The following is a 56,305-nucleotide window of genomic DNA, read 5'->3' on the forward strand; positions in this document are numbered from 1 at the left end:
CGCCGCTTCGCCGCCCGCGCCAGGGCGCTGTCGGAGGGCATCGCGCTGACCGCGGCCGAGATGGCGCAGCTCGACCGCTTCGAGGCCGAGGGGCTCGCCGCGCTGGACGGCTGATCCCACCCCGGAAAAGCGCAAAAGCGCGGGGAAGACCCCGCGCCTTTGCGGTTTTTGCAGGGATGTGACCGAAAAGGGGAAGGGCGCGACCGGACTTCAGGGCCAGACCGGCGCACCGTCGAGCCCGGCGGTTTCCGGCAAGCCGCAGATCAGGTTGGCGTTCTGCACGGCGTGGCCCGCCGCGCCCTTGCCGAGGTTGTCGACCACACCCATCGCGATCACCAGCTTGCGCGCAGGGTCGGCGGCATAGCTGACGAAGGACAGGTTCGATCCGGTGGCCCATTTCGTCTGCGGCGGCCGGTCGGTCACCCGGACGAAGGGCCGGTCGGCGTAGAAGGCCCGCGCTGCGCCCAGGCACTGCTCGGTGCTGGCGCTGCCGCGGCAGTAGATGGTGACGAGAACGCCGCGGGTCATCGGCACGAGGTGCGGGGTGAACACCAGCCCATCGGCGCTGCCGCCACTGAGCCGTTCGATGGTGGTGGCGATCTCGGGCATGTGGACGTGTTTGAGCAAGCCGTAGGGCTGGAGGTTCTCGTTGCTCTCGGCAAAGCCGAAACGGCTGTCACCGCCGCCGCGCCCGGCACCGGAGATGCCGGTCTTGGCGTCGATCACGATATTGCCCGGCGCGATCAGCCCGTGGGCCAGCAGCGGCGCCAACGTGTTCAGCGTCGCCGCCGGGAAACAGCCGGGATTGGCGATGCGGCTGCGGCCGGCGATCTGCTCGGGCCAGACATCGGCAAGACCGTAGGCCCAGCCGTCGGCGTAGCGGTGGTCGCCGCCGATATCGACGATCTTCACCGTTTCGGGGACCCGCGCCAGTGCCTCGGCCGAGGCACCTGTGGGCAGCGAGGCGAAAAGCACGTCGAGCGGCGGCAGGGCCTCGGGATCCCATTTCTCGATCAGCAAGCCGGCCAGTTTGGCCGGAACGCCGGGGAAACGCTCCACCAGCCGGCTGCCGGCGCTGCCTTCGCCCGCGGCGTAGACAAGCTCGAAGGCCGGGTGGGCCGCAATGAGGCGGAGGGCCTCGCCGCCGCCAAATCCGCTGATCCCGACAATGCCGACACGAATGCTCATGGTGCTGCCTCGTTGCTGCTGTGATTGGGCGGCACGTGGCCGTTTGTCCTGATCGACGCGCATCGCTCAGAGCGGCGCGCATGTCAATTGCCGCAGGGGCCATACGCCGTGACGGCCTCGCGCCGTGGCAGCGGGACCGCGACAGTTGCAGCGTCGCGGAGCCGGGCCCTCGCGGGCCCGGACCGAGGGCATTCAGCGCTGGAAGATCACCGGGAACCAGTCTTCTCGCAGCATTTGACCGGGCTGCATGTCGTGGCCGGGGAAGGGGGGCGAGGTCGGGCCGGGGCGCTCAACGTAGCGCGCGTCATCGCCCACCAGCCGCAGCGAAAACGCCCGGCGGCGCGCGCCAGAGCTGTTGCCCCGTGCCCCGTGCAGGATGGCGTAGTTGAAGGCGACGGCATCACCGGGCTCCATCTGCCACTCCTTGATGTCCATGCCCTCGGCATCCGGGTCGGGCACGGGCATGTAGGCATCGCTGTCGGGGAAGAAGTCGGACTCTGACAGCCAGCGCTTCGGCAGCACCGGCTTTTCCCACAGGTGGCTGCCAGCGACACAGCGCAGGCTCGCATCGGTCACCGGGTCTACGGGCGACCAGAAGCTGATGGTCTGCATGCCGTCCACGAAATAGTAGGGGCCATCCTGGTGCCAGGGCGTCGGCTTGGAGGTGCCGGGCTCCTTGACCAGCACGTGGTCGTGGAAAACCTGAACCCGATCGGATTTCATCAGGTCCGCCGCGACCTCGGCGGCAGGAGACTCGCGGACCACGCGCTCGAACTCGGGGATGCGCTGCCAGTTGCAATAGTCGTCGAAGAAGCGCCCGGCCTCGCCCTCCTTGAGGTTCTCCGCGGCATAGGGGCCGGGCTTGGCCATGTTGTGCTCGATACCGGCGCGGATGTCCTCCACGTGGTCGGCGAAGAGCCCCTTGATGAGAAGGACGCCGTCGCGCTGGAAGGCGTCAACCATGTCCTGGGTCAGAAGTGCGTGCATTGTCGTGTCCTCTTTTTCCAGGAGGCTATGAGGCGCAATGATTAGTTTCAAATAATACATTGGAATGATATTTATAGTTCTATGCTATATAATACGCTCCGCCAGTACGAGTATCTCATCGCCGTCGCCGAGCTTGGCAGCCTGACCGACGCCGCCCGGCGGTTGAATGTCTCGCAGCCCTCGCTCTCGGTGGCGATCACCCAGATCGAGGAGCGGCTCGGCACCCGGCTGTTCCTGCGACGCAAGGGCGCTCCGGTCGAGATCACGCCGCAGGGCCACCGGATCCTCGCTCGTGTGCGCGATCTGCTCGACCTCGCGCGCGGGATCGAGGCGTTCTCTGACCAGCCGGCGCCCTTCGTGGTCGGCTGTTTCGAGGACCTCGCACCGCTCAAGCTCGCGCAGGCGCTCGAGACGCTGCGGCTCGCGTTTCCGTCTTGCACCTTCGAGGGCACCGAGGGGCGGTTCTCTGACCTTGCCGCAGGGCTGGAGGAAGGGCGTATCGATCTGGTGATTTCCTACGACGTGGGGTTCGCCGGGCGTTTTGAGCGGCGCGTTTTGAAGACGGTGCTGCCGGTCGCCTTTCTCGCTCCGGATCATCCGCTGGCGCAGCAGGCCATGGTCACGCTCGAGGACCTCGCAGCGCATCCGCTCATCTTCTTTAGCGAGGAGCTGTCCGAGGGGTTCATGACCGCGCTCTTCAAGGGGCTCAGGTTGAGCCCCACTGTCGGGCACAAGGTGCGCTCGCTTGAAATGATGCGCTCGCTTGCGGCGCATGGTGCGGGGGTCGGCATCAGTTATTCCTGCCCGCCGAGCGACATCTGCTACGACGGGCGCCCGCTGGTGACGGTACCCATCTCGACGCAGGGCGCGGCGACCGAGATCGCGCTGATCTGGTCGCGGTTGCGGGAAGTGGACGCGCAGTTCGAGCGCTTCATCGCGGCGCTAGGGGAGGCGCTGGCCTGAGCCGGATTGGGCGCGTCCGGGCCTTCCGAGGGGCATGGCCTCCGGGCGTCCTGTCCCCCTACGCAGGGCGCGGGGGACAGGCGGTGTCATGGGCCCGGCCTCACTTCGGCAGGGCGTAGGCGATGATCCAATCTGCCTGGTCGAAGGGGTTGTAGCGCGCGCCCCCGGCGGTCAGCACCACGTACTGACGGCCATCCTTGCCGATGTAGGTCAGCGGGGCGGCCTGCGAGCCCGAGGGCAGGCGGCCCTTCCACAGGATGTCGCCGGTCTCGGTATCATAGGCGCGCAGGTAGTAGTCCTGCGTACCCGAGTGGAACGCCAGCCCCGCCCCGGTCGTCACCAGCCCGGCCATGCCCGGCATACCGATCTGCGCCTTCAGCGGGCTCTTGCCCAGGGTGCCGAGCGGCGTGTCCTCCGAGGTGCCCGCCGGCTGCTGCCACGCGATCTCGCCCGTCGCCAGGTCGATCGCAGAGATCATGCCCCAGGGCGGGGTGATGCAGGGCACGCCAAGCGGCGACATGAAGTTGTGCAGGTCGTGGCCGTAGGGCAGGCCGAACTGCGGCGAGCGGCCGTGCGAGTTCATCACCAGGTCCTCGGTCTGGCCGTACTCGTCACGCGGGATCAGCCAGGACACCGTCGGCATCCGCATGTCGACCACCAGCATTCGGTTGCGGGTCTGGTCGTAGGACACCGATGCCCAGTTGAAGCCGCCGCCGTTGCCGGGGTTCATGATCGTCTTCTGCGTCGACTGCGGCGTGAACTCACCCTCATACCGGTAGCTCTTGAACATGATGCGGCAGAGCATCTGGTCGATCGGCGTCGCGCCCCACATGGTCTTTTCCGTCAGCAGGTCCGCCGCGATGGTCGGCATCTCGACCGAATAGGGCTGGGTTTCCGAGTAATACTCGCCCTCGATCTTGCCGTCGGACACGGGCACGGGCTTTTCCACGACCCTCTTGAGCGGCTCGCCGGTGCGCCGGTCGAGCACGAAGATCTGGCCGCGCTTGGTGATCTGGATGACCGCCTTGTCGGTACCGCCCTTGCCATCGGGAATGTCTGCGAGTGCCGGCTGCGCGGGCAGGTCGTAGTCCCAGATGTCATGGTGCACGGTGCTGAAGTGCCAGGCCTCTCGGCCATCGTCGAGGTTCAGCGCCACCAGCGCCGCGCCGTATTCATCGTCGAAGCCGCGGCGCTGCCCGCCGTAATAGTCCGGCGTGGCGTTGCCCATGGGCAGGTAGACCATGCCCAGTTCCTCGTCGATGGCGATGCCGCTCCAGACGTTGGGCGTGCCCTTGGTATAGCTTTCGCCCTCGGGCGGCAGCTTGGTGATCTCCGGGTTGCCGAGGTCCCAGGCCCAGTCCAGCTCGCCGGTCAGTGCGTTGAAGGCGCGCACGGCGCCCGAGGGCTCGCCGACGCTGATATTGTCGGCCACCCAGCCGCCGAGCACGATCTTGTCCCGGCCAATGAAGGGGCCGGTGGTCTGCGCCAGGAACCCGGGCAGCGGAGAGACTTCGGCGGTCGGATCGAGGTCGCCCTGCGGCACGATCTGCGTCATCCCGACGCTCAGATCGACCACGCCCTTGTCGCCGAAACTCTCGCAAGGCTCGCCGGTCTCGGCCTTCAGCGAGATGAGCCGCATGTCGGTGGTGCTCATCACGATGCGCGGGCCGCAGGCATCGCCGGCAGGCGGTGCGTAATACCCCATGGTGCGGCAGCGCTTCCAGAGCGGCGACGTGCCCTTCGGGTCATACTGCCATTTGATCTCGCCGGTGCTGCCATCGAGCGCGGTGACCTGCGAGGCGGCGGCGCATTGGTAGAGCGTGCCGTCCACGTAGAGCGGCGTATTCTGGTCCTGCTTGTCCTCGCTCTGGTTGGCGACGAAACCGGTTCGCGCGGTCCAGGCGACTTCGAGCTCGCCGACATTCTCGGGGGTGATCTGCGCGGCGGTCGAGAAGCGCGTGCCCTCGCCGGTCTTGCCCCACGACAGCCAGCTTTCGCCCGAGGCCGCGGTGGCGTCGGACACTTGGCCGGGCACGATGGGCAGGTCGGTCTGCACGACATTGTGCGGCACGAACATCAGGCCAAGGAAACCGGCGAAGATCGTCAGCATCCCAAGGCCGCCGAGGCGCGGACCGAGGGCTCGGGCGGGCTTGCCTTCGTGGCGCCGCGCCGCGGGCAGCAGCAGCAGCGCCAGCGCGGCCATGAAGACCGGCGCGACAAGCCGCGGAACGAGCGCCCAGAAATCGAGCCCGGCTTCCCAGAACGCCCAGGGGACGGTGCCCGCGACAAGCGCGAGGAAGAGCTTGAGCCCAGCCGAGCGGCCCTTGAAACACAGCGCGGCCGAAGCCAGCATGAGCACACCGGCGATGCCGTAGTACCACGATCCACCCAGGCGGATCAGGTAGGCTCCGCCAGCGGCCAGGACCAGCCCGACCACGGCAAGAAGAAGTCCGAAGGCCCAGAGCAGGGCGGGCGGACGGGGGCGTTTTGCGACCTCGGTCACAGATGTTTCTCCTCTGAGTTTCAAGATGATAACGGGGTGCGCCGGTCTGCGGTGCGGGCGGCGACCCTTGGCAGGCGGTCAGACGTCGGACCCCTGTGGACGGCTCGGCGACGAGGCGCTCCGGTCTAGGGCGGGGCGAGGCGGGTCGTGCGGCCGGTCCTCGTCTTGGCGCGTGCCGCACGACGATCTGGCGTGACGTTCCCGTTGGTTGCCCCCTGCAACATCGTCTGTCCGCTCCTTGCCGGGATCGCGCATGGCTCTGCCATAGAAGCCGGAGGCGGGCGCGCATTTCGTAATGACCGGTGGTCATCATTATTATGACCATCGGTCATCTTCAAGGCGCAGGAAGTCTCCCTGCCGTCAGGTCATGGAAAAGCTGATCAGTTCTTGCTGGCGGGAACGGAGTTCACAGCCGGAAGACGGTTGAAGGGCCGGATATTCGGCGGGCCGCCCGAAAGGGGGGCACCGGCGGTTCCCGGCCGCAGTGACCCGGCGAAAATGAGCTAGATCAGGTCTCTCAAGGCGTAGGCGAGCTCGCAGCGACGGCGCAGGCCAAGCTTCAGAAAGCAGGCCTTCAAATGCGCGGCCACCGTCCAGTGGCTGATGTCGAGGAGGTGGCCCACTTCCTTGTTCGAAAATCCCTTTGCCACCAGCATGGCGATCTCGCGTTCGCGCGGGGTCAGAACCAGTGTTGCAACTTCGGCGGAAGGAACGGCATCGAAATTTCCGGGGCTTTGATCACTGATTTGCAGGCGTGACAATGCAGCCGACATTTTTGGCCTCCAATTTTTGGTTGTGGCATCCGGGGCGCCGCGCGCGTGATACGGACAGCGGGACCGGCTTGATCGGCATGGGAAAGGTTTCGTCAGGACGTCATCGCCACAACTTTTCCGAGTTTAAAATACAACCGAGGATTGGGCCAGTGCGGGTATCCCTTACCCCTGCTGGCCCGCCTCAGAACAGGGGCCACGGGATGTGGCTGAGCTGGGGCGGCGGCAGGCCCGGCCGGTTGGCGCGGGCAAGATCGCTGGCGCGGCGCACGACCTCGGCCCGGCCGCGAGACTCGCGGGTGCGCAGATGACCGAAGGACCAGTAGTAGACCTCGCCGATGCCAAGGGCGTCGGTCTGCCGCAGGTCGGTCCACATGTCCGAGGTCGAAACCCGGCCCTTGATCGCCGACAGCCCCATGACGAAGGGCTTGTTGGGATCGCGCCAAACCGAAACCGCCTCGCGTTGCAGTTTGCCGGGGCTGCCCCGGCTATAGGCCTGTGGAAGGTGGTAGTCGCAGACCCCGATCAGCGGCGCGATCTTGGGAAACAGGCTGCGCGCGACGATATGGGTGACGCCGATGGCGCAGGGGCGGCCCGAGATCATCGGCCCGAAAATCTTGCGTGCGAACCCCTCGTGCGATCCGGTCTCGGGCTTGACCTTCGTCCAGGTCTCCTCGGCATCGAGAAGGATCGAGCGGGCGCCGCTGCGGGCGCAGAGATCGAACAGCGTGTCGACCAGCCCGTCGCACCAACGCCGTCGCGGCGTGAGCCAGGTCATGAAATGGATCGCCGCGCCGCAGCTCTTCACCTCGTCGAGCGCATCCATCAGGCGCGAAGACTGCCGGGCCGAACTGTAGGCCCTGAACGCCAGGTCGCGGTTGCCCGCCTCGCGCGCCCAGCTTGGCGGGTTGACCCCGATGACCACATCGGTGGGGGCCATCTGGCAGAGCTGCTGGCGGGCCTGCGCCGAAGAACTGCTGCCGGCGAGGGTGATGGTGTTGCTGTGCATCCAGACCCGGCGAATGCTGGCGAAGCGCGCCGGGGGGCCCGTTGTGCTGCCGGATGGGGCCGGTCCGGACCCAAGCAGCCCCCGGATCTCGGTGCGCAGCCGGGTCCAGGCGCTTCGGAAGGTGGCCATGCGCGGGTGACCTGCCGGAACCTTCTGGCCGCCAAGCTCGGGGAAGTGCATGAAGAAGGCCATGTCGGTCAGCTCGTCGGGGTCTCGGATGCCGTGGCGGATCGCAAGCAGGACGGCCATCTGCCATGCGCCGGGACCCTGCCGCAGGGCGGTCCGCAGGTCGGGCGGGTAGCGGAGCGTCCAGGATGTGTCGGTTCCGGACTCCCGCAGCTCAAGATCGTCGAATGGCCGCATTCTCCTGCCTCCTGTAGCGGGTCAGCCGTGGGTCAGCCGCCGCGTGGCGCGGAAGTCGATGACATGCGCGCCGCCGGCCTGCGTGCGCAGCCCCACGGATTCGGTGCTGGTGAGCCAGTCGTCGGCCGCATCCACGATCGCCTCGAGCAGGGCCTCGAAATCGGTACGCACGTCGGTGAGGATATACTCCTCGCCCAGCCAGCGCAGGATGTCGCGGCCGGTCACCGCCATGCGGTTGCGCTGCGACGAGATCGGGCGTTCCTGCAGGTAGCGCTTGAGCACCTCTTCGAGCACGTCCCAGCCGGTGTCCGCGCCGAACAGATGGCGCACGTCGGGGGCGTTGAGGATCTCGAAGGCGTCGCGCAGCAGCCCCAGAACCTCGGACCGCAGCACCGCCACATGTCCATAGGAGACCTGCTTGAGGTTGTGCCGCAGGTCGAGTCCCGCGCGCCGCACGATCGCCATGGACCCGAAGGATTCCCGCGTGTTGTTCGGCCGGACGACCTCGGAGACGCGCTTGTCCTGGAAGAAGTTCGACACGTGGCGACAGAAGTTGCTCATCAGCGCATGGAAGGGATCGTTCGGTTCGGCCCCTTCCGGCGGTGTCGCGTCGGTGTAGCCGAAGACCTTGCGGTAGGCCGCCTTTCGATCACCGAGGGTGTAGCGCAGCAGCCGCTTGCGATCGTATTGGAACAGCGCCATCGCGCCCGGACCATCCGAGAGTTTCACCTCGCCCGAGCGGAACAACTGTTGCAACTTCAGCACCGCGCGGAAGGCTCCCAGGCGCTCCATCTGGTAGATGTAATATAGATCGGCGATCGCCCCGATCCTCTCGCGGCTGATCTGGTCGTCGTAGTTCGGCACCAGCGGCGTCGAGGCCGCCGCGCCGAGTGTCTTGGCGATCCTGTCGCCGAGACCGATCATCGGCAGCAGCCCACCGTCATTCGGCACCTCGCCTGGCTGCGGTTCGGCCAGCTTCATCAGCGTCTGCTCGGCCTCGGCGATGTACTGGTTGATCAGCTCGGCCTGTCCGGGTTTTTCGACCAGCTCGTCTCGCGCGTCGCGCACAAGCTGGGACCGCAGGGCCTGAAGTCGTCCGAGAAGGCCGTTGAGCTCTTCCAGGGTGTCCACACGTTCGTCCGCCATCTGTCGGGCCTCCTTCGTTGCGGTTTCGGGTCAGCGGCCGGCCAGGGTCGCCGCATTCGCGGCGGCACCATCGACCAGGGCCTGAAGTTCTTCGATCTGGCGCTTGACCGAGCCGAGACCGAGCGCGAAGCGGTGCAGCCCCTCGTCCTTTGCCAGCAGACCAAGAGCCTTGGACTGGGCGGCAAGCTCCTTCGACAGGATGACGAGGTCGGGCGTCTCGAGCGCGGTGATGCGGCCCGACTGGCCGCGGCTGTCTGCCGAGGTCTTGATGATCCATCCCAGCAGCTGGCCGACAGACATCTCGAAGTCCGCCTCGTCGCCGCCGGAGGGGTATTTCACGCGCACCGACATGTTCTCGATGATCATGATGAGGTCCTGTTCAGCCTGGCTCGTGCCGAAGCGGTCCAGTGTCGCGCGCAGATCGAGGGCCGAACGGTTGATCGCCGACAACTGGCGGTCGAGCCGCGCCGCGCTGCGGCCGAGCGTGTCGCTGAGCGGGCGGCTGACGTAGCCACAAAGCCGCTTGTAGGCCTCGGCAAGCTCGCGGATCTCGGATCTCAGTTCCTCGGACTGGGCGACAGAGCGGCGCAGGCTGACCTCGTCGTCGTTCGTCTCTGCCCGCCTGCCGCCAAGCATCCGCCCAAGATCAACCCGCTCGAACTGATCGCTGAGCTCGCCCTCGAGGTTCGCGTAGTCGACGAAGTCGAGCGTGGCCTTGATCGCCCGCGATATCACCGACAGCGCCTGCGGAAGGTTGACGCCCAGCGGGTCCCCCATGACCTCGTCCAGATCATCGAACTGCACTGCCACCCGGTCCCGTACGCTGCGCAGCGAGGGCACGCCGGCGCGAAGCTCGAAGCGGGTCATGTCCGGCAGCCGGTCGAGGATGTCGAGGATCACGTCCCCCTCGGATCGCACCAACCGCGCCGCGACGCGCGAGGCACCGGCCAGCACGTCGACCGGCAGGCTGCGCGAGGGCGCGCGGCCCTCGGTGCGACCGGGCACGAAGACGGTGAGCCCGTTGCGGGTCTCTTGCCGGTAGTTGTCCATCAAGCCGTCGATCAGCATGTCGGCGGCCGCGATGCTGCGGCCCTCTCCGGTGAATTGCACCCCCTCGCGCGGCAGCGAAAGCGCATCGAGCGAGGCGGTCAGCTGCGCGCCGACGTTTCGGAAGCTACCGGCGCCAGCGGTGGTGCCCACCGTTTGCCCGCTGCTGCGCGCCCCGATGAAACCGATCTGGCGCGAGATGTCTTGCAGGATGGCTGCGATCCCGCCGAACTCATTTTCGTTGCTGGGCATGGGGGTCTCCTTGGTTGTCTGGGCGTCTCGCCACACGCGGACATCGTCTTGGACGCGCTCGGCCAGAGCGGGTGCCGCCGTCAGGTCCCGGATGATGCTGGGGATGGTGCGGATCAGCTTCAGAGCGGCGGTTCGCTTCTGGCCGGCGGGAAGGGCGTCGGCCTCGTTGCGGGCGTCGGTCTGGGCCTGCGGCAGATCGCGCAGGAGCCCGCCATGATCGCGCTCCTCGCCGAGAAAGGCGGCAAGCTCCGTGGCGCGTTCGAGCGCGTCCTCGGCCTCGCCTTCGTCCAGCCCGTGCAGCATCCCCCTGAGGATCGTGAGGCCGGTCTCGGAATACTGCCGCAGGACCTCGACCGAGTGGATGTCGAGCTCCCGCAGCCCGGATTTCTGCAGCGCGGTCGCGCGGCTGTGCAGGCGGGACAGCAGCGTTTCAAGCTGCCTGATCGTCTGCAGCGGCGGGTGGTCGGGTGGAGATCTGCGGTCGGCCATGGTCAGACCCTTTGCAGCGTTGCGTAGAAGTTGCGGCTGATCGCCGCCGGATCGGCGCCCTTGCGCGAGATCGCCAGGCGCGCGGCGGCGATGAGGTGCCGTTCGGGCAGGACACCGGTGTTCTCGCCTCGCGCCAGCCGATGCGCGGCCTCGGTCACGAAGGCGACATCGCGGTGACCGAAGCTGACGACCTGCGCCAGTGCCCGGTTTCCGAGTTGCGGCAGCGGGTCGTAGCAGATCGCCTGCACCATGAGCGTGGTGCCTGCCTCGACTGTATCACGAAATGGCCGCGGCAGGTTGCGGCGGAGCGCAGGCGGGTAGATCCGGTTCCAGGCAGTCTCGAAGGCCCGCGCCTCGGCCTGAAATCCCATGCGGCGCAAGAGGCTACAGTTGAGCGGGACCCGCAGCAGCGGCGTCGGATGCACGCCCTCGGGGTTGAAATGCGCGGTGCGGGACTTGGTGCGACCGACCACGTCTATCAGCGACTCGACGTAGGCGGGCCCGATCAGCAGACAGCCGGCAAGATCGGCGAAGCTTTCCTTGTGCCAGCGCGTCCAGACCGCGATCGCCTCAGGCGGCAGCTTCGCCCGCATCCGCGCGGCGATGCGTTTCGGCATGTCTTCCCAGAGGCCGAGGTCGTTTTGCAGGTTGTGCGCGACCTCGTGTGGAATGGCGCCAAGGGTCCAGGGGTTGTGCAGGCGGTGCTGCGGAACCTTGACCAGCGGAAACGGATTTGGCCGTTTGCCGAGCTTCGAAAGCCGCACGCCGCGCCGGTAGGTGGCGGGGCCGTTGCCGTCCTCGAGATAGGCGAAGGGCTGGGGCGCGGGCACGCTGAGTGCCCGTCCGAGCCCCATCCAGACCGCCTGGTAGCAGTTCCGCGCGATGCGGTCGACGCCGCGCAGCTTGCCGCCGAAGGGGCCGGTGCGCTGGGTAAAGATGCCGCGGTAGAAGGCCAGCAGCTTTTCCGCCTCCTGGGTCTGCAGGTAGACGCGATCCTTGAGATGAAGGAACCCCGCCGGGGCGGCGCCGGGATCGGCTTTCAGCGCGGCACCGACACGGCTCATCTCGGTGACGTCACGGGCGAGCGCCGCGTGCAGGTCGCGCACCAGCACGTTGGCCGCGCGGATATGGGCGATTGTCGGTTGCACGGCCTCGGTGCCGAATTCCTCGGGTTCGAGCAGCGCCAACCCGTCGAGATAGCGGCGCGCGTTCAGCACCTGCCGGTCGATGAAGCGCGCCCGCGAGTAGAGCCGCCTGTCGCCGGGGGCTGTCGTCAGCAGGGGGGCGGCCGGCGTGTGTCGGATCTCGACCAGCATGGCTCAGCCTCCGACACCCAGGCGCCGCTCGAGCCTGAGCAACTGGCGCGCGGCGCCGCGCAGCGCGCGCGACATCGCCACGCGTTCGCTGTGGGTGAGGGGCCCGCCGCGTGAAGCTTCGTCCTCGAAGGCGCTTGCTTCGGCTAGGGTCTCGTAGTCGTCGCCGGGGCCTCGCTCATAGCCGTCCTCGGAAAGCGATGCGTAGTCCTCATCGTCGCCTCCCAGCAACGGCTCGCCTTCGTCCTCGCCAAGCAGACTGGCTCCGAGGCGCAGCGAAAGGCTGGTGAAACTGAGCATGGTATAGAGCGTCTCGGCCACCTGCTGAAGGTCCTGCCGGGGAAACAGGCCATAGCGCTTGGCCGTCATCGCCAGCGCCGGGGCCAGCACCGAGAACACCGGGACCTGGAGGATCTGCGCAGGGGTGATTGCGCTGCCCGCCTTCTTCGATGCCAGGGTCGCGGCCTGAAGGGCGAACGCGTGCAGGAAGCTCGGGAAGGCGCGCGCGATCAGGGCCCGATCGGGGGCCACGCGGATCATCGTCCGGTGGAAGGCGCGTTCGAGTTCGGGCCGGCGGCGCAGCAGCGTCTTGCGCAGCGCGCGGCGGAGAACCTGGTCGCGGCTCTGCCGTGGCGAAGGCCCGCGCGGCGCGGCGCGCACCACCTTGGATGTGTCGCGGCGATGGCGAGCCTGCGCGGTGCTGTGTCGGCGCTTGGCGGCAGAGCCGCGGTCGGCCTCGTCGAGGTAGAGCGTCTCGTCGAAATCGTCGCTTTCGGGGTCGTCTTCGAAGGCGGCGCCGTCCCAGTCGGGATCGGCCATCGGATCGAGGAAGCCGTCGGTCTCGGGGTCGAATTCCATGTCGTCGCGCATTGATCCGGTCCTTCGCATCCTGGCCTGGGGGCACATCCGTCGGAAACCGGGAGGGCAGCTGTCCGCCCTCCCGCAGGGGCTTCAGTAGAACCGTTCGGCCCGTGCGATCGCGGCGCGATTGAGCTTGCGCTTCTTGGCGACATTGTTGGCAAGCGCCCGCGCCAAGCGCGGCTGCGAGCGCAGCGTGCGCCGGGCCTGCTTGGTCATCACCCGCGCCGCCGTGGCATTGGTCACCGGCTTGCCCTTGGCAGCCTTGCGAGACAGCGCGCCGGTGGTGTCCCGCACGATCCCCGCAAGAGTCTTGTTGAGCTGCTTGGACGACGGGCTGGAGGCAAAATGCTTGGCCAGCCGGCCGGTCGCGGCGGCGATGCCGGGCGCGACGGTCTTCACCGCCATGGGCGCGCGCGAGGTGATGGTGATCGCGATGGCACCGCCAAGCGCCTGAGCGTCGTTCGGATGCGCCTTCGAGGCGGCGTCGGCCATGGCCTCGGCCAGCGCCTCGTCGGATGCGGCCATCGGCATGACGGCGTTCATTTCGTCCTCGGTGTCGGACTCGTCCTCATCCTCGAGGTTCTTCACGAAGCGGCCGATGCTGCCACCGACCGCCGCGCCCGCCGGGCCGCCGAAAGCGCCGCCGATGACCGAGCCGATCTTGCCCGCGTTGTTCTTGGCGACGCTCAGAAGCTTGCGGGCGCCCTTCTTGGCCCAGCTCTTCAGCCGGCCCCAGAACTCGTCGCCCTCGAAGTCCCCGAAGAGGTCTTCGCCGTCGAAGCCTTCGGGGTCGCTGTATTCGTCGGCGTAGCTTTCCCACTCGTCTTCGTAGGCGAACTCATCCTCGAATTCGCTTTCATAAGGGGAAAAGTCCTCGTCCTCGTAGAGCTCGTCTAGCATCACTGACCTCCTTGCGGTTCAAGTCATGGGACCTGCGGGACGATGAACGAGCCCGCCTGATCCCAAGCGTGTCAGCGAAGGGGTGTCCTGCCTATCGCACAGATGCCGTAGCCCATCGGGTCTAGCTGGAACGAGTTAGATGCAAGTGCAGAAAGGTTGCGGCAAAGCTGCAGGTTCCGGTCTCAAGTGCACGAAATGGCGACATATTTGCGCGAAGATTGGAGGGGGTTCTCCGATCTGAAGGCGGCTGTCCAAAGACAGAAGGGCCGTTCCCGATGGCGGGAGCGGCCCTTCGAGCGCGATCGATGGCCCCGGCGCTGGCGGGGGACTCGCCTGTCAGCCCTTCAGTCCCTCGGCGTCCTGGTGTCCGGGCAGGGAGACGCCCGCGACAGCCGCTGACGCCCCGAAACAGCCCAGGATCAGCGGCAGCAACGCCGCGACCGCGATCCCGGCCTGAAGCACGAAGATCAGCGCATAGGGCGGCAGCGTGCTGGCATCCGACAGGGTGACGATCTGGCTCAGCATCTCGAAACCCTCGAGACCGATCTCGGTGCCGATGATGATCACGAAGGCCAGGAACAGATGCGCCGCGCTCTTGGGGCCGGCAATGCGCCCCACGGCGAAGATCGTGGCGGTGGTCGCAATGCCGCTGCCGAAGCCGGTAAAGAGCCGCGAGCCGATGAAGATGGTGTTGTCGGGAATCTGGAAGACGTTCAGCACCAGCACGCCCGGATAGGCCAGGTAGGACAGCAGTCCCAGCGCGGCGATGGCGATGCCCGCGACGATGAGCGGCAGGTGCAGGGACCAGCGGGCAAGCGCCGCCGCGGTGCCGGTCGCCGCGATCACCTGCGCCAGCGCGGCAAGCGTGGCGCGGTCGTCGATCAGCGTCGTCGAACAGGCGTGCCGGATTAGGTAGGCGGTGTCGAAGAAGCCGGTCGTCGCCACGTTGAGCAGGAAGAGCGCGAGGAAGAGCCCGAGGATGCGCCGGGAGGTGCCCGCGTCGCCGGTCGCGCGGCGCGGCTCGGCCTTCCAGACCCGGACGAGATAGACCAGGCTCACCGCGAAGACCGCGGCAAGCGGCACCACCAGCGGCGAGGTGATGGTCTTCAGAGAGGTGAGGAAGGTCAGCCCCTCGAAGAGCAGCAGCGCCAGAAGCGCGGCCAGCATCAGTCGGCCCGAGAGCAGCACCGGGGTCGCGTCGGAGGCCTCCGGTGCGGCGCCCTCGGGTGCGCCCCGGCGCAGCAGGAGGATCGCGCCGATCAGCAGCAGCACGATCACCGCGAAACCGGCGAAGAAGCTGTCGAGCCCGTGCCGGGGGGCGACCACCCGGACAAGCTGCGGCGTGACGAGGAAGGCCAGCGGCATGGCGACCGACCAGACCCCGGTCAGGAACTTGTCCCAGCGCGGTCCGCCGAGGCCGGTCCAGGCCTGTGAGATAGGCGCCAGCGTTGCAAGGCCGAAGCCGGCCATCGGGAAGAGCAGCACCACCAGCGCGACGCGGGTATCCACGGGCGGCGCGAACTTGAAGAGCGCCGCAAGTCCCAGCGCCGCAGCGCCCGCCAACAGGCACATCCAGACCGCCAGACGCCGTGCGGGGATGCGCCGCATCAGCCAGGGCGCAACCAGCAGCGAGACCAGCACCGCGCCCATCAAGAGCTCCATGATCGCCGCCGTGGCCTCGACGGTGATCGACAGGAAGCTGGCGAAACTGCCTTCGGATACGAAGACGGTTGAGGCGATGACCGAGCGCAGCCCGTTGCCGAGCAGCACCAGCGGCACCAGCAGGAGGAGTCCCAAGCCGTTCATGCCCCGAGATGCCCGGCAAGGCGGATCGCCATGGCGGCGATGGTGAGCGAGGGGGCGTTGACCGGACAGCTCACGTGGGTGCTGGCTCCAAGGATGTAGAGGTTGTCATGCTGGTGGCTGCGCAGGTCGGGGGTCACCACCGAGGTTTTCGGGTCGGTGCCCATGCGGGTGGTGCCGCCGATGATCGCGTTCGAGAGGTAGGGATCGTCGGTTTGCACCTCGGGTGCGCCCATGCGCGTCAGCACCTCGCGGGAGACCTCGGTCGCCACCTTGATCCCGGCGTTGGTATAGTCGTCCACGGTAAAGGCGATGCGCGGCTTGGGGATGCCGGCGCTGTCCAGCTGGTCCGACAGGGTGATGCGGTTGTCGGGGCTGCCCAGCGTCTCGGCCGAGGAGTTGAGCCGCACGTGCCGCGCAATCTGGCTGTCGAGCGCCTTGACCAGCGCCGCGCCGCGCATCCCCTTGGCGATCAGCTCCTTCGAGAGCTTGGTGGCGTCGGCGTTGCCGCTCCAGCCGTTGTTCATGAAGGAAGTGCCGAAGGGCGCGTAGTCCTTGCGGAAGGCGCCGTCGCGGTACTCGGTGATGCCCGAGGTCTGCTGCGGTCCGCGATAGGGGTAGACGGGGTCGCGCACCTCGCCCCAGACATCGATGTTCCACTGCGACAGCAGGTAGCGCCCCACCTGGTCATTGCCGTTGGCGACGCCGTTCGGGGCGGTTTCCTGCTTGGAATTCAGCAACAGGCGCGGGGTTTCGATGGCATGGCAGGCCAGCACGTAGGTGTTCGCCGTGACGCTCTGGGTGGTGCCGTCGGGGCGGCGGATGGTCAGGCCGCTGACCTTGCCATCGGCACCCACCGCGACATGGGTCACCAGCGCCTGCAGCTCGATGCGCGCACCGGCGGCCATGGCCTTGTCCATGTCGACCGAGGCGTCGTATTTCGCCCCGATCGGGCAGATCGGCACGCAGGTGTTGTTGCCGCAACAGGGCGGGCGGCCGTCGTGCACTTCGGAGTTGCGGGCATGGCTGAAGATCGCCGCGTTGAGCCCCATCGCGTCGAGCGCCTGCGCCTGTATCTGCTTGTCCATGAACGAGGCGGGGATGGGCGGCATCGGGTAGGGATCATCGGCGGCGCGCGGCGCGCCCCAGGTGTGGGCCGGATCACCAGCGACGCCCCAGCGTTCCTCGGCCTGACGGTAGTAGGGCAGCAGGTCGTCGTAGCTGATCGGCCAGTCGGCGCCGCGCCCGTAGAGCGTGGCGGCCTTGAAGTCCTCTGGGCGCAGCCGGTCGGCGAAGCCGGTCCAGTGCCAGCTGGTGCCGCCGTAGATGCGCAGGTACGCCCCGACGAAGCGCGCCGGTCCCGCCTGATCGTAGAAGGCGTCGTAGTCGGTGTCGGTGGGATGCGGCGCGAAGTCCTGGCTGGGGTAGGGCGCCTGCGGGCCCTTCACCGGGTTCTCGTAGAAATCCGCGAGGTACTCGCCGCGGGTCTTGCGGCCCCCGGCCTCGAGCACCAGCACGTCGCGCCCGGCCTCGGCGAGGCTGCGCGACAGATGCGCGCCGCCCATGCCCGAGCCGACGATGACGATGTCGGCGGAGAGGTCAGCAGGTCCGGTCACGCGGCGCTCCATTCGTGTTGCCAGTAGCCGAACTCCGGCCCGGCGCAGAGCCCCGGCGCCTTGCCGAAGCTGAGGGATTTCCAGCCGAGAGCGAGCGGGTAGTTGATCATCCGCGCGTTGTCGTCCTCGGGGTCGGCGGTGCCGGTGAAGAGCGCCTCGGTCAGCCATTGCAGCTGCGCCTCGCGGGCGGCGTTTTCCTGCGGCTCGAGCAGCGGCGCGACGCCCGCCTGCGCGGCATGGGCCGAAAGCACGTCCACCGCCGCCGGGCCGAACTTCGCCTCGAAAAGCGCGGTCACGCTTTCCAGCAGCTGCGGCGCGACCTCGACCGGGCCCGCGAGCGCGTAGAGGATCGAGCGGAACATCCCCCGGTCGCGCGCCGCGTTCAGCGAGGCCGCCAGCGCTCCGCCCGGCAGGGCGGCCATTGCAAGGAGGCTGGCCCCGCCGCCCAGCACGGCGCGACGGGTCTTCGGGGCGGGGGTCACGGCGCCGAAACCACGATGAAGCCGCGGGAGCGGTTTGAGCCGCTGTCGACCATCATCATGCCCGCGTGCAGCGTCTCCACCGAGACCCAGACCGGCGGATACTTGTACTTCGCCACGTCGAGGATCAGCACGCTGTCTGTCGCCTCGTCATAGGCGGCCACAGGCGAGATGTGGCCGTCGCCCTCCTGCGGCAGGGCCTTGCGCGAGTAGTTGGCGATGAAGCGGGCATTGCGGTCCGACAGGGTGGACTTCAGCGCGGCGCGCAGCGCGTCCACCGGGGTCTCGTCGGCGAAATGGTGATCGGCCTTCATCCCGAGGTTCTCGATGAAGGTGTCGAGCTCGGCCAGGGTCAGCCCCTCGTGCTCGACCATGGCATAGGGTTTCAGCTTCTGGTTGGCCTCGTTGAACAGCGTGTCCTGGGTGAACAGGGTCCACGGGTAGAGCCGGTCGGGCGAGGGGCGCGAGATCTCCAGCGAGTTCGCCACCGCGGCGACCGAGGCCGGGCCGCAGAAGGTCAGGATCTGCTCGAACTCCAGATAGGACGCGAGCGGGAAGTAGTCGCGGTTTAGCTCGGTACCGAGCAGGCGCGCCTCGCCTTCCTCGCTGGTCAGGTAGACGAGATCGTCAGCCATCACCGGCCCGGCGAGCGTCAGCCCCAGCAGGGCGGCGATCAGTTTGCGGCGAACCATTTTGCGATCTCCTCGATGTCGCTGTCGGAAAGTTCCTTGGCGTAGACGCCCATGACGTCGGCCATGCCACCCTTGCGGTAGCCGGAGCGGTAGGATTTCAGCGCGCTCTGCAGGTAGTCCTCGCGCTGACCGGCGAGGATCGGCACGCCCGCGACCAGCGGGTTGCCGTCGGCCGAGTGGCAGGACACGCAGGACGAGACGCTGGACGGAACAGCAGGTGTCTCCTCTGCCAAGGCTGCGCAGGGGGCGAGCAGCGCGAGCAGGGCAAGCTCAGGCCTGAATGGCGACATTGAACATCATTCCCAGGTCTTCATGTGGCAGGATGTGGCAGTGCATGACGAACCGCCCGTCGAAATCGGTGAAGCGCATGCGCAGGGTGACCGTGCCCGCCGCCGGAACCGCGATGGTGTCCTGCCATTGCGGATTGGCCAGCGGCTCGCCGTTGATCTTGATCACCTGCATCGGGTTCACGTGCACGTGGATCGGGTGCGGGAAGGGCGTGGTGTTGACCAGCTCCCATTCCTCGGCCTCGCCCAGCTTGGCGACGATGTCGTCGCGCTGCGGATCGAAGGGTTCGCCGTTGAGCGTGAAGACCGTGTCCTTGAACATGCCTTCCACGTCGCTGACGCCGAGCACGATCTGCCGCGTGCGGACAATCTCGTCGTCGGGGATATCGGTGAGCACCTTGTTCTTCGGCAGCGGCCCCTTGGGCAGCTCGGTGCCCATCTTCACGTCGGGCGCGATGCGGCTGGTGTCGGCGGGCAGCACGATGACCTCGGCCATCAGCACCTCGTCCAGCGGCTGCTTGCCCTGGCTGAAGGCCGGGCGGCGCAGCGTGTAGCTGCCGGGCTCCAGCGCCTTGACCATCAGGTTCATGCGGTTGCCGGGCGCAAGGAAGATCTCGTCGGTCTGTCGCGCCTCGGGGTAGGGGTTGCCGTCGAATCCGATCTCGTGGAGTTCGAGCCCGTCGAGGCGCATCGGCAGGAACTGCTGGTCGCCGGCGTTGAGCATCCGCCAGTGCTGCACCTCGCCCGCCCGCATGTAGATGCGCGGGTGATAGTGGCCGTTGACCAGCCAGTAGCGTTCGGCGTCCAGCGACCAGATGGTGTCGTAGCTGTCAAGATCCTCGGCCTTGGGGTCGACAACCGGACATTGGAACACGAGCACCCGCTCGATCGCGGCGGCCACCTCGGGCACCTCGTCGAGCGTGCCGCCGACGATCATCATTCCGCCGCACCCCGAGGCCACCTGAAGCGCCACCGAGCCGTGCCGATGCGGATGGTACCAGTAGTTGCCCGCCGGGTGATCCTCGGGCAGGCGCACGATGTAGTTGAAGCTCTCGCCGGGGTGAATCTGCAGGTAGACGTTGTCGGAATTGCCCTTGGGGCTGACGTGGAATCCGTGGAAATGCAGGTTCGTCGTGCTGAACTCGTTCGGCGTATTGAGCACCGCCGGAGACGGGTCGGCATTCGGCGGCATGTCGTTGTGGAGGGTGATCTCCATGTCGTCGCCGGGCAGAACGCGGAAGGTCGGGCCGGGAATCTCGCCCTCGTAAAGACGCAGCTTGGCCTTGGCGTAGGGCAGTTCGACCTGCGATTGCTTCATCGTCAGATCGAGCCTGAACCGCCCGCTGACGGAGTGAACTTCGCGCGGGTTCGGCAAGTCCGAGGCGAGGCCGAGCGGCGAGCGCGCCGGGATCTCGTTCTCGGTCGCCTGGGCAAAGGCGCGCGACACCGCGCCTGCACCAAGGCAGAGCGCCCCTCCGGCGGATGCCGACGAGAGCAGCAATCTTCTGCGCGAAAGCCCTGATCCATGAGCGCTTGTCGGAGTGGGCTTGGCCTGCGGCATATGTCTGTAGGTCCGGAATTCAAGAGGCGTGATGCGATGTCTTTCGTGCATACTACCTATGCGAGATTAAGATACCTATTATGCGCGCACAGACTGGTTCCGGATTGGCAACAATAGCACCTGACGAACCGGACAGGACACGATGGCGCTTCGGACGGGCCGGTCCGCTCCCGCTCGCGCGTCGTGGTTTTCTCCATGACTTCAGGATGTTTAGGTCCGAATCCTTTACGGTTCGTTGAGCCGGGAAGGGCAGGACTGACCCGGTCTCCTACCGTTTCGCAGCCGGGATGGCTGTGGCCAGAATGCCATGCCGTGCGGCGCCATGCTGGCGGCGGCCCCGGTCGAAAGCAACGCGATTGCTTCGGTGTCATTCTTGCGGACCGCCGCGTAGCGGCGATCCGACGGCACGCCGTACTGCCGGGCGGTTCGCGTTCCGCGGGGGAGCGTTCCCACATGAAAACAGCTCCCCCGCCCTGGACGGGGGAGCCTTTTGCCGGTGGGGAAAAGCTCAGAGCACGAAATCCGCGGCATCCAGCGCGTGCAGCCCGGTCAGCTGGATTTCCATCTCGGGGGCGGTGTCCAGATCGAGGTTCACCCAGACGAAGGTGTTGCCGCCGCTCTGGAAGCTCCGGACCTGGCCAATATCGTCGAAGGAGGCACTTCCGATGAACTCGAAAGCCTGGTTGCCGGCGATGCGAAAGTCGGCGTCGAGCACGCTCAGGTCGATCCTGTCGGCACCGCCGAAGCCGAAGTCGGTGACCGTGTCGCGAGCCGCGCCGTTGGAATCCGTGGCGCTCCAGAACTGGAACAGGTCGGCGCCGTAGCTTCCGGTCAGCACGTCCTGGCCGCCGCCGCCGCGCAGCTTGTCGTTGCCCGCGCCGCCATTGAGGATATCCGTGCCCGCATAGCCCGAGAGCACGTCATTGCCGCCGCCCCCATGCAACTCGTTGTTGGCGTTGTCGCCGGTCAGAAGGTCGGCGTAGCCCGTACCGATGACCTTCTCGACATTGGTGTAGGTGTCGCCCTCGGCATCGCCCCACCAGCCCCTCTTTGCCGCGAGGTTGACGTTCACGCCGGTGGAGCCGGAGAAGTAGATCGTGTCGAAGCCGGCGCCGCCGTCGATGGCATCCGCGCCCGCCGCGCCGAAGAGGAAGTCGTCGCCATCCTGGCCGCGCAGGTCGTCGTTGCCGGTGTCGCCGTAGAGGTTGTCATCCCCGGCGTTGCCCTCCATCAGGTCGTCATTCGCGCCGCCCATCAGGACATCGTTGCCAGCGCCGCCGTGCAGGTCATCGTTGCCGCTGCCGCCGCTCAGGATGTCCTGGTCGTTGCCTCCGTAGAGGCTGTCATCGCCGCCGCGTCCGTCGAGGTAATCCTGTCCATCGTTGCCCGCCAGCGAGTTGCGCTGCGCGTCGCCGCGGAGATCGTCGTCGTGGTTCGAGCCATAGAGGCTCTCGATGCTGATCAGGCTGTCGCCGGCGGCCTCGCCCCCTGCCACGTTGCCGCTGTCGAGATCGATGGTGACCCCCTCCCAGGAGGTGATGTAGGAGGCCATGTCCGAGCCTGCGCCGCCGTCGATCGTATCGCCACCGCTGCCGCCCGAGATGAGATCGTTGCCGGCGTCGCCGTAGAGCCTGTCATTGCCGCTGTCGCCGGTCATCGAGTCGGTGTCGTCGCCGCCGCGCATGTAGTCATTGCCCGAGCCGCCCTCGAGGATGTCGACCCCCGCGCCGCCGTAGAGCGTGTCGTTGCCGCCGCGGCCGAACAGGTGGTCATCGCCGTCCTTGCCGCTGAGCACGTTGCCGGCGTTGTCACCGTAGAGCCAGTCCGCGAAGTCAGAGCCGTAGACGTGTTCGAAGCCGTTGAAACGGTCGCCCTCGGCATGGCCACCGGATCCGATGCCGTAGTAGAGATCGACCGTCACCGCCGCATCGGAGCCCGAATAGAGCAGGCGGTCGGAGCCGCCCGCGCCATACATGAAGTCGGCCCCGGCGCCGCCTTCGACCCAGTCATCGCCCGCGCCGGCATAGATGCGGTCATCGCCCTCTCCGCCGTAGAGCCAATCGTTGCCGTCACCACCGTAGATGGTGTCCTTGCCACCGTCTCCAGAGATGTGATCGTTCCCGCCAAGGCCATGAATTTCCTCACCGAAATTCGTGCCGAAGAAGGTATTGCTCCAGTTGTCGAGATAGATCGGATTTGCCATTTCTTTGTCCAGTCATGTTGCCGCGTTCTGCGGTGGTTGAGCGTCGCAAGGCGACAGGGACTGGATGCGCGATTCACGTTTCGCGCCGTTTTCAGCACTGAATCGCGCAAGCATCGATTGTTTCAGTTGCGACTCGGCGCAGGCTGCGGTTGTGCGCTTTGGTTTCTCGACCTGCGCGATTGTTTCAGCTGCGCCGTACGCAAGGCGCTGACAGGCGGAAGGCAGCCGCGGCGGAAGGGCCATATCCTGGGCATTGCCGCGACCGCACCTCTTGCCTAACGTGCCGCTGGGTAAGGGAGGAGACCTACATGACAGACAGGACACCCGGCTTCGACACGCTTGCCGTGCACGCCGGCACGGAACCCGATGCCGCCACCGGCGCACGGCAGGTGCCGATCTACCAAAGCACGTCTTACGTGTTCCGCGACGCGGAGCATGCGGCGCGGCTCTTCAACCTCGAAGAGGTGGGCTACATTTATTCGCGCCTGACGAACCCCACGGTCTCGGCGCTCGCGGCACGGGTCACCGCGCTCGAGGGCGGGGCGGGCGGCATCGCCTGCTCCTCGGGTCACGCGGCGCAGATCATGGCGCTCTTTCCGCTGATGGCTCCGGGCTGCAATATCGTCTCGTCCTCGCGGCTCTATGGCGGCACCATCACCCAGTTCAGCCAGACCATCCGCCGCTTCGGCTGGTCCGCCAGCTTTGTCGACACCGACGATCTGGACGCGGTGAAGGCGGCGATCAACGAGAACACCCGCGCGCTCTTCTGCGAGACCATCGCCAACCCCGGCGGCTACGTCACCGACCTTGGCGCGATGGCGAAGATCGCGGATGAGGCGGGCATCCCGCTCATCGTCGACAACACCACGGCAACCCCCTGGCTCTGCAAGCCGATCGAGCACGGCGCGACGCTGGTGGTGCATTCTGCGACCAAGTACCTGACCGGCAACGGCACGGTCACCGGCGGCATCGTGGTGGACTCGGGGCAGTTCGACTGGTCGGCGTCGGACAAGTTCCCCTCGCTGTCGCAGCCCGAACCCGCCTACCACGGGCTGACCTTCCATGCGGCGCTGGGGCCGATGGCCTTCACCTTCCATTCCATCGCTGTGGGCCTGCGTGACCTTGGCATGACGATGAACCCGCAGGGCGCGCATTACACGCTGATGGGCATAGAGACGCTGGGTTTGCGCATGGAACGCCACGTGAAGAACGCGCAGGCGGTGGCCGAATGGCTGGAAAGGGACCCGCGCGTCGAAGCGGTGACCTACGCGGGCCTGCCGTCGTCTCCCTGGCATGAACGGGCGCAGCGCGTCGTGCCCAAGGGTGCGGGCGCGCTCTTCACCGTTGCGATCAAGGGCGGCTACGATGCCTGCGTGAAGCTGGTGGACAGCCTGAAGCTCTTCAGCCATGTCGCCAATCTCGGCGACACGCGTAGCCTGATCATTCACCCGGCCTCGACCACCCACCGCCAACTCGAGCCCGAGCAGCAGGTGAAGGCCGGGGCCGCGCCCAACGTGGTGCGCATCTCGATCGGTATCGAGGACGTTGCCGACATCATCGCCGATCTCGATCAGGGGCTGGCCGCGGCGGCCCCTTGACGGCCCGCTGAAGCTTCGGGCGGGTGCCTCGGCACCGGCCCGGAGCCGCCGCGCGGCCTGCGCGCGCTCAGGGAATGCGGGTGCGCTCGATGAACTTGCGCAGCGCGAAGCGGGAGCGCACGTTGCGCACGCCGGGGACCTTCATCAGCTTTTTCTGCAGGAACTCCTCGTATTCCTCGAGATCGCGCACCAGCACCTCGAGCAGGAAGTCCTGGGAACCGGTCATCAGCATCCCGGTCACCACCTCCTCGAGCCCAGAGACGGACTTCTGGAATTTCTCCACATCCGGCCCGTCCGACCGCTCCAGTTCGACCGAGACGAAGGCGGTGACGCCGAAGCCCGCGACCTTGCGGTCGATCTTGGCGCTGTAGCCACTGATCAGCCCGCAGTCCTCGAGCCGCTGGATCCGGCGCTTGCAGGGGGTGGGGGAAAGGCCGATCTTCTCCGCAAGGTCCACGACCGTGACGCGGCCATCCGACTGGAGGAGCCGCAGGATCCTTCGGTCTAGTTCATCAAGGGTGATCGCCACGCCGGATTCTCCGTCAGGTGCCGGGGGGTGCCCCGGCAAATGTGATTTCGCTACCAGAGTCGGACCAGGCGGGCAGTCCGAGCTCTCTGCCATCATAGTGAAGCGATATTCTCCGACAAAGTCGGAAGCGATAGGGAAAAGCGCTTTCAGATACCCGACATTCCGTCCCAGTTTGGCGACAAGCACCGGCCATGACATGCGACACTCTGTCCAGTCGCAAAAAACGCCCCTCAGAGGATCACATGGCCCTGAAACTTGTCGAAGAACTGGCCCCCGCAGGCTACGAGCGTCTTGTCTACATCGAGGACGAGGACGCCGGGCTGCGCGCCTTCGTCTGCGTGCATTCCACCGTTTGCGGGCCCGCCGTCGGCGGCTGCCGGATGTGGAACTACGCCAGCAAGGACGAGGCGCGCACCGATGTGCTGCGTCTCGCCGCCGGGATGACACATAAGAACGCCATGGCCGGTCTCGGGCTGGGCGGCGGCAAATCGGTCATCCTCGGGGATCCGCGCAGCGACAAGTCCGAGGCGCTGTTCCGCGCCTTTGGCCGGGCGATCGAAAGCTTCGGCGGCAGCTACTACACCGCCGAGGATGTCGGCATCTCTCCCGAGGACATGGCCATCGTTGCCAAGGAAACCTCCTATGCCGTCGGTCTCGATCACGGCGCCCACGCCAGCGGTGATCCTTCGCCCTTCACCGCCGAAGGTGTGTTCCAATGCCTGAAGATCGGCGCGCGTGCGGTCTTCGGAACCGAGGACCTGACGGGCCGCCGCGTGCTCGTGCAGGGTCTGGGCCATGTCGGATGGAGCCTTGCGGAGAAACTCCATGCTGCGGGTGCGGCTCTGGTTGTCACGGATGTGAACGCCGCAGCGTCTCAAAAAGCACAGGTCAGCTTCGGGGCAGAGGTCTGCGCTCCGGACGAGGTGTTCGACCAGCAAATCGATATCTTCGCACCCTGCGCGCTCGGCGGTGTCCTCACCCATGAGACCGTTGCACGGCTGAGCGCGAAACTGGTGTGCGGGGCTGCCAACAACCAGTTGCTCGAGCCGTCGGTCGCCGAAGACCTGCTGAAGCGTGATTGCCTCTACCTGCCGGACTACGTGGTAAACGCGGGCGGCATCATCAGCGTTGCGGGCGAGGTGCATCACGCCGGACCGGAGTACCGCGCCGAGCGGCTTGTCCAAATCGCGCGCCGCATCGACGAGATTGTCAGGACCAGCCGGAAAGAAGGCAAGACGACGATCCGGGTGGCGGACGAAATGGTGACCGACATCCTTGCCAAGGCGCGCAAGGTCGCGGACGCCGCCGCCTGATCACCGAGCCGGGCCGGTCCGGCCCGGATGCTGTTCCGCCACGACGTCCCGCAACGCGGCCCGAGCTTCTGCTTCGGCCGCGTTGTGCCTGACGGTGAGCGTGCGCCGTCTAGGGAATCGCGCTTGCTGACAGGGACGCGATCGTGATCGCCGCGATCAGAAGGCCGCCCGCACGCTCGAGCCACACGCCAAACCTGCGCAAGCTTCTGTGCAGGAAAGCTCCTGAGGTCACCGCGACGAGCTGCGCGAGCATCGAGGCCACGACAAAGACGCCGATGACGATCGCGGCATCCAGCGCACCCATCGCGCGGTCCGGAAGAATTTGCGGCAATAGCGCGATCAGGAAGACCAGATTGAACGGGCTGAATGCGGCCAGCGTGAAGCCAAGCGAGAAATCGGCGAGCCGTGGCGGCTCCCGGTGCCACGCCGGGTTCTCCCTGCCGGAATTGAAGATCATGCGCAGCGAAACATAGGCGACCACCGCGATGCTGGTGGCCTTGAGCGCGGCGTCGACCCCGGCGGGCAGCGTGGTCGATGCGAGCACCATCAGCACCGAGATCGTGGCCATGATGGCATCTGCCGCAAGGATCCCGCCGGTCACACACATGCCGCTGCGCAGACCCGAGGCAGAGCTGCGGCTGATTGTGAAGACAATGCAGGGTCCGGGCGCCGCCGCATTTGCGAGGCTGGCACCAAACAGGAAAAGGATTGCCAGGGAATCCATGGAATGTTCCAGTCGAATGTTTGTGGTCGAAATGGAATAGGGGACGGTCTATTGCATAGTCAGGAATATATTTCGCGCGGTGTCTTCAAAGTCCTCCACCATGTCGCGATTTTCCGCCTGCCAAGACTGGAATCTTGAAAGTCCTCTGCTCATCATCTGGTTTTGCGCGAGCGCGATTTCTGAAATGTGAGAGAGCTCTTCGGGTGTGATGAAGCTGGCTCCGATCGACGCCGTGGCGGTGCTGCAGCGAAGAGCCTGGTCTTCGGGAAGCGGTCCGAGGTCCATCATGGCGGAGCAAAGGTAATAGGTCGCCAAAATTGTCAGAAAGCTATGCATCGTTCCACTCGCTTCTCTGTGGTGCCAATCCGGCGGCGCGCCGGGTCCAGACCGTCGTGCGATAGGTCTACTTGTCGCGATGGGCAGTGGGATCTGAACCTTCCGCTTGCAATTGAGGGGTTATCTATGTTATTTATCAGTATATTGCCCTGAAAACTTCGCGCGTGTCATCGGCTGGGGCCCGCGGCGGTGCGGACGGGGTCTTCGGCGTTGGATCTCAATCCGCAGGAAGCGCGCATTGATGATCAGAAGCGTGGCGTGCAGCAGTCCTATCGGCAGCAGGCCCGACAGCGCGGAATAGGCGAGAAAGCACAGGTTGCTGGTTATCGCCAGCGTTCGAAGGTGGACCGTGTCGCCGCAGCAAAACGTCAGCAGCACCAAGGTGCAGGCCAGGTAGCCGACAAGCTCTGTGAACATGAGACGTGCGATCCTCCGGAGTAAGAAACGGACGACTCGATAACCTTACCCTGCGCAAAAATTCTGCGCGTCATTCATATGGACGATGTCTCGCGTTGTTTGCGTAAGCGAACCGATATTTTAGGGAAAGCCCTATATTTTTATGGGAAGTCGCTCCATTCTTGTGATTGGGTTTGTGGAAAGTTAATGAATTGGAAGGGAGCATCATCGCGGGTTTCCTCGGAATTGTGTCAATAAGAAGATGCGGAGCGTTTTTAAAAGGTCAGACCTCAGAGCAATTCCGCAAGGAAATCGCGTGGCCACTGAGGGGGAGCGCGCCGTCAGTCTCGCGCAGCGACGCAGGATTTGAGCGTGACAGTGCCGCCAATTTGCGTGCAGCCGCCGGCGCCTGGATAGGTCCCCAAAAGGGGAGCTCAACCTGTGGTTTTGCGAAATGACGAAAGTAATGTATCTTTCCGCGCATTGTACCAGCGTGACAAATCCGGCTGATGAGCCTGGTTCCCTGGGAAGGCGACGCATATGCCTGATCGCAAGGATTCCGGCCCCCTGCCGGGGCTTCATGAAATGCTTGGCGGCATCTACGATGTCGCGTTCCAGGAAGATGCGCTGCTGCGGATGCTCGACCTCGTCTCTCGGGCGAGCGGCAATCACATCGCTGTCTTGTGCGATCGTGGCGAGACGGGCGGCTGCGTTGAGGTCGCCCATGGGTTCGACCCGTTCTACGTGCCTTACATGCAGGCGCTGTCCGACAGGAATGTTGTCGCGGACTGGACGATGGTGGAAGCCGTCGGAAAGCCGATCCACGGCGATCCGCTGCTTGCGAGCCCGGAGGTCCAGCGCACCGAGCTGTTCAACGACGTGTGGCAGCCGTCGGGCCTGCACCATGTGGTTGGGATCAACCTCGAGCGGCATCGCAGCAGGGTCTGCTCCATATGGCTTGCCCGGTCGCGGTCCGCCGGGGCGCATGACCACGCCGATTTCCGTTTTGTCGAAATGCTCGCGCCGCATCTCTGCCGCGCCCTGGCGCTGCGCAGAACCCTCCGCTGGACTCAGGCACGCGGCGCGTTGCTGGGGCAGGCGCTTGACGCGCTGTCGGTGCCGGTTCTCGTGGTCGATGGGTCGGGGGGGCTGGTCTTCGCAAATGGCGCCGCGGACGCGCTCCTGTCCGGTCCCGCGCCGATTGCAGCAGTGCATTCCAGGATCACCGCAGCTTCGCCGACCGACCGCGCGCGGCTGCGCAGGCTGGTACAGTCGATCCGCGGCGGTATCGGCGACAGCGCGGTGCTGGGGCAGGGCAGCGGCCACTCGCTGAGGGTGCTCGCTGCGCCGTTGAGCGAGGAGCGGGTCTGCGAGTTCGGCGTGCCCCCGACAGACCGGTTTGGCATCCTGGCCCTGCACAGCGGCGCCGAGGAAGGATCCGTCGATGCGGCGGATCTTCAGCGGTTCTACGATCTGACGGCGGCCGAGGCAGGGCTTGCGAGGTCCATCAAGCTGGGGCTGACCCTGCGCGAGGCGGCGGACGCGCGGCAGGTCAGCCTGAACACCGTCCGCGCGCAACTCCAGGCGGTTTTCGCAAAGACCGGGGTTTCACGGCAGGCGGAATTGGCACGGCTGATGGCGAGTCTCGATCTGCTGCGCCGGAGATGACAGGTGCGGGGAGAGTCGCGGGGGCAGGCGCGGCGACGACGCCTGGGCGTTTCCATGCCGTTGCGCGCCGCATTCAAGATCGAGGGGTTGCGTGGCGGCCCGTCCCGTAGAAAGCTCGGTCCGGGACGGAGCCGGGCGGGCGGCGCGTCCCGGCAGAGGAGCGGAAGCGGCGTGACCCCAGGCGACAGAGTTCAGGAGGTCTATCGCCGCGAGAACCGCCGCGTCTTTGCGACCCTGGTGCGGCTCTTGGGCGATTTCGATCTCGCCGAGGATGCGCTGCAGAGCGCTTTCCTTGCGGCCTCGGAACGCTGGCCGCAGCAGGGTGTGCCGCGCAATCCAGTGGCCTGGCTGGTGTCCGCAGGGCGTTTCCGGGCGATCGACAGCCTGCGCCGACAGCGCCGGATGACCCCCTGGAGCGAGGCGGCCGAGGCCGCGGCGGGCATCGCCGACGAGGCATCGGTCTACGAGGAACTCGAGGATGTCGAGGACGACAGGCTTCGGTTGATCTTCACCTGCTGCCACCCCAGCCTGTCCGAAGAAGCTGCGATTGCCATGACCCTGCGCGAGATCTGCGGGCTCTCGACCGAGGCCATCGCACGAGGTTTCCTGATCGCGCCGACCACCCTCGCGCAGCGCATCGTGCGCGCCAAATCGAAGATCCGCGATGCGCGCATCCCATATGAGGTGCCGGACAGGGACGCTCTGCCGGCGCGGCTCGGGCGGGTGCTGCGCGTGATCTATCTTGTCTTCAACGAGGGGCACTCGGCGGCGCAAGGTGCCGATCTGATGCGCCCGGATCTGACCGCGGAAGCCATCCGCCTGGCGCGCCTTCTTGCCGATCTGATCCCCGATCCCGAGGTTCGGGGGCTGCTGGCGCTGCTGCTGCTGCAGGACTCGCGGCGCCGCGCCCGAACCACCGCCAGCGGCGATCTTGTCCCGCTCGAGGCGCAGGACCGGACGCTTTGGGACAGGGCCGCCATCGCGGAAGGGGTGTCTCTGGTTCGGCAGGCGCTGGGGGTGCACGGCTTCGGCTCCTATGCGCTCCAGGCGGCGATCGCAGCCGTTCACGCCGAGGCCCCGTCCTCGGAAGCGACCGATTGGGCCGAGATCGTGGGGCTTTACGACGCCCTGCTGCACCGCGAGCCTTCGCCGGTGATCGCGCTGAACCGGGCGGTCGCGGTGGCGATGCGAGACGGGCCGGAGGCCGGGCTGGCGCTCATCGAGCCGCTGCTCACGCCCGAGCTGCTCGGCGGCTACCATCTGGCCCATGCGGCCAAGGCCGAACTGCTGCGCCGCGCGGGCCATTGCGACGCGGCAAAGTCGGCCTATGAGGCGTCTCTGGGCCTTGCCCGGCAGGATCCCGAAAAGCGGTTTCTCAGGGCCCGTCTCGCGGAAATCAGCGACTGACAAAGTTTTTTCGGAGGCCTGTCGATTCCGGGCCCTGCCGTTCGACCACTTGGCAAGAAGGCCCTGCAACGCGGGACTTTGGAACCAGGAGTTGAGCGATGAAATATCTTTGTCTTGTCTATCTCGACCGCGAGAACTGGAGCGCCTGCCCCGATCCGGTCTGCGCTGACTACGCACAGAAACTCGTCGATCGGCAGGTGCTGTTGGCCGGAGAGGCGCTGCATCCTGTCGACAGTGCCACGACGGTGCGGGTGCGAAACGGGCAGGCGCAGCTCTACGATGGACCCTTTGCCGAAACCAAGGAGCTGCTGGCCGGTTTCTACCTGGTGGAGGCGCGCGACCTGAACGAGGCGATCCGCATCGCCAGCGGCATCCCGCCGGGAGAATACGGCAGTATCGAGGTCCGCCCGGTGCGCCAGCTCGAACTTGGCGACGCCACGTCCTGAGCCGCGCCGTCCTGCTTGCATCAAGGAGACGCCTCCATGCCCAGCACCATCCGTCTTCACCGGGTCCTTTCGACCACCCCCGAAAAGCTCTACCGCGCCTTTCTCGAGCCAGACGCGCTGGCCAAGTGGCTGCCGCCAGATGGGTTTACCTGCGCCGTGCACAGCCTCGAGCCGCGGGTGGGGGGCCGGTTCAAGATGAGCTTTCGCAACTTCACCACGGGCGGCAGCCACGCCTTCGGGGGCGACTACCGCGAGCTGATCCCGAATGAGAGGATCGTCTACACCGATGTCTTCGACGATCCGGCACTGCCGGGCGAGATGCGCGTGACGGTCACGCTGCGCGCCGTTTCGGTCGGGACCGAGATCAGCATCGTGCAGGAGGGGGTGCCCGACGCAATCCCTCCCGAGGCCTGCTACCTCGGCTGGCAGCAATCGCTCGCGAGCCTGACCCGCCTGACCGAACCCGACATTCCGCAATGATGCGTGGCGCCTGATCGCGCGCGCAGCCCTGCCGCAAAGGAGTCATACATGCTCAAGACATTCGCCATCGTGACCGCCCGGCTGATCTTCGCGGGGATTTTTCTCATGGCCGCGGGCTTCAAGTTCGCGGGCATGGGCGCGACCGCCGACTATATCGCCGCGGCCGGCTTCCCGTTCGCCTGGGCCCTGGCCTGGATTGCCGCGGTTTTCGAGATCGGGCTGGCCTGCGCCTTCCTGATCGGCGCCTTCTTCAGCGAGGCTGCGCTTGCCGCGGGGGTCTACGTGATCTTCCTCGCCTTCGCCTTCCATGGTCCGGCGCGTTGGCAGGACAACCAGGCCGAGTTCGGCTTCTTCGTGGATCACTTCACCTTCCTCGCCGGCCTGCTCTTTGCCGCGGTCCACGGGCCCGGCAACGCGCTGGCACTGCGCTGGCACCTCTGGCCCCGGCGGAGCAATGCACAGACCGGCTGACCGATCCCACCACCTGACCGCAGGGGCGGTGCCGAGCATCGCCCGACACCCGAAAGGAGACACAAGATGGAACCGACGATCTACCTCACCTTCAACGGAACCTGCCTCGAGGCCATGCGCCATTACGAAAAGACGCTTGGCGGCGAGATCACCGGCATCTTCCGCAACTCCGACGCCCCGACCCCGGAGAGCCGGATGCAGGGCAGCGACGACATGGTGCTGAACATGTCGATGCGGCTCGGCAATGCGGTGGTCATGGCCTCCGACGCACCGGAGGCCTGGTACGCCAGGCCGCAGGGGTTCTCGGTCTCGCTCTCGCCCGCCTCGGTCGATGAATTCGACCGGCTTTTCGCCGCGCTCGCCGAGGACGCGCAGGCGGTGATGATGCCGCCGAGCGAGACTTTCTGGGCCGAACGCTTCACCATGTTCACCGACCGTTTCGGCACGCCCTGGATGCTGAATTTCGAAGGCAACAAGGCGATGACGTAAAGATCGCCGCGCAACGCTCTGAGATACGGAGGAAATCCATGTCTGCGCCAAAGAATACCATCTGCATCTGGTACGACAAAGAGGCCGAGGCTGCCGCGCGTTTCTACGCCCAGGTCTTTCCGGACAGCGAGGTCCGGGCGGTGCACCACGCGCCCGGTGACCATCCTTCGGGAAAGGCGGGTGACGTTCTGACCGTCGAGTTCACCGTGGCGGGAATTCCCTGCCTGGGCCTGAACGGTGGCCCGCTCTTTCCCCAGTCCGAAGCGTTCTCATTCCAGATCGCCACCGATGACCAAGAGGAGACGGACCGCTACTGGAATGCCATCGTCGGCAACGGTGGCGCGGAAAGCGCCTGCGGCTGGTGCAAGGATCGCTGGGGGGTGTCCTGGCAGATCACGCCGCGTGCGCTGACCGATGCTTTGGCGGCGGGTGGCGACGAGGCGGCTCGGGCCTTTTCCGCCATGATGGAGATGGGCAAGATCGACGTCGCCGCGATCGAGGCCGCCCGCCGGGGATAGGCGTCGCCTGCAAGCCGCACCGGGCCTCGCGATGTGCCGGCCCGGTTCGTTCGGCTGGCACCCGCCGCGCGGCAGCGCCGGTCGGGTGCCAGATACCGGAGCCGACTGGGGACCTTCGGTCAGGGCCGCAGGCCCCGCAGGGTCAGAAATTCGCCGGGGATGCCGTAGCTGCCGCCCGGCTGCCGGTGTTGCCGCACGGAGGCTAGGAACTCTGCCTGCACCGCGGACCATTGCGCGGCATCGAAGCGCTTCACCGCTAGCGCGACCGGCCCGCCAAGGAGAACCGCGTCGAGAAGCGCGCGCTCCGAGGCGAAGGTGAGTGTCTCGGACTGCCGCACCTCGGCCACCTGGTCCAGGCCCGCCGCCTCGAACAGGCGCTTGAGTGCCCCCTCAGCGCCCGTGCCGAAGAACAGCGGACAGACCTCCGAGGCGACGCGGGCATCGACAATGGGGAAGACGTCGGCCCAGCCGCAGTTGCGGCGCTCGCCCCAGACCGTGGCCGCCACGGTGCCACGCGGTCCCACGACGCGGGCCATTTCGCGCAGGGCGGCGGCGGGGTCCGGGGTGTACATCAGGCCAAGCGAACAGACCGCCGCGTCATAGCTTTCGTCCGGCACGTCGAGGGTCTCTGCCGCCATGCGCGCCGCCGTGACCGTTCCACGCAGGTCCGCGCCGAGCCGGGCGCGCAGGTCGTCGATCATACCTTGCGACAGGTCGGTTGCCAGCACGTGTCCTGCCGACCCGACCGCCGCCGCGAGCCGCGCCGTGACCATGCCGCTGCCACACGCAGTCTCGATCACCCGCTGCCCCGGACCGATCCGGGCCATCGCCAGAAGCCGATCTTGGGCGGGACGCAGCTGCGCCTCCCAGCTGGCGTGGTAGTGGTCCGCCGCGGCGTCCCATCCGTAGCGCTGGATGCGGGTCTGAAGCCGCGCCTCCATCACCGGGCCGCCTCGGTGCAGGTGACCTCGGTGCGCAGGCTCTGCGCATCGCGGAAGGCCAGGAACCAAGGATCGCTGTCGAGCGCGCGCGAGACCATCGCCTGCACTTTCGCCGCCGGTTCGGGCGAGGCAACGGAGATCGTCAGCCGGGTATCGAGCGGTCCCGCCGGGGTGCCGGCCAGGGCAAAGAGCCCGCGGTCGTCCCAATGCTGCTCGATGTCCACCTGCACCGCATCCAGGTGAAGGCCCTCGCGCGCGGCTGTCATCTTGATGCCAATGGCGACGCAGCCGCTGAGCGCCGCGCGCCCGAAGAACCCCGGAGACGGGCCGGCACCGCTGCCGCCGACCGGCTTGGGCATGTCGAGGACGATCCGCTGCCCGTCCTGATCGTAGGTGCAGGTCAGCCCGTCTGTCACCGCGGCAGTGCCGAGGTTGACGCTCTGCGCCGCTTCGGGGCGCTTGGTGAAGACCGAGACGACGCGCGCTTGCGCCTCCCTGGTATGACGGTTTGCCAGGGTTTCGGTCGGATGGGTCATGGTCAGCCTCGCTGCGGGTCAAGAGATACCCTCAGGCTGACATCGGCGGCCTTGCCGAACCAGTTCAGCAAATGCAGCAAACCTGCTACAGTTTCCGTAGTGCGCCGACGGAGGAGCGCGGCGCTTTCCTGCGGAGGCGCTGCAATGTCCGACAAGAGCTACCCGCGGTTCTGTCCGGTGGCGATGGCCGCCAGCCTTCTCGAGCCGCGATGGACCATGCTCGTGCTCTGCGAAATGTGGTCCGGCTCCACCCGCTTCAACGAGATCCAGCGCGGTGTGCCCGGTATGTCGCCGGGGTTGCTGTCCAAGCGCTTGAAGGAGATGGAGGCGAACGGCCTTGTCAGCCGCCGCGGCGGCGGTCCGGGGGCGCATGCAGAATATCTGACAACCGCGCTGGCCGACGAACTCGAACCGCTGATCCGCGGGCTCGGTGAATGGGCGCATCGAAACATCGATTGCGACGCCTCGCTCCAGGATCTCGACGCGCGCATGTTGATGTGGAACATCCGGCGCAAGATCGACCTGCTGGAACTGCCCCGGCGCAAGAGCGTGATCCAATTCATCCTGAACGACGCGCCGAACGAAACGGCGAACTACTGGCTGGTGGCCAAGCCGGGCGAGGAGACCGACCTGTGCTATGCCGATCCCAGGCATGACGTCGATCTCTACGTCGTTGCCGAGCTGCGCGCGCTGACCTCGGCCTGGATGGGACATTCGTCGTTCGAGACCGAGATCGGGGCCGGGCGGATCACGCTGACCGGAGACGACCTCATGGCGCGCACGCTGACGCGCTGGATGATCCGCAGCAGTTTCGCCGACCTTGCCCCGGGCCGCGACGCGGTGTGCCGAGGCGTGATCTAGGGAAGGGGCATTGCTGGCCCGCGGCTGACGGTGTGCCAGCCGCGGGTGAGCGTTCAGAAGCCGATGACGCGCAGCAGCATGAAACAGGCGGCCGACAGCAGCGCGGCGGCGGGCACGGTGATCACCCAGGCGGCGACGATCGTCATGAAATGGGACCGACGTACAAGCTTGCGGCGGGCGCGCTCCTGGCGCGGAATGTCCACGGCGGGGCGGCTCTGGTGGATGCGGCGGGCGCGGCGCTCGGAGTGCCACTCGCGGAAAAAGCCGACGCCGAAAACACCGCCGACGGCGATATGGGTCGAACTTACCGGCAGGCCGAGCCACGAGGCCGCGATCACCGTGACCGCCGCCGAGAGCGCCACGCAATAGGCGCGCATCGGGTTCAGCTTTGTGATCTGATTGCCGACCATGCCAATCAGCTTCGGCCCGAAGAGCACCAGCCCGAAGGAGATGCCGAGCGCGCCGATGATCATGACCCAGAGCGGGATCGCGACCTGGCCGGCAATGTTGGCGGATTGCTGCACGTAGACGATGGCGGCAAGCGGTCCGACGGCATTGGCGACGTCATTGGCCCCATGCGCAAAGGACAGCAGCGCGGCCGAGACCACCAGCGGCAGGCGGAACAGCGTCTTGAGCGAGCGGCTGCGGTTTTCCAAACCCTCGGACTGCCGACGCACGAGCGGCACCGACAGCAGACCGACGATGATCCCCGTCGCCGCGCCGATCAGCAGCGCGGTGGAAAAATCGATCGAGATCAGTTTCTTCAGGCCCTTGAGCGCAAGGTAGGCCGAGAAGGCGGCGGCCATGATCCCGATGAGCACCGGAACCCAGGTGCGCGCGGCGGCGATCTTGTCCTCGACGTAGATCACCCGCCACTTGATGAAGGCGAGCATGCCCGCGGCGATGATGCCGCCCAGCAGCGGCGAGATCACCCAGCTGGCGGCGATCGCGCCCATGGTGGACCAGTTGACCGTGCCGATGCCGGCCGCCACGATGCCGGCCCCCATGACGCCGCCGACGACGGAATGGGTGGTCGAGACCGGCGCGCCGACCCAGGTTGCGATATTCACCCAGATCGAGGCCGCCAGCAGCGCCGCCATCATCGCGCGCACGAAAATCGCCGTGTCGGCGAGCCCTGCAGGATCGATGATGCCCTTGGAAATGGTCGAAACCACGTCGCCGCCGGCGATCAATGCCCCCGCGGTTTCGAAGACGGCGGCGATCGCAATGGCGCCGAGCAGCGAGAGCGCCTTGGCACCCACCGCGGGGCCCATGTTGTTGGCCACGTCGTTGGCCCCGATGTTCAGCGCCATGTAGGCACCGAAGGCGGCCGCCACCACCACCGCGAGGCTCTGCACCTCGCCGCCGGTGAAGATGGCCGCGGCCACGGCCGCGAGCGAGACGAAGACGAGGCTGATCCCGACGCCGACGAGCGGCCGCGAGGCGTACATGGTTGCCTCTTCAAGACGCGTCAGACGGTTCAGGTCCTTGTCGAGCGTCTCCCACTGAGGCGTGGTGTCATCAGTCACTTTGTATTTCCTTGAAGTCCTGTGGCTCCCGAGGCGCTGGCAGCGCGCCACGGCTGCGCTCAGGGTTGGCGCGCTTGCGCGAGCAGGGCAGGGAAATCTGCGAGGATCGCCTTGAGCTGATCCTCGTCCACGGCGTCCGCCGCCGCCGCCGGGGCCATCCACTTGCGTTCGCGCATCTGCATGTCGGGGAAGCTGTCGAGCAGCTTCTCAACCTCAACGGCATAGACGTCCACATCCGTGGTGACCGGCAGCCGGCCGTTGACGATCTTCTTGTAGCGGTATTGTCCGATGCGGATGGGACGTTCGCCGCGGTGCTTGACCCCGGCTTCCTCCCAGGCTTCCTGAAGCGCGGTGCCGGCACCATCCGTGCCGCTCATCGGCCAGCCCTTGGGAAGGATCCAGCGTTTGGCGTGATGGGTGGACGTGATCAGCAGCACCTCCGGCAGGTCATCGACGGAGCGATGGCAGAGGGCGGCGATCTGCACACGGGCAGGTCTGCCCAGCAGCGGCGCAAGGTAGTTGTTCCAAAGACGGCTGAACATGGGCTCACCGGTTGTTCGAGAAGGTCGGACCGCGGGCGTGTATCGCATCGCAGGTCGGATCTCAAGTCAACAGCTATCTGTCGCTGGGTCAGCCACCTGTCGGCGCGTCAAATGGCCTGGCCGCGATGGGGGCGCGCAAGGGAAGAGGCTGGCCTGCGGCGCGGTCCTCAGGAGCGCTGCGCGTGCGGAGCCTGCCCGCAGATCCCTGCGTCGCAGATCAGCCGGGGCTCTCGGGTCGCCGGTCCCCGTTGCGCCGCCGGAAATCGCCCTCCGGCACGCGGCGCGGCGGGGACGCCGCTGGAGCATCGGCCAGGGCCCTCACGCCACCGGCGCGCCGAAGACCGCAATGGTCAGCCCCAGCAGCGTCAGCGCCTCGAAGGCACGCGCCCGCGTCTTGCGGTTCTCGGCCCGCGCCCCAAGCGCGGCGATCCCGCTTTGCAGCGCGTAGTAGAGCGCGAAGGCCCGGCTGGCGAAGGCGATGATGTCGAAGACATCAAGCTGCCAGGTCAGCAGCAGCCCCAGCCCGACCAGCAGCGCATAGGCGCTGCGCACCCGGATGCGCCGGCGGGTGAGCTCCTCGACCAGCCCGCCGGCCCCGCCGGTGTCCGCCACCGCGGCGCTCAGTTGCGCGGCCAGGGCGGCGGCGGTGAGCATCAGCGGCAGGATCGGTGCCACCAGCCCCATGAGCCCGATGATCGCCGTTTCGCTGGCGTCCCCCGTGCCGGGCGGGAAGACATACGCGATGAGCCCGATGTAGGCCATGTAGATGACCGCCGCGAGCGCCTGGGCCAGCTTCATCGCGCGGATACGCGTGGGGGCGGTGTATTCGGCGCCGAGGTAGCGGGTGGTCTCGAACCCCTGCACTGTCACGATGAGCCCGAAGCCGAGCGTCAGCGCCGCCCAGCCCGAGAGGCTTGGCGGATTGGCAAGCAGCGCCCCCGCCTCGAGCTTGCCGGCGAAATAGGCGGCCAGCCCGGCCAGCAGCCCGGCAATGATCGCCAGCTTCAACCCGACGGCGATCTGCTCGAGCCGTTCCAGCGCCGAGAATCCCCGGCTCCAGCCGATGCCAAGCACCATCAGGAACACCGCAGAGGTCAGCAGCTTGGCATGCAGCGGATCGTCCCAGGGGGTCAGCCGGGTGCCGAAGGCGCCGAAGAGGTTGAGGTAATAGGACACAGAGATCACATAAGCGAAGGCCAGTGCCCAGGAGGCACCGATCTCCAGCCGTTCCTCGGCGGCGCTGCGCGGCCCGCGGCTGCGACGGGCAATGTTGAAGCGCACCGCCGCGCCGAAGAGCCAGGCACCAAGGCAGAGCGCCGCCATGGCCGCCGGTGCCCAGATGCCGTAGGCCGCCTCGAGGATCGGGCCGAGCACGAGAAAGCCGCTGCCGATGATCGAGGCGAGCGGGGTGACGGTCGCCCGCCAGAGCCGGGCGCGCGCGAGCCGGGGCCAGAGCAGGAGGAGGGCGGCGAGGAGGGAGATGCCGAGGATCAGGGCAGTGGTCATGGTCCGCACGCTAATGCCGTGGCGCGGCAAAGGAAATGTGTCATCGCTTGCGGGCGGGACGCGGCCGAACTAGGGTCGCGCCGCAACCAGACCCGCGCGCCGCGTCGCCGCGGTCAGACAGGAGCGGCGCATGGCCCATGAGTTTCCGGTGCGTGTCTACTACGAGGACACCGACATGGCGGGGATCGTCTACCACGCCAATTATCTCAAGTACATCGAGCGCGCCCGCTCCGACTGGGTGCGCAGCCGCGGCATCGACCAGAACGCGCTGCGCGAGGCCGAGGGCCTCGTCTTCGTTGTGCGCCGGCTCGAAGCCGACTATCTCGCCCCGGCCCGCTTCGACGAGGAGCTGCTGGTGCGAACCGAGGTGAAAGCGGTCTCCGGCGTGCGGCTGGGGCTCCTGCAGGAAGTCTTGCGCGCCGGCAGGCCGCTGTTCCGCGCCGAGGTCACGCTGGTGGCGATCACCGGCGACGGCCACCCCGCGCGCCTTCCCGCGGTGCTCCGCCAGCAGGTGCACTGAGCGCTTCGCGCGCCCGGCGTCCCAGGCTTTCTTCTAGGCAAAAATATCTCGGGGGAGGCCGCGCGCAGGCGCGGACGGGGGCAGAGCCCCCCTTGCCCGGCGGGCCTTGTGCGCCGCGGCTCGGGGAAGAGGCCGGGATGACCGGCCCTTCCGCAGGGGAAATGGGCGAATTCCCGCGAAAATCCGCCATTTTCACACCTCCGATGACGTCAATGTGTTGGTGGAGCGTCTGCAAATCGGCTACACAGGCCGGTAATCAGAGCCTCGCCCGCAGAGGCCAATTCATAGCCCATGAGGAAGAGCAGGCTTATGGACGCAAATACCCTTGCGCTCGCGCAGGAGATCGACTTCTCCATGTGGGGGCTCTTCGCCCGTGCCACGCTGACCGTCAAACTGGTGATGCTGATGCTGATCCTGTCGTCGGTCTGGGCCTGGGCGATCATCTTCGAAAAGATCGTCGCCTATCGCCGCGCCCGCCGCGAAGCCGCGGTCTTTGACCGCGCCTTCTGGTCCGGCGAGCCGCTCGACGAGCTCTTCGACCAGATCGGCCCAGAGCCGCGCGGCCGCGCACAGCGCGTCTTTGCCGCCGGCATGACCGAGTGGCGCCGCTCGCATCGCGGCGATGGCGGGATGATCGCCAACGCCTCGGCGCGGATCGACCGCTCGATGGATGTCGCCATCCAGAAGGAGGCCGAGGACCTGCAGCGCGGGCTGCCGGTGCTGGCCACCGTCGCATCGGCGGCGCCCTTCGTCGGCCTCTTCGGCACGGTCTGGGGGATCATGCACGCCTTCATCGAGATCGCGCAGCAGCAGGACACCTCGCTGGTGGTCGTGGCCCCCGGCATCGCCGAGGCGCTCTTTGCCACGGCGCTGGGTCTTGTCGCGGCGATCCCGGCGGTGATCTTCTACAACAAGCTCTCGGCCGACTCGGACCGCGTGATCGCGGGCTACGAGGCCTTTGCCGACGAGTTCTCGACCATCCTCTCGCGCCAGCTGGATTCCTGATCCATGGCCGGTGGCGTGATGAAAAAGGGAGGCGGCGGAGGCCGCCGTCGGCGCCGCCGCAGCGGTGGCGGAGGCCAGCCCATGGCCGAGATCAACGTCACGCCGATGGTGGACGTGATGCTGGTGCTGCTGATCATCTTCATGGTCGCCGCACCGCTCCTGACCGTCGGCGTGCCGGTGGAGCTGCCGAAGACCGCGGCCTCCTCGTTGCCGAACGAGGCCGAAGAGCCGTTGACCGTGACCATTGCCGCCGACGGCATGGTGATGATCCAGACCACCGAAGTGCCGATGGACGAGCTGACGCCGCGGCTGCAGGCGATTGCCACCGAGCGCAGCGATGACCGCATCTTCCTGCGCGCCGACGGGGCTGTGCCCTATGACACGGTCGCCAAGGTCATGGGCGCGCTGAACCGCGGTGGATTCTCGTCGATCGGCCTTGTGACCGACGCCGGTGGCCCGGCGCTGGACGGCACGGCCTCCGCGGCCGGCAACTGAGGGAGCGCCCTTGCGCAGGAACCTCTATATCTCGGGCGCTCTGCACCTTGCCGTGATCCTCTGGGCGATCTTCGGCAACGTGTTCCGCCCCGATCCGCCGCAGGTCGAGACCTCGGCGGTCACGGTGATCTCGGAGGCCGAGTTCGCCGCGCTGACCCGTGCCGCGCAATCGCCGGAGACCGCGCAGGAGATCGACGCCCCGCCCGCGCCGGAGCCCGAGGCGCGCCCGGCGGCGCGCCCGGCGCCCGCCGAGCCCGAGCCCGCCCCCAATCCCGAGCCGCCCGCTCCGACGCCCGAGCCGGAACCCGAGCCCGAGCCCGCGCCGGAGCCCGTCGCCCCGCCCGCGCCGGTGACGCCGCCCGACACCACGCTGCCGGTTGCCCCGCCCACGCCCGAGGCCTCGGCGCCACCGCCCGTGCTTGCGCCCGAGCGCGCCGAGCGCCCGGTGCCGCGCCCCGCGCCGCGCGTTGCGCCCGAACCGGTTGCCCCGCCCGAGCCCGACACCACCGTCGCCGAGGAGGTGCAGAAGGCCGCCGAGGCCGAGTCGGAATCCGCCGAGGTCGTCGAGCAGGAACAGGAGGCCACGGCCCCCGAGGAGGTGGCGACCGAGATCGTGACCGAGGCCGAGGAGCCCGCCGCCGCCGAGGAGCCGGCGCCGCCCGCGCCGACTCTCGCGCCGGATGCCTCGCGCCGTCCGCTCACCCGGCCGACGCAGCTCGCCCAACGGCCCGAGCCGGAACCCGAAACGCCCAAGCCTGCCGAGAAGCCGGCGGAGCAGCCGAAAACCGAGACCGCCAAGACCGAAACGCCCAAGGCCGAAACACCCAAGCCCGAGACCCCGAAGCATGAGACGCCGAAGCCTGCTGCTCCGGAGCCGGCCGAAGACGCGGTCGCCGATGCCATCGCACAGGCGCTCGCCGCAGGCGGTGCCGCCGAGGAGCGCGGACCGGCCGGGCCGCCGCTCACGCAGGGCGAACGCGAGTCGCTGCGCGTCGCGGTGCAGAAGTGCTGGGTCGTCGATGTCGGCAGCCAGGCGGCGAACGTGACGGTCACGGTCAGCATGGACATGGAGCCCGGTGGCCGGGTCGTCTCGTCCTCGCTGCGGATGGTCGGCTCCTCGGGTGGGGACGCGGCCTCGGCCGAGACCGCCTTCCAGAACGCCCGCCGCGCGATCCTGCGCTGCCAGGCCGACGGCTACCCGCTTCCGGCGGACAAGTACGACCAGTGGAAGACCATCGAAATGACCTTCAACCCCGAGCAGATGAGGCTGCGGTGACCGCCCTTTTCGCGAGGACCTGCGCAAGCCGCGCGTTGCGGCGCTTTGTCCGGGGCACGTCCCCGCGCTATGTTTGCCCCGAGGCAGTCAACCCTGCGGCACACAAGCGCGGTGGCGCGACCGGGAAGGAGAACACGAGCATGACAAGACTTCTGGCCCTCATCCTTGCCCCCGTATTGACGGTGGCCACGGTGACGGGCGTGGCGCTTCCAGCGCAGGCCCAGGACGGCCCGCTGCGGATCGAAATTACCGAGGGCGTGGTCGAACCGCTGCCTTATGCGGTGCCCGACTTCGTCGCCGAGACCGGCGACGCGGCTCAATACGCCCAGCAGATCAGCCGGGTGATCGCCGAGGATCTGACCGGCACCGGTCTCTTCCGCGAGATCCCGCGCGACGCGCACATCAGTCGCGTGTCGAACTTCTCGAGCCCGATCCAGTTCTCGGACTGGAAGGCGATCAACGCGCAGGCGCTGATCACCGGGGCGGTGTCCTCGGATGGCGGGGGCAAGCTCACCGCCAAGTTCCGCGTCTGGGACGTCTTCGCGGGTACCGAGCTGGGGCAGGGGATGCAGTTCTCGGCCACCGCCGACGGCTGGCGCCGGCTCGCCCACAAGGTTGCCGATCAGGTCTATTCGCGGATCACCGGCGAGGGCGGCTATTTCGACAGCCGCGTGGTCTTCGTGTCCGAGACCGGCCCCAAGGACGAGCGCGCCAAGCGGCTCGCGGTCATGGATTACGACGGCGCCAACGTGCAGTTCCTGACCTCGAGCAACTCGATCGTCATCGCGCCGCGCTTCTCGCCGAATGGCAGCCGGGTGCTCTACACCAGCTACGAGACCGGCGAGCCGCGCATCCACGTACTCGACGTCGGCTCGGTGCAGAGCCGCATGCTGCCGACCACCGATGGGGTGATGAGCTTTGCGCCGCGCTTCTCGCCGGACGGCTCGCAGCTGCTCTACTCGATGACCCGTGGATCGAACACCGACATCTACGCGATGGACATCAACTCGGGCCAGACCCGGCAGCTGACCACCGCGCCCTCGATCGAGACCGGTGCCAGCTTCTCGCCCGACGGCAGCAAGATCGTGTTTGAAAGCGACCGCTCGGGCAGCCAGCAGCTCTACGTCATGCCGGTGGGCGGCGGCGAGCCGGTGCGGATCAGCTTCGGCCAGGGCCGCTACGGCACGCCGGTCTGGTCGCCGCGCGGCGATCTCATCGCCTTCACCAAGCAGAACGCGGGCCGCTTCCACATCGGCGTGATGCGCACCGACGGCTCGGAGGAGCGGCTGCTGACTGCCTCCTTCCTCGATGAGGGTCCGACCTGGGCGCCGAACGGCCGCGTGTTGATGTTCGCGCGCGAGACGCAGGGCGCCGGCGGCGCGAGCTCGCTTTATTCGGTTGATGTCTCGGGGCGGAACCTCAAGCGGGTGCGCACGCCCGACGGCGCGTCGGACCCGAGCTGGGGCCCGCTGCAATGAGCGTGGGCCGGGCGGAAGATCCCGCCCGGCCGCCTTGCCGCGAAGGCACCGGACACGGGGACTGTTGCCGTGGAAACAAAGCTCTCAAAAGGGTTATCCGGCCTTCGATGCACCACGTTCCCAAGCCATTTGCGCTGTGATAGCGTGGCTGCAAACACACGAGCAGGACAGTGATCCAATGACATATCTTCCGAAGGTTCTGATGCTGGTGGCCGGGCTTGGCCTTGCCGCCTGTACCAACCCGGACCGCTTCGGCGCGGGCGGCGATGGCACAGGTGCCGGGGGCGCGGGCTACGGAAACGGCAGCGGCGTGAACGGCGGTTACCTCGACGGGTCCGCCGGCGACCCGCGCTCGCCGGCCTACTTCAACCAGGCAATCGGCGACCGCGTGCTCTTTGCCGTCGACCAGTCGACCCTTTCGGCCGATGCCCAGGCGACGCTCGATGCGCAGGCGCAGTGGCTGATGACCAACTCCGACTATCTCGCGGTGATCGAAGGTCACGCGGACGAGCAGGGCACCCGCGAGTACAACATCGCGCTCGGCGCACGCCGCGCCAACGCGGTGATGGAGTACCTGATCTCCAAGGGCGTCGCGTCGAGCCGCCTGCGCCAGATCTCCTACGGCAAGGAACGCCCCGTCGAGGTCTGCTCGCAGGAGGCCTGCTACGCCAAGAACCGCCGCGCGGTGACGGTGATCTCCATGGGCATGACGAGCTGAGGCTGATCGGATGCGTCTGACTGGCATTGCCCTCTGCCTGGGCCTGATCGCCTCGGGCGCACAGGCCCAGCAAACCGAGACCCTGGCGGACCTTCGCCAGGAACTCTCGATGCTCAGCGGCGAGTTGCAGAAACTCAAGCAAGAGCTGAATTCCACCGGTATCGGCGCGATGAACGTGCCTGCCAGCACGCTCGACCGCGTCAACGCGATCGAGGCCGAGTTGACGCGCGTGACCGCCAAGACCGAAGAGCTTGGCCACCGCATCGACAGTGTCGTGGCGGATGGGACCAACCGCATCGGTGATCTCGAGTTCCGTATCTGCGAGATCGAGCCCGGTTGCGACATCGGCAACATCGGCCAGACCAAGCCGCTTGGCGGGCAGACCCCCGCCACCTCTGGCCCGGTCACCTCGGCTCCGGCCCCCTCGGTGCCCGAGACCACGCTGCCCTCGAACGGTGCGCAGCTTGCCGTCGGCGAAGAGACGGATTTCCGGCGGGCGCAGGAGGCGCTCGCCAACGGTGACTTTCAATCCGCCGCGGAAAAGTTTGCGGCCTTTCGCCAGGCCTACCCGGGCTCTCCGCTAGAAGCGGCGAGCTATCTGGCCGAAGGGCAGGCGCTGAAGAAGGCGGGTGACACCCGCGAGGCGGCGCGCCGCTTCCTTGGTGCCTATGCCAATTATCCCGACAGCGAGGTCGCTCCCGCAGCGCTCTGGCAACTCGGCACGGCGCTCGGAGAGCTGGGCAGCAAGACCGAGGCCTGCGTCACTCTCGGCGAGGTCTCCACGCGCTATCCGGGCACCGAAGAGGTCTCGAAAGCGGCGGAGGAGATGGGGCGCCTCGGCTGCCAGTGAGGCCGCCCGAGGGCATCCCGGTCAGCGCCTCGCTCGACCAGCGTTTCGCCGACGCCATGGGCGCGGCGCTCGGTCCCGATTTTCCCGAAAGCATCGCCCTCGCCGTCTCAGGCGGGGGCGACAGCATGGCCATGCTGACGCTGGCGCACAACTGGACCCATGTCTGGGGTCTGCGGCTGCGGGTCGTGACGGTGGACCACGGGCTGCGTCCCGAGGCGGCGGCAGAGGCCGAGATGGTCGCCGAGACCTGCGCCGAGCTTGGCTGGGAGCATGCGACGCTGCGCTGGCACTGGGACGGGCAGGGCAACCTGATGGATGCGGCCCGGCGGGCCCGGCTGTCCCTGATCAACGGTTGGCGGGGCGACACGCGCGACGTGCTGGTGGCACATACGGCGGATGACGTGGCCGAGAGTTTCCTGATGCGCCTTGCCCGAGGCGCCGGGGTCGAGGGTCTGTCGGCGATGCGCCCGGTGCGCGAGGTGGCCTGGCCGCAGGGCGCGCCGATGCGGATCATCCGCCCATGCCTCGCCATGCGCCGGGACGAGCTGCGACACTACCTGCGCGTGTTGCAGGGACAATGGGTCGATGATCCCTCCAACGAGGACGACAGTTACGAGCGCGTCCGCGCCCGCAAGCTGGCGGCCCGGTTGGAGGCCGAGGGCAGCCTGTCGGGAGCGGTCCTGAGCGCCGCGGCGCGGCGCATGTCCCGTGCCTCGGAGGCGCTGCGCGCGCGGGCGGCGCAGGTCTGGCGCGAGATCGCGACCGAAGTGCCGCCGCAGCGGCGCGGCGAGCTGATCTTTGATCAAACGGGCTTTCAGTCCGTCGAACGCGACACCCAGCTGCGGCTGCTTTCGTCGGCGCTGCGCTTTGTCGCGGCTGCGGAATATCCGCCGCGCGAGGCCCCGCTCGAGGCCCTGCTCGACCGGCTTCTCGGTGGCGGTGGCGGCACGCTGCACGGCTGCGAGGCGCGCATCGAGCGCGGCCGCATCGCCATCTTCCGGGAGTTTGCAGCCGTCTGCGATCTGCGCATCGAGGCGGTGCGCGGGGCGCTCTGGGACGGGCGCTGGCGGCTCGCGGCGCAGGTGCCCGAAGGGCTGACGCTGCGCGCCCTCGGCGAGGATGGATGGGCACAGCGCGACCGCACGGTCGAGCAGGTGGTCCCTTTTCACGCCGCGCGCAGCGCCCCGGCGCTGTTCTCGGGCTCGCGGCTCGTCGGGTGCGACGCCCTTCAACCTGCGGGCGAGCAGTCGCTTTTTGACCACAGCCTGTTCGGGCAAGTGGCACCTCAGTTCACCGCTTTCCTCGGATCCGGCCCGGCTTCGGGGTGAAATCGCATTGAACCGGCTGTCTCAGTCCTTATGTTAGGCACAGATCGCGACTTCGAGAGAAGCGCGAGATACGTCATTTTAGGAGGCCGTCCTTGGGCAACGCACGAAATATCGCCTTCTGGGTCGTTCTTTTCCTGTTGATTCTGGCGCTCTTCAACCTCTTCTCCGGAGGCGGAAGCACGCTGCAGAGCCGGGAAATCAGCTACTCGGACTTCATGGAGGCGGTGGATTCGCAATCCGTCAGCTCCGTCACCATAGATGGCGAACAAATCCGCTACCGCGGCAATGACGGGCAGGACTACGTGACCGTCAAGCCCGAGGACGCCCAGGTCACCGACACGCTCATCGGCAAGGGCGTGACCGTCCGCGCAGAGCCGCAGCAGCAGTCGGGCTTCCAGGCCTTCCTGCTGTCGCTGCTTCCCTTCCTGCTGCTGATCGGCGTGTGGATCTACTTCATGAACCGCATGCAGGGCGGCGGCAAAGGTGGCGCCATGGGCTTCGGCAAGTCCAAGGCCAAGCTGCTCACCGAGAAGCACGGCCGCGTCACCTTCGACGACGTGGCGGGCATCGACGAGGCCAAGGAAGAACTCGAGGAGATCGTGGAATTCCTGCGCAACCCGCAGAAATTCTCGCGCCTCGGCGGCAAGATTCCCAAGGGTGCGCTGCTCGTGGGCCCTCCGGGCACCGGTAAGACGCTGCTGGCGCGCGCCATCGCGGGCGAAGCGGGCGTGCCGTTCTTCACCATTTCGGGTTCGGACTTCGTGGAAATGTTCGTCGGTGTCGGCGCGTCCCGCGTGCGCGACATGTTCGAGCAGGCCAAGAAGAACGCCCCCTGCATCGTCTTCATCGACGAGATCGACGCCGTGGGCCGCAACCGTGGCTCGGGCTACGGCGGGGGCAACGACGAGCGCGAGCAGACCCTCAACCAGCTGCTGGTCGAGATGGACGGTTTCGAGGCGAACGAGGGCGTGATCATCATCGCGGCCACCAACCGCCGCGACGTTCTCGACCCCGCGCTGCTGCGTCCGGGCCGCTTCGACCGTCAGGTCATGGTCGGCAACCCCGACATCAAGGGCCGCGAGAAGATTCTCGGCGTTCACGCCCGCAAGACCCCGCTCGGCCCGGATGTCGACCTGCGCATCATCGCGCGCGGCACCCCCGGCTTCTCGGGTGCGGATCTTGCGAACCTGGTCAACGAGGCTGCGCTCATGGCCGCCCGCGTCGGCCGCCGCTTCGTGACGATGGAAGACTTCGAGAACGCCAAGGACAAGGTCATGATGGGCGCCGAGCGCCGGTCGATGGTCCTGACCGCCGAGCAGAAGGAAAAGACCGCCTACCACGAGGCCGGTCACGCCGTTGTCGGTCTGCTGCTGCCGCAGTGCGACCCGGTCTACAAGGCGACGATCATTCCGCGCGGCGGTGCCCTCGGCATGGTGGTCTCGCTGCCCGAGATCGACCGGCTGAACTGGCACAAGTCGGAATGCGAGGAAAAGCTCGCGATGACCATGGCCGGCAAGGCTGCCGAGATCATCAAGTACGGCGAGCCCAACGTGTCGAACGGCCCGGCCGGCGATATCCAGCAGGCCTCGGCGCTGGCGCGCGCCATGGTGCTGCGCTGGGGCATGTCGGACAAGATCGGCAACATCGACTACTCCGAGGCGCATGAGGGGTACCAAGGCAACACCGCGGGCCTGTCGGTCTCGGCGCACACCAAGGAGCTGATCGAGGAAGAGGTCCGCACCTTCATCCAGAATGCCTACGAACGCGCCTACCAGCTTCTCACCGAGCACAACGAGGAATGGGAACGCCTGGCGCAGGGGCTGCTGGAATACGAGACGCTGACCGGCGACGAGATCAAGCGCGTGATGAAGGGCGAGCCGCCGCAGGCTTCGGGTGGCGAGGACAGCGGCTCCGACGACACGCCGAGCGTGACCTCGATCCCCAAGACCAAGCCGAAGGCCAAGCCGGCCGAAGACGGCGGCATGGAGCCCGAGCCCTCGGCCTGACCTCCGCCCGGCGATGAAAGAGAAACCCCGAAGCCCTTGGCTTCGGTGTTTTTCTTTTCAGGAGAGGGTCTTCCGGTCCGAACGGGGCGATATCCCCTCGACGCCGCCGCCGATCTGTGGCCCAACTCGGCCCCGTTATGTCAGTCGCCGAAGGATCCCGCCCATGCCCGCGCTCATCCCCACCAGCTTCTCTGCCCGCATCACCTGGCTCGGACAGGTCCCGGTCGAAGGCGACAGCATCCGCTCGCAGGCGGTCGAGACGCTTGAGCTCGGCTGGGCCGGGCCGGAGGGCGAGCGCCACGCGGGCCGCACCCGCCCGTCCTGCTCGCGCGTGACCTCGCAACATCCGCGCGGCACCGAGATCGCCAATGTCCGCCAGCTGGCCGTGATGTCCGCCGAGGAGATCGCCGAGATCGCGCGCACGCTGGGGCTCTCGGAGCTGGATCCGCAGCTTGCCGGTGCAACGCTGGTGCTCGAGGGGATCCCCGACTTCAGCCACCTGCCGCCGTCGTCGCGGCTGCAGGGCCCGGACGGCGTGACGCTGGTCGTCGACATGGAGAACCGTCCCTGCAACCTGCCGGCCCGCGAGATCGAGTCCGAGCACGTCGGCCATGGCAAGGCCTTCAAGGCGGCGGCCAAGGGCAAGCGCGGGGTCACCGCCTGGGTCGAGCGGCCCGGACGGCTGACGCTCGGCGACGAGATGCGCCTGCATGTCCCGGATCAGCGTGTCTGGGCACATCTGAAAGCCGTCCGCAAAGGCTGAGCGCTTCACGCGTGACCGGCGCGGACGAACCCGTTATGACGGCGGCAGAATTGCAGCCGGACAGGGGGAACCGCCATGACCACCGATATCGAAATCGCCCGTGCCGCCGAGAAGCGCCCGATCCAGGAGATCGGCGAGGCCCTCGGCATCACCGGCACGGACCTGATCCCCTACGGCCATGACAAGGCGAAGGTTTCGGCAAGCTTCATTGCCGGTCTCAAGGGGCGCAAGCAGGGGCGGTTGATCCTCGTCACCGCGATCAACCCGACCCCCGCGGGCGAGGGCAAGACGACCACCACCGTCGGCCTCGGTGACGGGCTGGCGGCGATCGGGAAGAAGGCGGTGGTCTGCATCCGCGAAGCCTCGCTCGGGCCGAACTTCGGCATGAAGGGCGGGGCGGCCGGGGGTGGTTACGCGCAGGTGGTGCCGATGGAGGAGATGAACCTTCATTTCACCGGCGACTTCCACGCGATCACCGCGGCGCACAACCTGCTCGCGGCGATGATCGACAATCACATCCATTGGGGCAACGCGCTCGACATCGACCTGCGGCGCATCGTCTGGCGGCGGGTGCTCGACGTCAACGACCGGGCACTGCGCGATGTGGTGACGGGGCTCGGCGGCGTGCCCAACGGCTTTCCGCGGCAGGGCGGCTTCGACATCACCGTGGCCTCCGAGGTCATGGCCTGCCTGTGCCTCGCCGATGACCTCGCGGACCTGCAAAATCGCCTCGGCGACATGATCGTTGCCTACCGCCGCGACAAGACCCCGGTGCACGCGCGCGATCTCAAGGCCGACGGCGCCATGACGGTGCTGCTGAAGGACGCGCTGCAACCCAACCTCGTGCAGACGCTCGAGCACACGCCGGCCTTCGTGCACGGCGGGCCGTTTGCCAATATCGCGCATGGCTGCAACTCGGTGATCGCCACCAAGACCGCGCTCGCACTCGCCGAATACGTTGTCACCGAGGCCGGCTTCGGCGCCGATCTCGGGGCCGAGAAATTCTTTGACATCAAGTGCCGCAAGGCCGGGCTGCACCCCGATTGCGTGGTGCTGGTGGCCACGGTGCGGGCGCTGAAGATGAACGGCGGCGTGGCGCGGGCCGATCTCGGGACAGAGAATGTTGCGGCCGTGAAGAAAGGCTGCGCCAACCTTGGCCGCCATATCGAGAACCTGCGGCAGTTCGGCGTTCCCGTGGTGGTGGCGATCAACCATTTCGCCGGCGATACCGAGGCTGAGGTGACCGCGGTGAAATCCTACTCCGAGGCGCGTGGAGCCGAGGCGCATCTCTGCCGCCACTGGGCCGAGGGCTCGAAGGGCATCAGCAGGCTGGCCGAGCGCGTCGCGCATATCGCCGACGGGGACGCGGCGCAGTTCGCGCCGATCTACCCCGACGAGATGCCGCTCTGGGAAAAGATCGAGACCGTGGCCAAGCGCATCTACCACGCCGAGGAGGTGACCGCCGATCCGCGCATCCGCGCGCAGCTTGCCGAGTGGGAAGAGCAGGGCTTCGGCAACCTGCCGGTCTGCATGGCAAAGACCCAGTATTCCTTCTCGACCGACCCCAAGCGGCTCGGCGCGCCGACCGGGCATATGGTGCCGGTGCGCGAGGTGCGGCTCTCGGCGGGGGCTGGTTTCGTCGTGGCGATCTGCGGCGACATCATGACAATGCCCGGCCTGCCACGCGTGCCCGCCGCCGAGACCATCCGGCTGAACCGTGCAGGCGAGGTCGAGGGGCTGTTCTGACCCCCTCCGGCATCCCTGTCGACGGGCAGGATCACGGTCGCCGTTCCCGAACGGCGCCCGCAGTTTCCAATCTGCGGCGGGTTTGTCGTCTTTGCTCTCTGCTATGCCGCTCTGGCGCGTTGATCATCGCGCCGCATCGCGGCATAGGGGGCGGACCGGACTCGGTCACCCTGCAAGGAGGCGCCCATGCGCGATCCCGCAACCCTAGGCGACATGGCGGCGCTGCGCGCCGAGATCGACGCCACCGACAAGCGCCTCAGCGCGCTGCTGGCGCATCGCCAGGGTCTCATCGACCGTGCCGCCGAGATCAAGACCGGCGCGGGGTTGCCCGCCCGGATCAAGGGCCGCGTCGACGAGGTCATCGCCAATGCCCGGCTGAATGCCGAGGCCGAGGGAATTGACCCCGATCTGAGCGAGGCGCTGTGGCGCGAGCTGGTGGAATGGTCGATCCGCCGCGAAGAAACGGTACTGGGACAGGAGTAAGGCGCATGAGCGCAACGATCATCGATGGCAAGGCCTTTGCCGAAAAGGTGCGCACGCAGGTCGCCGCCCATGTGGCGCGGCTGAAGGACGAGCATGGCATCACCCCCGGCCTCGCCGTGGTGCTGGTGGGCGAGGACCCGGCCTCCGAAGTCTACGTCCGCAACAAGGGCAAGCAGACGCTCGAGGCGGGGATGAACAGCTTCGAGCACAAGCTGTCCGCGGAAACCTCCGAGGCCGACCTGCTGGCGTTGATCGAGCAGCTGAATGCCGATCCGGCGGTGCATGGCATTCTGGTGCAGCTGCCCCTGCCGGGACACCTGAACTCGGACCTGGTGATCAATTCCATCGATCCGGCGAAGGACGTCGACGGCTTCCACATCTCCAACGTCGGCCTGCTGGGCACCGGACAGAAGAGCATGGTGCCCTGCACGCCGCTCGGCTGCCTGATGATGCTGCGCGACCACCTCGGTTCGCTCTCGGGGCTGAACGCCGTGGTGGTGGGCCGCTCGAACATCGTCGGCAAGCCGATGGCGCAGCTGCTGCTGGGGGACAGCTGCACGGTGACCATCGCGCATTCGCGCACGAAGGACCTGGCCGAGGTCTGCCGCCGCGCCGACATCCTCGTCGCCGCCGTCGGCCGCCCCGAGATGATCCCTGGCGACTGGGTGAAACCCGGCGCCACGGTGATCGACGTCGGCATCAACCGCATCGCCGCGCCCGAGAAGGGCGAGGGCAAGATGCGGCTGGTCGGCGATGTCGAATTCACCTCGGCCTCGCAGGTCGCGGGCGCGATCACCCCGGTGCCGGGCGGCGTCGGCCCGATGACCATCGCCTGCCTGCTGGCCAATACGGTGACCGCCTGCTGCCGCGCCAACGGCCTTGCCGAGCCCGAGGGGCTGACGGCCTGAGCATGGGAGCGCCGGGCGCGACGCCGCCCGGCGCCTTCAGCGCGGCATCGGGATCGCCAGTGGCTTCTCCCCGGTGAGGATCGCCCGCGCGCCCGCCTCCATGAGCCCGGCAAGCGCCGGGCTGTCCGTGCGCAGCCCGCCGGTGTAGGCCCCATAGGCGGGCATCAGCAGCCGCGCCCGGTCCACCAGGAAACAGGCCCGCGTGATCACCCGCCCGCCGCGCAACACCAGCCGCGCCTTGGGGTGGTAATGCCCCGAGATCTCGCCGCGCGCACCCGGCTTGGCGATGTGACGCAGCACCAGCCCGCCCAGGTCCAGCTGCGCAAGATGCGTGCCGCCAAGCGACACCGGCCCCGGATCGTGGTTGCCCTCGAGCCACATCCAGTCGCGCCCCGCCTGCAGCCGGGCGATCCACAGCCGCTCCTCCTCCGGCAGCAGGAGGTCGATCCCCGCCGCGTCGAAACTGTCGCCAAGACAGACCACGCGCCGCGCGCCGGTGGCCTCGAGGTCGCGCTCCAGCCGAAGCAAGGTTTCGCGCCCCTCATAGGGCGGCAGCAGGGCACCGCCCCGCGCCGCGAGCCGGGCCGATTTGCCAAGGTGCAGGTCGGAAACCACCAGCAGCCGTTCGGCGGGCCAGAACAGCGCCCCTGACCCAAGCGCCTTCAGCGCCGCCCCGCAGAACTCGATACCCAATCCCGTCATGCCCGCTGAAATGCCAGAGCGTCCGACTTTCTTCTAGGCCCAAATATCCCGGGGGAGGCCGCGCAGCGGCCGGGGGCAGAGCCCCCTCACGCGCCGATCTCCCACAGCCCCGCCTCGCGCAGGAGCGCGCCGACCTCCTCTTCCAGCAGCCGTGCCTCGGCGCTGCCGCGGATCGGCACACGGCCGGGCTCGAGAAACAACGGTGCCGAGAGCGGCGAGAGCCGGTCCAGCCGGACGAGATCGATCCGACCCCCGATGCGCGCGCACATCTCGCGGATGCGGGCGAAATCGACCAGTCCGCGCATCGCCTCCTCCCGGGTGATCTGCAACAGCAGGTGGCCGGGATCGTATTTCACCAACGTGTCGTAAAGGATGTCCGAGGACATTGTCGCCTGCCGCCCGGTCTTGCGCTGGCCGCCGTGGTTGCGTTCGATCAGCCCGGCGATGGTGGCCGAGGCCCGAAAGGTGCGCTTCATCACCGCGTTGCCCGCCAGCCAGCCCTCGAGCCCCGCCTCCAGCGCCGCCAGATCGAAGAGCGGCGCGGGATCGACCACCGCGTCGAGCCCCCAGATCAGCACGGCGTAATCGGTCGCGACGAAGCCCATGGGGGCCAGCCCTTCCTCTTCCATGCGCTTGGTCAGCAGCAGCCCCAGCGTCTGCATCGCGTTGCGCCCGGCAAAGCCGTAGACCACCAGCTGCTCGCGGCCGTCGTGCGGAAAGCTCTCGATCAGCAGCCGTCCGGGCTCGGGCAGGCGCGACACCTTGCGCTGCCGGTGCAGCCAGTCGGCGGTATGGGCTGGCAGACCGGGCCAGTCCTCCTGCGAGAACAGGCGCAAAATGCGCTCGGAAAGCTGGGTGGAGGTGGCGAATTTGGTGCCCATGAAGGTGGCGATCTTCGGCTTGCTGTGGGCGTCGCGGCTGACCTCGACCGTCATCTCGCGCAGCCCCTCGTAGCGCACGATCTGCCCGCCGATAAGGAAGGTGTCTCCGCGGCTCAGCTGCGCCGCGAAGCCCTCCTCGATCTCGCCGAGCGGCGCGCCGCCGCGGCCGCGGTAGCGCACCTTGAGCGTGTCCGTGTCCTGGATGGTGCCGATGTTCTGCCGAATCCGCGCGGCCGAGCGCGGATCGCGCAGCTGCCAGAGCCCGTCCTCGCGCTGCTTCAGCCGCTGCCACTGGTCGTAGGCGCGCAGCGCGTAGCCGCCGGTGGCGCAGAACTGCAGGCAGGCGTCGAACTCCGCGCGGCCGAGCCCGGCATAGGCGCCCGCCGTGGTCATCTCGGCGTAGAGGTCATCCGCGTCGAACGGCCCGGCACAGGCGGCGATAAGGATGTGCTGGCAGAGCACGTCGCGCGGGCCCGGCCCGCGGCTTTCGCCGTCAAGATCTTGCGCCCGTACCGCTTCGAGCGCCGCGAGGCATTCCACCACCTCGAAGCGGTTGGCGGGAACCAGCAGCGCCTTGCTTGGCGCGTTGTAGCGATGGTTGGCGCGGCCGATCCGCTGCACCAGACGCTTGACGTTTTTCGGCGCACCGATCTGGATCACCAGATCGACATCGCCCCAGTCGATCCCGAGGTCGAGCGAACCGGTGCAGACGATCGCGCGAAGATCGCCGCGTACCATGGCGGCCTCGACCTTCTCGCGCTGGCCGCGGTCGAGCGAGCCGTGGTGGATGCCGATCGGCAGCGCGTCGTCATTGGCCAGCCAGAGCTTGTGAAAGAAAATCTCCGCCTGAGCCCGGGTGTTGTGGAAAATAAGCGTGGTGCGGTGCTGTTTGACCTGTTCCAGCACCGCCGGGATCGCATGGGCCGCGCCGCCGCCGGACCAGGGTGGGGCGGCCTCGGTCCGCAGCATGGAGATGTCGGGCTCGGGGCCGGGATCGGCCTCGAGGATCTCGCAGGGGTCCGGGTGCCTGGCCAGCAGCCGGGCGATGGCCTGCGGGTCCTCCACCGTTGCCGAGAGCCCCACGCGCCGCAGCCCCGGGCAGAGCCGCTGCAGCCGCGCCAGCGCCAGCATCAGCTGATCGCCGCGCTTGCTCTCGGCAAGGGCGTGGATCTCGTCGACCACCACCCTTTGCAGCCCCGCGAAGATGCGCGGCGCATCCTCGTAGGAGGTCAGCATGGCAAGGCTCTCGGGCGTTGTCAGCAGGATATGCGGCGGGTCGGCCCGTTGCCGCCGCTTGCGCGAGGACGAGGTGTCTCCGGTGTGGTCCTCGACGCGGATCGGCAGGCCCGCCTCCTCGACGGGGATGAGCAGGTTGCGCCGGATGTCCGCCGCCAGCGCCTTCAGCGGCGAGACGTAGAGCGTGTGGAGCCCGGTTCGAGGCGCCGCGGTCAGCTCGGCCAGCGTCGGCAGGAACCCGGCCAGCGTCTTGCCGCCCCCCGTGGGCGCGATGAGCAGCAGCGCCGGCGCGCCCGCCCGCTCCAGCATGGCGCGCTGATGCGGGTGCAGGCTCCAGCCGCGCGCGGCGAACCACTGGTCAAGAGAGGCGGGCAGGTCGGACATGCCTCGAAGATAGGCGCCCGCGGCCCGAGGAAAAGCACGCCGCATCGCCTTTCTTCTAGGCAGAAATATCCCGGGGGAGGCCGCGCACAGCGCGGGCGGGGGCAGAGCCCCCAATCAGTCGCGGATGCCCGAGCCGAGCCGCCGCCGGGATCAGCGCAGCAGCCCGCTCACACCCTTCTGTGCCGCCATGCACAGCGCGGGCTCTGGCGTTTCCACTCCAAACCACTAGGTTTCCCCCAATCAGAGAATGGAGCTTTCTTTCATGAACGCCGAATACACCCCTCCCAAGGTCTGGACCTGGGACGCCGAGAACGGCGGCCAGTTCGCCTCGATCAACCGTCCGATTGCCGGGGCGACCCATGACAAGCCGCTGCCGGTCGGCAAGCACCCGTTCCAGCTCTACAGCCTCGCCACGCCCAACGGCCAGAAGGTCGGGGTGATGTTCGAGGAGCTGCTCGCCGCCGGCCATGACGCCGAGTACGATGCCTGGCTGATCCGCATCGGCGACGGCGACCAGTTCGGCTCGGGCTTCGTCGAGGTGAACCCGAACTCGAAGATCCCGGCGCTGCTCGACCGCTCGGGCGACACGCCGGTGCGGGTCTTCGAATCCGGCGCGATCCTGCTGCACCTCGCAGAGAAGTTCGGCGCTTTCCTCGGCGCGCCGGAGCGCCGCGCCGAAATGCTGAGCTGGCTGTTCTGGCAGATGGGCAGCGCGCCCTATCTCGGTGGCGGCTTCGGGCACTTCTACGCCTATGCTCCGGAGAAGTTCGAGTATCCGATCAACCGCTTCGCGATGGAGACCAA

At 67.4% G+C, this 56,305-nt stretch carries 53 protein-coding genes (1 of these 53 cut by a window edge); 25 read left to right on the forward strand and 28 right to left on the reverse strand.

Annotated elements, in window-relative coordinates; translation table 11 throughout:
- Positions 1-210 precede the first annotated feature (210 nt).
- Positions 211-1,188 carry an N-acetyl-gamma-glutamyl-phosphate reductase gene (gene argC / locus IQ782_RS10425; RefSeq protein ID WP_194134578.1) on the reverse strand — a complete coding sequence of 326 codons (978 nt, stop codon included), beginning with the start codon at positions 1,186-1,188 and terminating at the stop codon, positions 211-213.
- Positions 1,189-1,380: 192 nt separating this feature from the next.
- A complete protein-coding gene (locus IQ782_RS10430) occupies positions 1,381-2,175 on the reverse strand; it encodes a phytanoyl-CoA dioxygenase family protein (protein WP_194134579.1) in 795 nt (264 codons plus the stop codon).
- An 81-nt stretch (positions 2,176-2,256) separates the two neighbouring features.
- On the opposite strand from IQ782_RS10430, the gene IQ782_RS10435 reads away from it, so the two are divergent.
- Positions 2,257-3,138, forward strand: a complete 882-nt coding sequence (locus tag IQ782_RS10435; RefSeq protein ID WP_194134580.1) for a LysR family transcriptional regulator — start codon at positions 2,257-2,259, stop codon at positions 3,136-3,138.
- Between the two features lie 100 nt (positions 3,139-3,238).
- On the opposite strand, the gene IQ782_RS10440 is transcribed toward IQ782_RS10435, so the two are convergent.
- The 15 genes from IQ782_RS10440 to IQ782_RS10510 form a co-directional block, all read right to left on the reverse strand.
- A complete protein-coding gene (locus IQ782_RS10440) occupies positions 3,239-5,641 on the reverse strand; it encodes a membrane-bound PQQ-dependent dehydrogenase, glucose/quinate/shikimate family (RefSeq protein WP_338092567.1) in 2,403 nt (800 codons plus the stop codon).
- Between the two features lie 503 nt (positions 5,642-6,144).
- A complete protein-coding gene (locus IQ782_RS10445) occupies positions 6,145-6,414 on the reverse strand; it encodes a response regulator transcription factor (protein ID WP_194134581.1) in 270 nt (89 codons plus the stop codon).
- A gap of 181 nt (positions 6,415-6,595) precedes the next feature.
- On the reverse strand, positions 6,596-7,783 hold the full coding sequence (locus tag IQ782_RS10450; RefSeq protein WP_194134582.1) for a hypothetical protein: 1,188 nt from the start codon (positions 7,781-7,783) through the stop codon (positions 6,596-6,598).
- 21 nt (positions 7,784-7,804) lie between these two features.
- The gene (locus tag IQ782_RS10455) at positions 7,805-8,929 is read right to left on the reverse strand and encodes a hypothetical protein (protein WP_194134583.1); all 1,125 of its coding nucleotides are present in this window, start codon (positions 8,927-8,929) and stop codon (positions 7,805-7,807) included.
- Between the two features lie 30 nt (positions 8,930-8,959).
- Positions 8,960-10,717, reverse strand: coding sequence for a hypothetical protein (locus IQ782_RS10460; RefSeq protein WP_194134584.1), 1,758 nt, complete (start codon positions 10,715-10,717; stop codon positions 8,960-8,962).
- A 2-nt stretch (positions 10,718-10,719) separates the two neighbouring features.
- Positions 10,720-12,033, reverse strand: coding sequence for a hypothetical protein (locus tag IQ782_RS10465; RefSeq protein ID WP_194134585.1), 1,314 nt, complete (start codon positions 12,031-12,033; stop codon positions 10,720-10,722).
- Positions 12,034-12,036: 3 nt separating this feature from the next.
- Positions 12,037-12,900, reverse strand: coding sequence for a hypothetical protein (locus tag IQ782_RS10470; protein WP_194134586.1), 864 nt, complete (start codon positions 12,898-12,900; stop codon positions 12,037-12,039).
- 81 nt (positions 12,901-12,981) lie between these two features.
- A complete protein-coding gene (locus IQ782_RS10475) occupies positions 12,982-13,791 on the reverse strand; it encodes a hypothetical protein (protein ID WP_194134587.1) in 810 nt (269 codons plus the stop codon).
- Positions 13,792-14,127: 336 nt separating this feature from the next.
- Positions 14,128-15,597, reverse strand: coding sequence for a hypothetical protein (locus IQ782_RS10480; protein ID WP_194134588.1), 1,470 nt, complete (start codon positions 15,595-15,597; stop codon positions 14,128-14,130).
- Positions 15,594-17,210, reverse strand: a complete 1,617-nt coding sequence (locus IQ782_RS10485; RefSeq protein ID WP_338092568.1) for a GMC family oxidoreductase — start codon at positions 17,208-17,210, stop codon at positions 15,594-15,596. The genes IQ782_RS10480 and IQ782_RS10485 overlap by 4 nt, the downstream gene beginning before the upstream one ends.
- A complete protein-coding gene (locus IQ782_RS10490) occupies positions 17,207-17,692 on the reverse strand; it encodes a hypothetical protein (RefSeq protein WP_194134590.1) in 486 nt (161 codons plus the stop codon). The genes IQ782_RS10485 and IQ782_RS10490 overlap by 4 nt, the downstream gene beginning before the upstream one ends.
- Positions 17,689-18,381 carry a phytochelatin synthase family protein gene (locus IQ782_RS10495; protein ID WP_194134591.1) on the reverse strand — a complete coding sequence of 231 codons (693 nt, stop codon included), beginning with the start codon at positions 18,379-18,381 and terminating at the stop codon, positions 17,689-17,691. Before IQ782_RS10495 ends, IQ782_RS10490 begins: the two co-directional genes overlap by 4 nt.
- Complete coding sequence (locus IQ782_RS10500; protein ID WP_194134592.1) at positions 18,363-18,671, reverse strand: c-type cytochrome; 309 nt, start codon at positions 18,669-18,671, stop codon at positions 18,363-18,365. Before IQ782_RS10500 ends, IQ782_RS10495 begins: the two co-directional genes overlap by 19 nt.
- Positions 18,652-20,169, reverse strand: coding sequence for a multicopper oxidase family protein (locus IQ782_RS10505; protein WP_240989231.1), 1,518 nt, complete (start codon positions 20,167-20,169; stop codon positions 18,652-18,654). The genes IQ782_RS10500 and IQ782_RS10505 overlap by 20 nt, the downstream gene beginning before the upstream one ends.
- Positions 20,170-20,737: 568 nt before the next feature.
- Complete coding sequence (locus IQ782_RS10510) at positions 20,738-22,432, reverse strand: calcium-binding protein (protein ID WP_194134594.1); 1,695 nt, start codon at positions 22,430-22,432, stop codon at positions 20,738-20,740.
- A gap of 308 nt (positions 22,433-22,740) precedes the next feature.
- Here IQ782_RS10510 and IQ782_RS10515 point away from each other — a divergent pair, with 308 nt between their 5' ends.
- Entirely contained in the window at positions 22,741-24,030 is a 1,290-nt protein-coding gene (locus IQ782_RS10515) for an O-acetylhomoserine aminocarboxypropyltransferase/cysteine synthase family protein (RefSeq protein WP_194134595.1), read from the forward strand.
- A gap of 67 nt (positions 24,031-24,097) precedes the next feature.
- Here the strand turns inward: IQ782_RS10515 and IQ782_RS10520 are convergent, their stop codons facing one another.
- Complete coding sequence (locus tag IQ782_RS10520) at positions 24,098-24,559, reverse strand: Lrp/AsnC family transcriptional regulator (protein ID WP_338092569.1); 462 nt, start codon at positions 24,557-24,559, stop codon at positions 24,098-24,100.
- A gap of 242 nt (positions 24,560-24,801) precedes the next feature.
- Between IQ782_RS10520 and IQ782_RS10525 the strand changes: the two genes are divergently transcribed.
- A complete protein-coding gene (locus IQ782_RS10525) occupies positions 24,802-25,872 on the forward strand; it encodes a Leu/Phe/Val dehydrogenase (protein ID WP_194134596.1) in 1,071 nt (356 codons plus the stop codon).
- Positions 25,873-25,981: 109 nt separating this feature from the next.
- Here the strand turns inward: IQ782_RS10525 and IQ782_RS10530 are convergent, their stop codons facing one another.
- From IQ782_RS10530 to IQ782_RS10540, 3 genes are all read right to left on the reverse strand, one after another.
- Positions 25,982-26,596 carry a LysE family translocator gene (locus IQ782_RS10530; RefSeq protein ID WP_194134597.1) on the reverse strand — a complete coding sequence of 205 codons (615 nt, stop codon included), beginning with the start codon at positions 26,594-26,596 and terminating at the stop codon, positions 25,982-25,984.
- A gap of 48 nt (positions 26,597-26,644) precedes the next feature.
- Positions 26,645-26,932 carry a hypothetical protein gene (locus IQ782_RS10535; protein WP_194134598.1) on the reverse strand — a complete coding sequence of 96 codons (288 nt, stop codon included), beginning with the start codon at positions 26,930-26,932 and terminating at the stop codon, positions 26,645-26,647.
- Between the two features lie 129 nt (positions 26,933-27,061).
- The gene (locus IQ782_RS10540) at positions 27,062-27,349 is read right to left on the reverse strand and encodes a hypothetical protein (protein WP_194134599.1); all 288 of its coding nucleotides are present in this window, start codon (positions 27,347-27,349) and stop codon (positions 27,062-27,064) included.
- A 519-nt stretch (positions 27,350-27,868) separates the two neighbouring features.
- Here IQ782_RS10540 and IQ782_RS10545 point away from each other — a divergent pair.
- The 7 genes from IQ782_RS10545 (at position 27,869) to IQ782_RS10575 (ending at position 32,807) form a co-directional block, all read left to right on the forward strand.
- Positions 27,869-28,996: a hypothetical protein gene (locus IQ782_RS10545; RefSeq protein WP_194134600.1), complete on the forward strand. Its 1,128-nt coding sequence runs from the start codon at positions 27,869-27,871 to the stop codon at positions 28,994-28,996.
- 171 nt (positions 28,997-29,167) lie between these two features.
- Positions 29,168-30,403 (forward strand): RNA polymerase sigma factor, encoded by a 1,236-nt coding sequence (locus IQ782_RS10550; RefSeq protein WP_338092570.1) that lies wholly within the window; start codon positions 29,168-29,170, stop codon positions 30,401-30,403.
- 98 nt (positions 30,404-30,501) lie between these two features.
- On the forward strand, positions 30,502-30,849 hold the full coding sequence (locus tag IQ782_RS10555; RefSeq protein WP_194134602.1) for a YciI family protein: 348 nt from the start codon (positions 30,502-30,504) through the stop codon (positions 30,847-30,849).
- A 36-nt stretch (positions 30,850-30,885) separates the two neighbouring features.
- Positions 30,886-31,329, forward strand: a complete 444-nt coding sequence (locus IQ782_RS10560) for an SRPBCC family protein (protein ID WP_194134603.1) — start codon at positions 30,886-30,888, stop codon at positions 31,327-31,329.
- 48 nt (positions 31,330-31,377) lie between these two features.
- Positions 31,378-31,800 (forward strand): DoxX family protein, encoded by a 423-nt coding sequence (locus IQ782_RS10565; protein WP_194134604.1) that lies wholly within the window; start codon positions 31,378-31,380, stop codon positions 31,798-31,800.
- Positions 31,801-31,866: 66 nt separating this feature from the next.
- Entirely contained in the window at positions 31,867-32,289 is a 423-nt protein-coding gene (locus tag IQ782_RS10570) for a VOC family protein (RefSeq protein ID WP_194134605.1), read from the forward strand.
- 38 nt (positions 32,290-32,327) lie between these two features.
- Entirely contained in the window at positions 32,328-32,807 is a 480-nt protein-coding gene (locus IQ782_RS10575; protein ID WP_194134606.1) for a VOC family protein, read from the forward strand.
- Between the two features lie 119 nt (positions 32,808-32,926).
- On the opposite strand, the gene IQ782_RS10580 is transcribed toward IQ782_RS10575, so the two are convergent.
- Both IQ782_RS10580 and IQ782_RS10585 read right to left on the reverse strand, forming a co-directional pair.
- Positions 32,927-33,748 carry a class I SAM-dependent methyltransferase gene (locus IQ782_RS10580; protein ID WP_194134607.1) on the reverse strand — a complete coding sequence of 274 codons (822 nt, stop codon included), beginning with the start codon at positions 33,746-33,748 and terminating at the stop codon, positions 32,927-32,929.
- Positions 33,748-34,284, reverse strand: coding sequence for an OsmC family protein (locus IQ782_RS10585; RefSeq protein WP_194134608.1), 537 nt, complete (start codon positions 34,282-34,284; stop codon positions 33,748-33,750). Before IQ782_RS10585 ends, IQ782_RS10580 begins: the two co-directional genes overlap by 1 nt.
- 144 nt (positions 34,285-34,428) lie before the next feature.
- Here IQ782_RS10585 and IQ782_RS10590 point away from each other — a divergent pair, with 144 nt between their 5' ends.
- The gene (locus IQ782_RS10590) at positions 34,429-35,145 is read left to right on the forward strand and encodes a winged helix-turn-helix transcriptional regulator (protein WP_194134609.1); all 717 of its coding nucleotides are present in this window, start codon (positions 34,429-34,431) and stop codon (positions 35,143-35,145) included.
- A gap of 53 nt (positions 35,146-35,198) precedes the next feature.
- On the opposite strand, the gene IQ782_RS10595 is transcribed toward IQ782_RS10590, so the two are convergent.
- The 3 genes from IQ782_RS10595 to IQ782_RS10605 form a co-directional block, all read right to left on the reverse strand.
- Entirely contained in the window at positions 35,199-36,674 is a 1,476-nt protein-coding gene (locus tag IQ782_RS10595; protein ID WP_194134610.1) for an inorganic phosphate transporter, read from the reverse strand.
- 59 nt (positions 36,675-36,733) lie between these two features.
- Positions 36,734-37,216 carry an NUDIX hydrolase gene (locus IQ782_RS10600; protein WP_194134611.1) on the reverse strand — a complete coding sequence of 161 codons (483 nt, stop codon included), beginning with the start codon at positions 37,214-37,216 and terminating at the stop codon, positions 36,734-36,736.
- A gap of 318 nt (positions 37,217-37,534) precedes the next feature.
- On the reverse strand, positions 37,535-38,722 hold the full coding sequence (locus IQ782_RS10605) for an APC family permease (protein ID WP_194134612.1): 1,188 nt from the start codon (positions 38,720-38,722) through the stop codon (positions 37,535-37,537).
- Between the two features lie 130 nt (positions 38,723-38,852).
- Here IQ782_RS10605 and ybgC point away from each other — a divergent pair, with 130 nt between their 5' ends.
- The 13 genes from ybgC (at position 38,853) to folD (ending at position 52,298) form a co-directional block, all read left to right on the forward strand.
- Positions 38,853-39,242 (forward strand): tol-pal system-associated acyl-CoA thioesterase, encoded by a 390-nt coding sequence (ybgC, locus tag IQ782_RS10610; protein ID WP_194134613.1) that lies wholly within the window; start codon positions 38,853-38,855, stop codon positions 39,240-39,242.
- A gap of 309 nt (positions 39,243-39,551) precedes the next feature.
- Positions 39,552-40,247, forward strand: coding sequence for a protein TolQ (tolQ, locus tag IQ782_RS10615; protein WP_092419360.1), 696 nt, complete (start codon positions 39,552-39,554; stop codon positions 40,245-40,247).
- A 3-nt stretch (positions 40,248-40,250) separates the two neighbouring features.
- Positions 40,251-40,742: a protein TolR gene (gene tolR / locus IQ782_RS10620; protein WP_194134614.1), complete on the forward strand. Its 492-nt coding sequence runs from the start codon at positions 40,251-40,253 to the stop codon at positions 40,740-40,742.
- Positions 40,743-40,752: 10 nt separating this feature from the next.
- Complete coding sequence (locus tag IQ782_RS10625; protein WP_194134615.1) at positions 40,753-42,018, forward strand: cell envelope biogenesis protein TolA; 1,266 nt, start codon at positions 40,753-40,755, stop codon at positions 42,016-42,018.
- Positions 42,019-42,158: 140 nt separating this feature from the next.
- Positions 42,159-43,496, forward strand: coding sequence for a Tol-Pal system beta propeller repeat protein TolB (tolB, locus tag IQ782_RS10630; protein ID WP_194134616.1), 1,338 nt, complete (start codon positions 42,159-42,161; stop codon positions 43,494-43,496).
- 178 nt (positions 43,497-43,674) lie between these two features.
- Positions 43,675-44,214 (forward strand): peptidoglycan-associated lipoprotein Pal, encoded by a 540-nt coding sequence (pal, locus tag IQ782_RS10635; RefSeq protein ID WP_194134617.1) that lies wholly within the window; start codon positions 43,675-43,677, stop codon positions 44,212-44,214.
- Between the two features lie 10 nt (positions 44,215-44,224).
- Positions 44,225-45,064, forward strand: coding sequence for a tol-pal system protein YbgF (gene ybgF, locus IQ782_RS10640; protein ID WP_194134618.1), 840 nt, complete (start codon positions 44,225-44,227; stop codon positions 45,062-45,064).
- Positions 45,061-46,392, forward strand: coding sequence for a tRNA lysidine(34) synthetase TilS (tilS, locus tag IQ782_RS10645; protein ID WP_338092571.1), 1,332 nt, complete (start codon positions 45,061-45,063; stop codon positions 46,390-46,392). Before ybgF ends, tilS begins: the two co-directional genes overlap by 4 nt.
- A gap of 92 nt (positions 46,393-46,484) precedes the next feature.
- Positions 46,485-48,398 carry an ATP-dependent zinc metalloprotease FtsH gene (gene ftsH / locus IQ782_RS10650; RefSeq protein ID WP_194134619.1) on the forward strand — a complete coding sequence of 638 codons (1,914 nt, stop codon included), beginning with the start codon at positions 46,485-46,487 and terminating at the stop codon, positions 48,396-48,398.
- Between the two features lie 163 nt (positions 48,399-48,561).
- On the forward strand, positions 48,562-49,161 hold the full coding sequence (locus tag IQ782_RS10655) for an MOSC domain-containing protein (protein ID WP_194134620.1): 600 nt from the start codon (positions 48,562-48,564) through the stop codon (positions 49,159-49,161).
- A 75-nt stretch (positions 49,162-49,236) separates the two neighbouring features.
- Positions 49,237-50,907, forward strand: coding sequence for a formate--tetrahydrofolate ligase (locus tag IQ782_RS10660; protein WP_194134621.1), 1,671 nt, complete (start codon positions 49,237-49,239; stop codon positions 50,905-50,907).
- 186 nt (positions 50,908-51,093) lie between these two features.
- Entirely contained in the window at positions 51,094-51,390 is a 297-nt protein-coding gene (locus IQ782_RS10665; RefSeq protein WP_194134622.1) for a chorismate mutase, read from the forward strand.
- Between the two features lie 5 nt (positions 51,391-51,395).
- Positions 51,396-52,298 (forward strand): bifunctional methylenetetrahydrofolate dehydrogenase/methenyltetrahydrofolate cyclohydrolase FolD, encoded by a 903-nt coding sequence (folD, locus tag IQ782_RS10670; RefSeq protein ID WP_194134623.1) that lies wholly within the window; start codon positions 51,396-51,398, stop codon positions 52,296-52,298.
- Between the two features lie 36 nt (positions 52,299-52,334).
- On the opposite strand, the gene pdeM is transcribed toward folD, so the two are convergent.
- Positions 52,335-53,000 carry a ligase-associated DNA damage response endonuclease PdeM gene (pdeM, locus tag IQ782_RS10675; RefSeq protein ID WP_194134624.1) on the reverse strand — a complete coding sequence of 222 codons (666 nt, stop codon included), beginning with the start codon at positions 52,998-53,000 and terminating at the stop codon, positions 52,335-52,337.
- A gap of 86 nt (positions 53,001-53,086) precedes the next feature.
- A complete protein-coding gene (locus IQ782_RS10680) occupies positions 53,087-55,501 on the reverse strand; it encodes a ligase-associated DNA damage response DEXH box helicase (RefSeq protein WP_194134821.1) in 2,415 nt (804 codons plus the stop codon).
- Between the two features lie 262 nt (positions 55,502-55,763).
- On the opposite strand from IQ782_RS10680, the gene yghU reads away from it, so the two are divergent.
- Positions 55,764-56,305: the 5' portion of a glutathione-dependent disulfide-bond oxidoreductase gene (gene yghU, locus IQ782_RS10685; RefSeq protein ID WP_194134625.1), read on the forward strand. 316 nt of this gene lie beyond the right edge of the window; only the first 542 of its 858 coding nucleotides appear in the window; the start codon lies at positions 55,764-55,766; the stop codon falls past the right edge of the window.

Origin of the sequence: Salipiger mangrovisoli (assembly GCF_015223355.1) — a bacterium.
Classification (GTDB): Bacteria; Pseudomonadota; Alphaproteobacteria; order Rhodobacterales; family Rhodobacteraceae; genus Salipiger; species Salipiger mangrovisoli.

What these genes read in the sequence shown, in the direction of transcription:
- IQ782_RS10450 (WP_194134582.1), bottom strand. Translation starts at nt 7,783, where the DNA reads ATGCGGCCATTCGACGATCTTGAGCTGCGGGAGTCCGGAACCGACACA.
- IQ782_RS10495 (WP_194134591.1), bottom strand. Translation starts at nt 18,381, where the DNA reads ATGGTTCGCCGCAAACTGATCGCCGCCCTGCTGGGGCTGACGCTCGCC.
- IQ782_RS10435 (WP_194134580.1), top strand. Translation starts at nt 2,257, where the DNA reads ATGCTATATAATACGCTCCGCCAGTACGAGTATCTCATCGCCGTCGCC.
- IQ782_RS10655 (WP_194134620.1), top strand. Translation starts at nt 48,562, where the DNA reads ATGCCCGCGCTCATCCCCACCAGCTTCTCTGCCCGCATCACCTGGCTC.
- pdeM (WP_194134624.1), bottom strand. Translation starts at nt 53,000, where the DNA reads ATGACGGGATTGGGTATCGAGTTCTGCGGGGCGGCGCTGAAGGCGCTT.
- IQ782_RS10585 (WP_194134608.1), bottom strand. Translation starts at nt 34,284, where the DNA reads ATGACCCATCCGACCGAAACCCTGGCAAACCGTCATACCAGGGAGGCG.
- IQ782_RS10580 (WP_194134607.1), bottom strand. Translation starts at nt 33,748, where the DNA reads ATGGAGGCGCGGCTTCAGACCCGCATCCAGCGCTACGGATGGGACGCC.
- IQ782_RS10665 (WP_194134622.1), top strand. Translation starts at nt 51,094, where the DNA reads ATGCGCGATCCCGCAACCCTAGGCGACATGGCGGCGCTGCGCGCCGAG.
- ybgC (WP_194134613.1), top strand. Translation starts at nt 38,853, where the DNA reads ATGGCCCATGAGTTTCCGGTGCGTGTCTACTACGAGGACACCGACATG.
- IQ782_RS10540 (WP_194134599.1), bottom strand. Translation starts at nt 27,349, where the DNA reads ATGTTCACAGAGCTTGTCGGCTACCTGGCCTGCACCTTGGTGCTGCTG.
- IQ782_RS10430 (WP_194134579.1), bottom strand. Translation starts at nt 2,175, where the DNA reads ATGCACGCACTTCTGACCCAGGACATGGTTGACGCCTTCCAGCGCGAC.
- IQ782_RS10460 (WP_194134584.1), bottom strand. Translation starts at nt 10,717, where the DNA reads ATGGCCGACCGCAGATCTCCACCCGACCACCCGCCGCTGCAGACGATC.
- IQ782_RS10545 (WP_194134600.1), top strand. Translation starts at nt 27,869, where the DNA reads ATGCCTGATCGCAAGGATTCCGGCCCCCTGCCGGGGCTTCATGAAATG.
- IQ782_RS10605 (WP_194134612.1), bottom strand. Translation starts at nt 38,722, where the DNA reads ATGACCACTGCCCTGATCCTCGGCATCTCCCTCCTCGCCGCCCTCCTC.
- argC (WP_194134578.1), bottom strand. Translation starts at nt 1,188, where the DNA reads ATGAGCATTCGTGTCGGCATTGTCGGGATCAGCGGATTTGGCGGCGGC.
- IQ782_RS10600 (WP_194134611.1), bottom strand. Translation starts at nt 37,216, where the DNA reads ATGTTCAGCCGTCTTTGGAACAACTACCTTGCGCCGCTGCTGGGCAGA.
- IQ782_RS10480 (WP_194134588.1), bottom strand. Translation starts at nt 15,597, where the DNA reads ATGAACGGCTTGGGACTCCTCCTGCTGGTGCCGCTGGTGCTGCTCGGC.
- IQ782_RS10515 (WP_194134595.1), top strand. Translation starts at nt 22,741, where the DNA reads ATGACAGACAGGACACCCGGCTTCGACACGCTTGCCGTGCACGCCGGC.
- IQ782_RS10525 (WP_194134596.1), top strand. Translation starts at nt 24,802, where the DNA reads ATGGCCCTGAAACTTGTCGAAGAACTGGCCCCCGCAGGCTACGAGCGT.
- IQ782_RS10530 (WP_194134597.1), bottom strand. Translation starts at nt 26,596, where the DNA reads ATGGATTCCCTGGCAATCCTTTTCCTGTTTGGTGCCAGCCTCGCAAAT.
- IQ782_RS10565 (WP_194134604.1), top strand. Translation starts at nt 31,378, where the DNA reads ATGCTCAAGACATTCGCCATCGTGACCGCCCGGCTGATCTTCGCGGGG.
- tolQ (WP_092419360.1), top strand. Translation starts at nt 39,552, where the DNA reads ATGGACGCAAATACCCTTGCGCTCGCGCAGGAGATCGACTTCTCCATG.
- IQ782_RS10455 (WP_194134583.1), bottom strand. Translation starts at nt 8,929, where the DNA reads ATGGCGGACGAACGTGTGGACACCCTGGAAGAGCTCAACGGCCTTCTC.
- IQ782_RS10660 (WP_194134621.1), top strand. Translation starts at nt 49,237, where the DNA reads ATGACCACCGATATCGAAATCGCCCGTGCCGCCGAGAAGCGCCCGATC.
- IQ782_RS10570 (WP_194134605.1), top strand. Translation starts at nt 31,867, where the DNA reads ATGGAACCGACGATCTACCTCACCTTCAACGGAACCTGCCTCGAGGCC.
- IQ782_RS10500 (WP_194134592.1), bottom strand. Translation starts at nt 18,671, where the DNA reads ATGTCGCCATTCAGGCCTGAGCTTGCCCTGCTCGCGCTGCTCGCCCCC.
- IQ782_RS10445 (WP_194134581.1), bottom strand. Translation starts at nt 6,414, where the DNA reads ATGTCGGCTGCATTGTCACGCCTGCAAATCAGTGATCAAAGCCCCGGA.
- IQ782_RS10535 (WP_194134598.1), bottom strand. Translation starts at nt 26,932, where the DNA reads ATGCATAGCTTTCTGACAATTTTGGCGACCTATTACCTTTGCTCCGCC.
- IQ782_RS10560 (WP_194134603.1), top strand. Translation starts at nt 30,886, where the DNA reads ATGCCCAGCACCATCCGTCTTCACCGGGTCCTTTCGACCACCCCCGAA.
- IQ782_RS10470 (WP_194134586.1), bottom strand. Translation starts at nt 12,900, where the DNA reads ATGCGCGACGACATGGAATTCGACCCCGAGACCGACGGCTTCCTCGAT.
- pal (WP_194134617.1), top strand. Translation starts at nt 43,675, where the DNA reads ATGACATATCTTCCGAAGGTTCTGATGCTGGTGGCCGGGCTTGGCCTT.
- ybgF (WP_194134618.1), top strand. Translation starts at nt 44,225, where the DNA reads ATGCGTCTGACTGGCATTGCCCTCTGCCTGGGCCTGATCGCCTCGGGC.
- IQ782_RS10590 (WP_194134609.1), top strand. Translation starts at nt 34,429, where the DNA reads ATGTCCGACAAGAGCTACCCGCGGTTCTGTCCGGTGGCGATGGCCGCC.
- folD (WP_194134623.1), top strand. Translation starts at nt 51,396, where the DNA reads ATGAGCGCAACGATCATCGATGGCAAGGCCTTTGCCGAAAAGGTGCGC.
- IQ782_RS10475 (WP_194134587.1), bottom strand. Translation starts at nt 13,791, where the DNA reads ATGCTAGACGAGCTCTACGAGGACGAGGACTTTTCCCCTTATGAAAGC.
- tolR (WP_194134614.1), top strand. Translation starts at nt 40,251, where the DNA reads ATGGCCGGTGGCGTGATGAAAAAGGGAGGCGGCGGAGGCCGCCGTCGG.
- tolB (WP_194134616.1), top strand. Translation starts at nt 42,159, where the DNA reads ATGACAAGACTTCTGGCCCTCATCCTTGCCCCCGTATTGACGGTGGCC.
- IQ782_RS10510 (WP_194134594.1), bottom strand. Translation starts at nt 22,432, where the DNA reads ATGGCAAATCCGATCTATCTCGACAACTGGAGCAATACCTTCTTCGGC.
- IQ782_RS10555 (WP_194134602.1), top strand. Translation starts at nt 30,502, where the DNA reads ATGAAATATCTTTGTCTTGTCTATCTCGACCGCGAGAACTGGAGCGCC.
- IQ782_RS10680 (WP_194134821.1), bottom strand. Translation starts at nt 55,501, where the DNA reads ATGTCCGACCTGCCCGCCTCTCTTGACCAGTGGTTCGCCGCGCGCGGC.
- IQ782_RS10575 (WP_194134606.1), top strand. Translation starts at nt 32,328, where the DNA reads ATGTCTGCGCCAAAGAATACCATCTGCATCTGGTACGACAAAGAGGCC.
- IQ782_RS10465 (WP_194134585.1), bottom strand. Translation starts at nt 12,033, where the DNA reads ATGCTGGTCGAGATCCGACACACGCCGGCCGCCCCCCTGCTGACGACA.